Annotated in this window: 58 protein-coding genes and 1 pseudogene (2 of these 59 running past the window's edge); 32 read left to right on the plus strand and 27 right to left on the minus strand. The window is 71.9% G+C overall.

Going from position 1 to position 54377, the window contains the following annotated elements; genetic code table 11:
- The 3 genes from AB0M59_RS32810 to AB0M59_RS32820 form a co-directional block, all read right to left on the minus strand.
- On the minus strand, positions 1 to 296 hold the 5' end (the start) of the coding sequence (locus AB0M59_RS32810) for a citryl-CoA lyase (protein WP_364623064.1). 499 nt of this gene lie to the left of the window's left edge; 296 of the gene's 795 nt are visible here — the first part of the coding sequence; it begins with the start codon at positions 294 to 296; its stop codon lies off the left edge, out of view.
- Entirely contained in the window at positions 289 to 1449 is a 1161-nt protein-coding gene (locus AB0M59_RS32815; protein ID WP_364623067.1) for a CoA transferase, read from the minus strand. The genes AB0M59_RS32810 and AB0M59_RS32815 overlap by 8 nt, the downstream gene beginning before the upstream one ends.
- A 67-nt stretch (positions 1450 to 1516) precedes the next feature.
- The gene (locus AB0M59_RS32820) at positions 1517 to 2326 is read right to left on the minus strand and encodes an IclR family transcriptional regulator C-terminal domain-containing protein (protein WP_364623070.1); all 810 of its coding nucleotides are present in this window, start codon (positions 2324 to 2326) and stop codon (positions 1517 to 1519) included.
- Between the two features lie 139 nt (positions 2327 to 2465).
- On the opposite strand from AB0M59_RS32820, the gene AB0M59_RS32825 reads away from it, so the two are divergent.
- The 5 genes from AB0M59_RS32825 to AB0M59_RS32845 all read left to right on the plus strand — a co-directional run bounded on the left by AB0M59_RS32825 (position 2466) and on the right by AB0M59_RS32845 (position 7200).
- Positions 2466 to 3881, plus strand: coding sequence for an amidohydrolase family protein (locus tag AB0M59_RS32825; protein WP_364623073.1), 1416 nt, complete (start codon positions 2466 to 2468; stop codon positions 3879 to 3881).
- A gap of 125 nt (positions 3882 to 4006) precedes the next feature.
- Positions 4007 to 5116: a hypothetical protein gene (locus tag AB0M59_RS32830; protein WP_364623076.1), complete on the plus strand. Its 1110-nt coding sequence runs from the start codon at positions 4007 to 4009 to the stop codon at positions 5114 to 5116.
- A 17-nt stretch (positions 5117 to 5133) separates the two neighbouring features.
- The gene (locus AB0M59_RS32835; protein WP_364623079.1) at positions 5134 to 5631 is read left to right on the plus strand and encodes a hypothetical protein; all 498 of its coding nucleotides are present in this window, start codon (positions 5134 to 5136) and stop codon (positions 5629 to 5631) included.
- Between the two features lie 333 nt (positions 5632 to 5964).
- Entirely contained in the window at positions 5965 to 6066 is a 102-nt protein-coding gene (locus AB0M59_RS32840) for a hypothetical protein (protein ID WP_364623082.1), read from the plus strand.
- A gap of 18 nt (positions 6067 to 6084) precedes the next feature.
- Complete coding sequence (locus tag AB0M59_RS32845) at positions 6085 to 7200, plus strand: epoxide hydrolase family protein (protein WP_364623085.1); 1116 nt, start codon at positions 6085 to 6087, stop codon at positions 7198 to 7200.
- Here the strand turns inward: AB0M59_RS32845 and AB0M59_RS32850 are convergent.
- The gene (locus AB0M59_RS32850; RefSeq protein WP_364623087.1) at positions 7188 to 8006 is read right to left on the minus strand and encodes a hypothetical protein; all 819 of its coding nucleotides are present in this window, start codon (positions 8004 to 8006) and stop codon (positions 7188 to 7190) included. The two genes, AB0M59_RS32845 and AB0M59_RS32850, sit on opposite strands and share 13 nt — an antisense overlap.
- Positions 8007 to 8140: 134 nt before the next feature.
- Between AB0M59_RS32850 and AB0M59_RS32855 the strand changes: the two genes are divergently transcribed.
- From AB0M59_RS32855 to AB0M59_RS32880, 6 genes and pseudogenes are all read left to right on the plus strand, one after another.
- Positions 8141 to 8767, plus strand: a complete 627-nt coding sequence (locus AB0M59_RS32855; protein ID WP_364623090.1) for a TetR/AcrR family transcriptional regulator — start codon at positions 8141 to 8143, stop codon at positions 8765 to 8767.
- A gap of 63 nt (positions 8768 to 8830) precedes the next feature.
- Complete coding sequence (locus tag AB0M59_RS32860) at positions 8831 to 9538, plus strand: hypothetical protein (protein ID WP_364623093.1); 708 nt, start codon at positions 8831 to 8833, stop codon at positions 9536 to 9538.
- 214 nt (positions 9539 to 9752) lie between these two features.
- The gene (locus AB0M59_RS32865; protein WP_364623096.1) at positions 9753 to 9947 is read left to right on the plus strand and encodes a DUF6229 family protein; all 195 of its coding nucleotides are present in this window, start codon (positions 9753 to 9755) and stop codon (positions 9945 to 9947) included.
- Between the two features lie 363 nt (positions 9948 to 10310).
- Positions 10311 to 12853: pseudogene (locus AB0M59_RS32870) on the plus strand (type 2 lanthipeptide synthetase LanM family protein).
- 178 nt (positions 12854 to 13031) lie between these two features.
- The gene (locus AB0M59_RS32875) at positions 13032 to 13637 is read left to right on the plus strand and encodes a TetR/AcrR family transcriptional regulator (RefSeq protein WP_364623099.1); all 606 of its coding nucleotides are present in this window, start codon (positions 13032 to 13034) and stop codon (positions 13635 to 13637) included.
- Between the two features lie 75 nt (positions 13638 to 13712).
- A complete protein-coding gene (locus AB0M59_RS32880; RefSeq protein WP_364623102.1) occupies positions 13713 to 14483 on the plus strand; it encodes an alpha/beta hydrolase in 771 nt (256 codons plus the stop codon).
- Between the two features lie 73 nt (positions 14484 to 14556).
- Here AB0M59_RS32880 and AB0M59_RS32885 read toward each other — a convergent pair whose 3' ends face one another.
- Entirely contained in the window at positions 14557 to 15948 is a 1392-nt protein-coding gene (locus AB0M59_RS32885) for a lysine 2,3-aminomutase (RefSeq protein ID WP_364623105.1), read from the minus strand.
- 131 nt (positions 15949 to 16079) lie between these two features.
- Here AB0M59_RS32885 and AB0M59_RS32890 point away from each other — a divergent pair, with 131 nt between their 5' ends.
- From AB0M59_RS32890 to AB0M59_RS32900, 3 genes are read left to right on the plus strand one after another with little or no spacing between them, the layout of a single operon-like run.
- Entirely contained in the window at positions 16080 to 17675 is a 1596-nt protein-coding gene (locus AB0M59_RS32890) for an amidohydrolase family protein (RefSeq protein ID WP_364623108.1), read from the plus strand.
- 11 nt (positions 17676 to 17686) lie between these two features.
- Positions 17687 to 19318, plus strand: a complete 1632-nt coding sequence (gene lnt / locus AB0M59_RS32895) for an apolipoprotein N-acyltransferase (RefSeq protein WP_364623111.1) — start codon at positions 17687 to 17689, stop codon at positions 19316 to 19318.
- A gap of 26 nt (positions 19319 to 19344) precedes the next feature.
- The gene (locus AB0M59_RS32900) at positions 19345 to 20112 is read left to right on the plus strand and encodes a polyprenol monophosphomannose synthase (RefSeq protein WP_364623114.1); all 768 of its coding nucleotides are present in this window, start codon (positions 19345 to 19347) and stop codon (positions 20110 to 20112) included.
- Here the strand turns inward: AB0M59_RS32900 and AB0M59_RS32905 are convergent.
- The gene (locus AB0M59_RS32905) at positions 20099 to 20845 is read right to left on the minus strand and encodes a class I SAM-dependent methyltransferase (protein WP_364623117.1); all 747 of its coding nucleotides are present in this window, start codon (positions 20843 to 20845) and stop codon (positions 20099 to 20101) included. The two genes, AB0M59_RS32900 and AB0M59_RS32905, sit on opposite strands and share 14 nt — an antisense overlap.
- A 35-nt stretch (positions 20846 to 20880) precedes the next feature.
- Between AB0M59_RS32905 and AB0M59_RS32910 the strand changes: the two genes are divergently transcribed.
- Positions 20881 to 21675 (plus strand): PIG-L family deacetylase, encoded by a 795-nt coding sequence (locus AB0M59_RS32910; protein WP_364623120.1) that lies wholly within the window; start codon positions 20881 to 20883, stop codon positions 21673 to 21675.
- On the opposite strand, the gene AB0M59_RS32915 is transcribed toward AB0M59_RS32910, so the two are convergent.
- Entirely contained in the window at positions 21608 to 22357 is a 750-nt protein-coding gene (locus AB0M59_RS32915) for a DeoR/GlpR family DNA-binding transcription regulator (protein WP_364623123.1), read from the minus strand. The genes AB0M59_RS32910 and AB0M59_RS32915 overlap by 68 nt on opposite strands.
- 48 nt (positions 22358 to 22405) lie before the next feature.
- Here AB0M59_RS32915 and AB0M59_RS32920 point away from each other — a divergent pair, with 48 nt between their 5' ends.
- Positions 22406 to 23017, plus strand: coding sequence for an NUDIX domain-containing protein (locus tag AB0M59_RS32920; RefSeq protein WP_364623125.1), 612 nt, complete (start codon positions 22406 to 22408; stop codon positions 23015 to 23017).
- Between the two features lie 104 nt (positions 23018 to 23121).
- On the opposite strand, the gene AB0M59_RS32925 is transcribed toward AB0M59_RS32920, so the two are convergent.
- The 3 genes from AB0M59_RS32925 to AB0M59_RS32935 all read right to left on the minus strand — a co-directional run bounded on the left by AB0M59_RS32925 (position 23122) and on the right by AB0M59_RS32935 (position 25949).
- Complete coding sequence (locus AB0M59_RS32925) at positions 23122 to 23469, minus strand: RNA polymerase-binding protein RbpA (RefSeq protein WP_003081521.1); 348 nt, start codon at positions 23467 to 23469, stop codon at positions 23122 to 23124.
- A gap of 226 nt (positions 23470 to 23695) precedes the next feature.
- On the minus strand, positions 23696 to 24460 hold the full coding sequence (locus AB0M59_RS32930; protein WP_364623127.1) for a thymidine kinase: 765 nt from the start codon (positions 24458 to 24460) through the stop codon (positions 23696 to 23698).
- An 88-nt stretch (positions 24461 to 24548) separates the two neighbouring features.
- A complete protein-coding gene (locus AB0M59_RS32935) occupies positions 24549 to 25949 on the minus strand; it encodes an MFS transporter (protein WP_364623129.1) in 1401 nt (466 codons plus the stop codon).
- A gap of 245 nt (positions 25950 to 26194) precedes the next feature.
- Between AB0M59_RS32935 and AB0M59_RS32940 the strand changes: the two genes are divergently transcribed.
- Positions 26195 to 26863, plus strand: a complete 669-nt coding sequence (locus tag AB0M59_RS32940) for a transglycosylase family protein (RefSeq protein ID WP_364623131.1) — start codon at positions 26195 to 26197, stop codon at positions 26861 to 26863.
- A 3-nt stretch (positions 26864 to 26866) separates the two neighbouring features.
- On the opposite strand, the gene AB0M59_RS32945 is transcribed toward AB0M59_RS32940, so the two are convergent.
- Complete coding sequence (locus tag AB0M59_RS32945; RefSeq protein ID WP_364623134.1) at positions 26867 to 27658, minus strand: glycerophosphodiester phosphodiesterase; 792 nt, start codon at positions 27656 to 27658, stop codon at positions 26867 to 26869.
- 66 nt (positions 27659 to 27724) lie between these two features.
- Between AB0M59_RS32945 and AB0M59_RS32950 the strand changes: the two genes are divergently transcribed.
- Positions 27725 to 28105 (plus strand): hypothetical protein, encoded by a 381-nt coding sequence (locus AB0M59_RS32950; protein WP_364623136.1) that lies wholly within the window; start codon positions 27725 to 27727, stop codon positions 28103 to 28105.
- 127 nt (positions 28106 to 28232) lie between these two features.
- On the opposite strand, the gene AB0M59_RS32955 is transcribed toward AB0M59_RS32950, so the two are convergent.
- The 5 genes from AB0M59_RS32955 to AB0M59_RS32975 all read right to left on the minus strand — a co-directional run bounded on the left by AB0M59_RS32955 (position 28233) and on the right by AB0M59_RS32975 (position 31540).
- Positions 28233 to 29213 (minus strand): tyrosine-type recombinase/integrase, encoded by a 981-nt coding sequence (locus AB0M59_RS32955; RefSeq protein WP_364623139.1) that lies wholly within the window; start codon positions 29211 to 29213, stop codon positions 28233 to 28235.
- A 546-nt stretch (positions 29214 to 29759) separates the two neighbouring features.
- Positions 29760 to 30200, minus strand: a complete 441-nt coding sequence (locus AB0M59_RS32960; protein ID WP_364623142.1) for an SRPBCC domain-containing protein — start codon at positions 30198 to 30200, stop codon at positions 29760 to 29762.
- Positions 30201 to 30211: 11 nt separating this feature from the next.
- The gene (locus tag AB0M59_RS32965) at positions 30212 to 30544 is read right to left on the minus strand and encodes a metalloregulator ArsR/SmtB family transcription factor (RefSeq protein ID WP_364623145.1); all 333 of its coding nucleotides are present in this window, start codon (positions 30542 to 30544) and stop codon (positions 30212 to 30214) included.
- Positions 30541 to 30990: an SRPBCC domain-containing protein gene (locus AB0M59_RS32970; RefSeq protein ID WP_364623148.1), complete on the minus strand. Its 450-nt coding sequence runs from the start codon at positions 30988 to 30990 to the stop codon at positions 30541 to 30543. The genes AB0M59_RS32965 and AB0M59_RS32970 overlap by 4 nt, the downstream gene beginning before the upstream one ends.
- 31 nt (positions 30991 to 31021) lie before the next feature.
- Positions 31022 to 31540 carry an N-acetyltransferase family protein gene (locus AB0M59_RS32975; protein ID WP_364623150.1) on the minus strand — a complete coding sequence of 173 codons (519 nt, stop codon included), beginning with the start codon at positions 31538 to 31540 and terminating at the stop codon, positions 31022 to 31024.
- 41 nt (positions 31541 to 31581) lie between these two features.
- Between AB0M59_RS32975 and AB0M59_RS32980 the strand changes: the two genes are divergently transcribed.
- Positions 31582 to 32139 carry an XRE family transcriptional regulator gene (locus tag AB0M59_RS32980; RefSeq protein WP_364623153.1) on the plus strand — a complete coding sequence of 186 codons (558 nt, stop codon included), beginning with the start codon at positions 31582 to 31584 and terminating at the stop codon, positions 32137 to 32139.
- 49 nt (positions 32140 to 32188) lie between these two features.
- Complete coding sequence (locus tag AB0M59_RS32985) at positions 32189 to 32830, plus strand: DUF1345 domain-containing protein (protein WP_364623156.1); 642 nt, start codon at positions 32189 to 32191, stop codon at positions 32828 to 32830.
- Here AB0M59_RS32985 and AB0M59_RS32990 read toward each other — a convergent pair.
- Positions 32817 to 33788 (minus strand): SDR family NAD(P)-dependent oxidoreductase, encoded by a 972-nt coding sequence (locus tag AB0M59_RS32990; protein ID WP_364623159.1) that lies wholly within the window; start codon positions 33786 to 33788, stop codon positions 32817 to 32819. The two genes, AB0M59_RS32985 and AB0M59_RS32990, sit on opposite strands and share 14 nt — an antisense overlap.
- A gap of 55 nt (positions 33789 to 33843) precedes the next feature.
- Between AB0M59_RS32990 and AB0M59_RS32995 the strand changes: the two genes are divergently transcribed.
- From AB0M59_RS32995 to AB0M59_RS33005, 3 genes are read left to right on the plus strand one after another with little or no spacing between them, the layout of a single operon-like run.
- Positions 33844 to 34299 (plus strand): DNA topology modulation protein FlaR, encoded by a 456-nt coding sequence (locus AB0M59_RS32995; RefSeq protein WP_364623162.1) that lies wholly within the window; start codon positions 33844 to 33846, stop codon positions 34297 to 34299.
- Positions 34300 to 34328: 29 nt separating this feature from the next.
- Complete coding sequence (locus AB0M59_RS33000; protein ID WP_364623164.1) at positions 34329 to 34934, plus strand: TetR/AcrR family transcriptional regulator; 606 nt, start codon at positions 34329 to 34331, stop codon at positions 34932 to 34934.
- Positions 34918 to 36540 carry an acyl-CoA dehydrogenase family protein gene (locus AB0M59_RS33005; RefSeq protein WP_364623167.1) on the plus strand — a complete coding sequence of 541 codons (1623 nt, stop codon included), beginning with the start codon at positions 34918 to 34920 and terminating at the stop codon, positions 36538 to 36540. The genes AB0M59_RS33000 and AB0M59_RS33005 overlap by 17 nt, the downstream gene beginning before the upstream one ends.
- Positions 36541 to 36552: 12 nt before the next feature.
- On the opposite strand, the gene AB0M59_RS33010 is transcribed toward AB0M59_RS33005, so the two are convergent.
- Complete coding sequence (locus AB0M59_RS33010; RefSeq protein ID WP_364623170.1) at positions 36553 to 37083, minus strand: TetR/AcrR family transcriptional regulator; 531 nt, start codon at positions 37081 to 37083, stop codon at positions 36553 to 36555.
- Positions 37084 to 37160: 77 nt separating this feature from the next.
- On the opposite strand from AB0M59_RS33010, the gene AB0M59_RS33015 reads away from it, so the two are divergent.
- Positions 37161 to 38375, plus strand: coding sequence for an FAD-dependent monooxygenase (locus AB0M59_RS33015; protein ID WP_364623173.1), 1215 nt, complete (start codon positions 37161 to 37163; stop codon positions 38373 to 38375).
- On the opposite strand, the gene AB0M59_RS33020 is transcribed toward AB0M59_RS33015, so the two are convergent.
- The gene (locus tag AB0M59_RS33020; RefSeq protein ID WP_364623175.1) at positions 38359 to 38919 is read right to left on the minus strand and encodes a TetR/AcrR family transcriptional regulator; all 561 of its coding nucleotides are present in this window, start codon (positions 38917 to 38919) and stop codon (positions 38359 to 38361) included. The two genes, AB0M59_RS33015 and AB0M59_RS33020, sit on opposite strands and share 17 nt — an antisense overlap.
- A 91-nt stretch (positions 38920 to 39010) precedes the next feature.
- Between AB0M59_RS33020 and AB0M59_RS33025 the strand changes: the two genes are divergently transcribed.
- Positions 39011 to 40018, plus strand: coding sequence for an aldo/keto reductase (locus AB0M59_RS33025; RefSeq protein ID WP_364623176.1), 1008 nt, complete (start codon positions 39011 to 39013; stop codon positions 40016 to 40018).
- Here AB0M59_RS33025 and AB0M59_RS33030 read toward each other — a convergent pair.
- The 5 genes from AB0M59_RS33030 to AB0M59_RS33050 form a co-directional block, all read right to left on the minus strand.
- The gene (locus AB0M59_RS33030) at positions 40015 to 40590 is read right to left on the minus strand and encodes a DUF664 domain-containing protein (protein ID WP_364623178.1); all 576 of its coding nucleotides are present in this window, start codon (positions 40588 to 40590) and stop codon (positions 40015 to 40017) included. The two genes, AB0M59_RS33025 and AB0M59_RS33030, sit on opposite strands and share 4 nt — an antisense overlap.
- A gap of 210 nt (positions 40591 to 40800) precedes the next feature.
- Positions 40801 to 41907 (minus strand): SWF/SNF family helicase, encoded by a 1107-nt coding sequence (locus AB0M59_RS33035; RefSeq protein ID WP_364623181.1) that lies wholly within the window; start codon positions 41905 to 41907, stop codon positions 40801 to 40803.
- The gene (locus tag AB0M59_RS33040) at positions 41904 to 44429 is read right to left on the minus strand and encodes a DEAD/DEAH box helicase (protein ID WP_364623184.1); all 2526 of its coding nucleotides are present in this window, start codon (positions 44427 to 44429) and stop codon (positions 41904 to 41906) included. The genes AB0M59_RS33035 and AB0M59_RS33040 overlap by 4 nt, the downstream gene beginning before the upstream one ends.
- A gap of 44 nt (positions 44430 to 44473) precedes the next feature.
- Positions 44474 to 45256, minus strand: coding sequence for an ABC transporter permease (locus tag AB0M59_RS33045; protein ID WP_364623186.1), 783 nt, complete (start codon positions 45254 to 45256; stop codon positions 44474 to 44476).
- A complete protein-coding gene (locus AB0M59_RS33050) occupies positions 45253 to 46182 on the minus strand; it encodes an ATP-binding cassette domain-containing protein (RefSeq protein WP_364623189.1) in 930 nt (309 codons plus the stop codon). Before AB0M59_RS33050 ends, AB0M59_RS33045 begins: the two co-directional genes overlap by 4 nt.
- 79 nt (positions 46183 to 46261) lie before the next feature.
- On the opposite strand from AB0M59_RS33050, the gene AB0M59_RS33055 reads away from it, so the two are divergent.
- Positions 46262 to 47038 carry a TetR/AcrR family transcriptional regulator gene (locus AB0M59_RS33055; protein WP_364623192.1) on the plus strand — a complete coding sequence of 259 codons (777 nt, stop codon included), beginning with the start codon at positions 46262 to 46264 and terminating at the stop codon, positions 47036 to 47038.
- Here AB0M59_RS33055 and AB0M59_RS33060 read toward each other — a convergent pair.
- Positions 47021 to 48193: a cytochrome P450 gene (locus AB0M59_RS33060; RefSeq protein ID WP_364623195.1), complete on the minus strand. Its 1173-nt coding sequence runs from the start codon at positions 48191 to 48193 to the stop codon at positions 47021 to 47023. The genes AB0M59_RS33055 and AB0M59_RS33060 overlap by 18 nt on opposite strands.
- An 86-nt stretch (positions 48194 to 48279) precedes the next feature.
- Between AB0M59_RS33060 and AB0M59_RS33065 the strand changes: the two genes are divergently transcribed.
- From AB0M59_RS33065 to AB0M59_RS33085, 5 genes are all read left to right on the plus strand, one after another.
- Positions 48280 to 49323 carry a TetR/AcrR family transcriptional regulator gene (locus tag AB0M59_RS33065; RefSeq protein ID WP_364623198.1) on the plus strand — a complete coding sequence of 348 codons (1044 nt, stop codon included), beginning with the start codon at positions 48280 to 48282 and terminating at the stop codon, positions 49321 to 49323.
- Positions 49324 to 49465: 142 nt separating this feature from the next.
- Positions 49466 to 50740, plus strand: coding sequence for an RNA polymerase sigma factor (locus AB0M59_RS33070; protein ID WP_364623201.1), 1275 nt, complete (start codon positions 49466 to 49468; stop codon positions 50738 to 50740).
- Positions 50737 to 51501, plus strand: coding sequence for an alpha/beta hydrolase (locus AB0M59_RS33075; RefSeq protein WP_364623203.1), 765 nt, complete (start codon positions 50737 to 50739; stop codon positions 51499 to 51501). The genes AB0M59_RS33070 and AB0M59_RS33075 overlap by 4 nt, the downstream gene beginning before the upstream one ends.
- Positions 51502 to 51834 carry a YciI family protein gene (locus AB0M59_RS33080; protein ID WP_364623205.1) on the plus strand — a complete coding sequence of 111 codons (333 nt, stop codon included), beginning with the start codon at positions 51502 to 51504 and terminating at the stop codon, positions 51832 to 51834.
- Entirely contained in the window at positions 51834 to 52319 is a 486-nt protein-coding gene (locus AB0M59_RS33085) for a GyrI-like domain-containing protein (RefSeq protein WP_364623207.1), read from the plus strand. The genes AB0M59_RS33080 and AB0M59_RS33085 overlap by 1 nt, the downstream gene beginning before the upstream one ends.
- Here the strand turns inward: AB0M59_RS33085 and AB0M59_RS33090 are convergent, their stop codons facing one another.
- Together AB0M59_RS33090 and AB0M59_RS33095 are read right to left on the minus strand one after the other, a co-directional pair.
- Positions 52320 to 52772 carry an anthrone oxygenase family protein gene (locus AB0M59_RS33090; protein ID WP_364623210.1) on the minus strand — a complete coding sequence of 151 codons (453 nt, stop codon included), beginning with the start codon at positions 52770 to 52772 and terminating at the stop codon, positions 52320 to 52322.
- 17 nt (positions 52773 to 52789) lie between these two features.
- The gene (locus AB0M59_RS33095) at positions 52790 to 53611 is read right to left on the minus strand and encodes an NAD(P)H-binding protein (RefSeq protein ID WP_364623213.1); all 822 of its coding nucleotides are present in this window, start codon (positions 53609 to 53611) and stop codon (positions 52790 to 52792) included.
- A gap of 81 nt (positions 53612 to 53692) precedes the next feature.
- Between AB0M59_RS33095 and AB0M59_RS33100 the strand changes: the two genes are divergently transcribed.
- Positions 53693 to 54377, plus strand: the 5' portion of a protein-coding gene (locus AB0M59_RS33100) for an AraC family transcriptional regulator (RefSeq protein WP_364623215.1). The gene runs 242 nt beyond the window's last position; only the first 685 of its 927 coding nucleotides appear in the window; its start codon is at positions 53693 to 53695; the stop codon falls past the right edge of the window.

The raw sequence follows: 54377 nt of genomic DNA on the forward strand, positions 1-54377 counted from the left end.
GACCCGCCGCCGAGCAGCCCGGCGGCCAGCGCGCCCTGGACCGAGTCGGGTGCGGACAGGTAGGTCAGCCGGGTGACGATCGCGGTCGGGGTGAAGCCGTGGTCGGCGAGCGCGGCCAGCACCGCCTCGAAAACCCGGGTCTCCCCTGGGGACGGACGTCGTTGCGTGGCCAGCCAGAACGCCAACTCGCCGAATCCGACGGTGCCCATGACGTCCTCGGCCAGGTCCTGGCCGAGCAGGGTGATCTTGTCCTTCGTGGACGATCCGAGCGCTGTTTCGTATACAGGGTCAGTCATCCGTGGTCTCCGTGAGCCAGGCGCGCAGCTCGGCGCCGTGTTCGTCGAGCTCCGGCGGCGGCAGCCGGTAGGCGGCCGGGGTCGCGGAGAACCGGATCGGGTGGCGGGTCGTGGGGACGGCGCGGTCGCCCTCGCCGACCTCGACGATCGGGTCGAGGCCGAAGCGCTCGGCCATCGCGAAGCCGCCGTCGATGGTGTTGATCGGTCCACACGGGACACCGACCTTCGTCAGCGCCTCGAACCACTCCACCGCGCTCTTGGTCGCCAGTCGTTCGATGAGGACCGGCCGGAGCTCTTCGCGGTTCTTGGTGCGGTCGGCGTTGCGGGCGAACCGCGGGTCGTCCGGGACGTCGGGCAAGTCGAGGACCTCGCACAGCCGGCGGAACTGCCCGTCGTTGGCCGCGGCGACGATCAGGTCGTGGTCGCCCGTGGGCAACGGCTCGTAGGGGAAGACACTGGGGTGGGCGTTGCCCATCCGGTACGGCACCACCCCGCCCGCCGCGTAGGCCGAACTGTGGTTGACCAGCCCCGTCAGCGCCGAGGACAGCAGGTTGACCTCGACGTGCTGACCCTCGCCGGTCGCGTCGCGGTGGCGCAGCGCGGCGAGGATGCCGATCACCGCGTGGTTGCCCGCCATCACGTCGAACACCGAGATCCCGGCCCGGTACGGCGGGCCGTCCGGGTCGCCGGTCAGGCTCATCAGCCCCGAGATCGCCTGCACCATCAGGTCGTAGCCGGGCACGTGCCGGCCCTCACCGGAGCCGAAGCCGCTGATGGAGGCGTAGACGCTGCCGGGGTTGGCGGTTTTGACGGTGTCGTAGTCCAGGCCGTACTTGGCCAGACCACCGGGCTTGAAGTTCTCGATCACCACGTCCGCGCGGGACGCCAGTTCACGAGCGACAGCGGCGTCGGCCTCCTCGCGCAGGTCGAGCGCGATCGACCGCTTCCCGCGGTTCACCCCGAGGTAGTACGTCGAGACGTCCCCGCGCACCGGCGGCATCCACGTGCGCGTCTCATCGCCCTGCGGTCCCTCGACCTTGACGACCTCGGCGCCCAGGTCCGCGAGCAGCATCGTGGCGTAAGGCCCGGCGAGCACCCGGGAGAAGTCCGCGACCAGCAGCCCGGACAACGGGCCGGCTGCGCTGTGTTCCACCCGGATCCTCACTTCCTGTCCGTCTGACGGACTCTTGTCCGCAGTCTGCTCTCGAGTGCGGTGGGGGTCAAGACACCGCGGGCACGGTCACGTGCGGGACGTCGTGCAGCCGCGCGAAGTCGGCACTGATCTCCCCGGCCGTCTGCAGCAGCAGCGGCAGGTGGTGCTCCAGGAGCCGCTCCACCGGCGTCTCGGCGGCGTGGCAGTTGACGTTGACCCCGGCGATCACCCGGCCGGAGCCGTCGCGCAGCGGCGCGGCCACCGAGCGGATCCCCAGCGCGAGCTGCTCGTCGGTGAGCGCCCAGCCGCGGGCGCGGACCTCGCGCAGTTCGGCGTCGCGCTCGGCCCGCTCCGGCTGCCAGCGCGCGACGAGCCCGGAGCGGGTCGGCTGGGCCAGCACCGCGTCCAGCTCGTCCGGGGCTAGGGCGGCGAGCTGGACCTTGCCCAGCGACGTCGGCAAGGCGGGGAAGCGGGTGCCGATCTGGACGGCGAGCGCGACGATCTTCGGCACCGCGACCCGGGCGACGTAGACGATGTCGGAGCCGTCGAGCTGGGCGATCGAGCACGACTCGTTCGTGCGCTCGACCAGGCGTTCCAGGTGCGGGCGGGCGATGTCCCACAGGCCCATCGAGCGCACGTAGGCGACGCCGAGGTCGAGCACACGGGGGGTGAGGGCGTAGCCGCGGCCGCCGGCGCGGACGTAGCCGAGCTCCTCGAGGGTGAGCAGGATCCGGCGCGCGGTCGGGCGGGCCAGACCGGCGGCGGTGGCCACCTCGGCCAGCGTCATCTCCGGCCGGTGCGGCCCGAACGCCGTGATCACCTCGAGCCCGCGGGCCAGCGCTTCGATGAAGTCGGGACCCGTTCCCTCGCGTGGCATGCACGACCTCCCTCTGCAGTCCTGCCCGCAGCGTAGCGGCGGGGATCGTCGGGGATTGACACCGGCGCGACGCTGGGCAAAGGTGACTTCACCCTTGAGTGTCCGTAGAGCGGACGAGTGTACGCAATCGGAGGCAGCGATGTCTGGTTCGATCGTCCTGCGAGGCGGCACGGTGCTGACCCTCGACGACACCCACCGGGTGCTGCCCGGTCATGACGTCCTGGTCACCGGCGACGAGATCGCCGCGATCGGGCCCGCGCTGGAAGTCCCGGCGGGCACGACCGAGGTCGACGCCGCGGGCGGCATCGTCATGCCGGGGATGATCGACACGCACCGCCACCTGTGGCAGACGGCCATGCGCGGCTACGGCGCCGACTGGACGCTGACCCAGTACTTCGTCTGGTACTACCTCGAATGGGGCAAGGTGTTCCGCCCCGAGGACATCCACGCGGGCAACCTCCTCGGCGCGTGGGAGGCCCTCGAAGCGGGCGTCACGACCACAGTGGACTGGTCCCACGGCCTGCAGACCACCCAGCACGCCGACGCGGCGGCCGACGCGCTCGAAGCCGTACCCGGCCGGTTCGTCCTGGCCTACGGCAACATCCAGGACGCGCCGGCGAACTGGACCGGCACCCCCGAATTCCGCGACTTCGTCTCCCGCCGCACCGGCGGCGACCTGGGCTTCCAGTTGGCGTTCGACGTCACGGGCGACCCGGCGTTCCCGGAGAAGCCGGCGTTCGAGGTGGCGCGCGAGCTGGGCGTGCCGGTGACCACCCACGCGGGTGTCTGGGGCGCGACCGGCGACGACGGCATCAAGCTGATGCACGACCACGGGTTCATGACCCCGGAGACGATCTACGTCCACAGCGCGTCCCTGGCGGCGGACTCCTACCACCGGATCGCGGCGACCGGTGGGTCGGCGTCGGTCTCGACGGAAAGCGAGCAGAGCGCGGGCCAGGGCTACCCGTCCACCTGGGCACTGCGGCAGTACGGGATCCCGGTGTCGCTGTCGATGGACACGTCGGTCTGGTGGAGCGGCGACCTGTTCTCGGCGATGCGCACGACGCTCGGCGCGGACCGCTCGCGTGAGCACCTGGAGGCACACGCGAAGGGCGAGACCGTGACGCACGCGGCGCTGCGGGCGGAGCAGGTGGTGGAGTGGGCCACCCGCGGCGGCGCTGCAGCACTGGGCCGTTCGGACATCGGCAGCCTCGAGGTGGGCAAGAAGGCGGACGTGGTGCTGCTGAAGAACGAGCACTCGCCGGTGTCGTTCCCGCTGCTGAACCCCTACGGCCACGTGGCGTTCCAGGCCCAGCGCGGTGACGTCCACACGGTCCTGGTCAACGGCCGGGTGGTCAAGCGCGACGGCCGCCTGGTCGGCGTGGACCTCCCGGCGATCCGGCGCCAGGTCGAGTCGACGGTCGACCACCTGCGCGGGCAGCTGGGGGAGGAGGCCTGGGCGAAGGGCATGAACCCGGACATCCCGGAAGCGAAGATCCTCGACAACCCGTACACCTACACCGACTACCAGAGCGACACCACCCACGGCGGCTGAGGTCACCCACAGGAACCGCACACGGCACGCTCCGCACACCGACCGCTGGGCCGTTCCACGGATTGCCGATCGCACCCGTGTGACCACCGGTGACAGGCCCGTTCCCGGCAGCTCACCGTGGAGCCGTGGGGAACGCGGTCCTGGACGAGCTCGCCGGGCGGCTGCTGATCCAGTGCCGGCCCGCCCAGGCACGTGCCGCGGCGGAAATCGCCGAATCCTGGGACGCGGGCCTGGTGCTGACCGGCGGACGGCTCGAAGGAACCGTCCGAGCCCTGCGCGACAGCGGTTTCACCGGCCCACTGCTCTGCGACGCCGACCGGTACTCCGGCAGCAAGCGCGTCGGCGCCGCCCGGGGAACGCACCCGGCGTGGCTCGGCCGCCAAGCCGAGCTCGGCCTGCTCCCCCTGACCGATTCCGGGTACGTCGCCCTCTACGACATCCGGGGGCTCCGCACGATCCTGCGGACCGCGGCGCACCGGCGATCCCCGGTGGTGGCGGTGCTGCCGCTGGCCGCGCGCTGGTTCGCCACGAACCCCGCGTGCGACGCCCTGGTCCGCGAGATCAACGCCCACGGCGTGCCGATCGCGATCGCCGTCGAACACCGCGACGATCCGTTCGGCGTGCAGTACCTGGTCCGGCGGTTCCTGCGGCTGCTGACGGCCGCCACGGTGCCGGTGATCCTGCTCCGGTCCGACATCGCCGCCGTGGGAGCCCTGTGCCACGGCGCGCACGCGGCCGCGGCCGGCACGATCAGCGCGCTGCGGCACACGTACCCCCAGGTGCGGCGTCGTGGCGCGCCACGACCCGGTGTCTCGGCGTTCGTCACCCCGCTGCTGGCCTACCACCGCCTCGAAACCCTCGACCGCGTCTTCGCCGAGACTCCAGACCTGGCCCAGCTGTGGCCGTGCGGGTGCCCGGTGTGCGACACGCGGACACCGGCCCGGCTCGGATCCGCCGGCGACGCGACGCGGCATTCGATGCACGCACTGCTCGGGCTGCACGCGGACCTGAGGCGGGCCCGTACCCGGGCGGCGATGATCAGCTCGTGGCACGAGCACTGCAGTCACGCGCTCGGCGTGCACGAGCAGGTGTCCGAAGAGGTGCCGGGCTGGCGGGCGCCGGCGGGGGTGCGCGGCTGGGTCAAGTTCACCGACGACCCCCTTCCCGCCCGCGACGCCATCCCCGCCCAGGAACCGAGGGTGTCGCCGGCGCACGTGGCGGCACGCGAACCGTGACCAGGTACCGTTCGGCCGTGGTCCAAGTCTTCATCCAGCCCTCCTACGGCACCGCGGACGCGCGCCGGTACGGGGCCGAGTCGCTCGAGAAGACCGTGGACTTCCGCGCGCACGCCGATCTGCTCGACCCCGCCGACCTCGCCCGCCTGAACGCGCTGCACGCGAACGGCCGGGCGCGGTTCTGGGGCGCCAAGGACAAGTACGACCGCCGGATGGACACCGTCACCACCGGCGACGTCGTGCTGTTCACCGGCCGCAAGCACGTCCAGGCCACCGCCGAAGTGGGGCACGGCTTCCGCAACCCCGCCTTCGCCCGCCGCCTGTGGAACCCGGATCCGGGGAAGTGCCTGTTCAGCAACGTCTACAGCCTGCGGCGCTACCGGGACGTCGGGCTGCCCTACGAAGCGATCTGGGCCCTGCCCGGCTTCACCGCCGGCGACAACTTCATGGGCCTGCGATTCCTCGACGAGCCGAAGTCGGCCGCGGTCGTGGCGCTGCTCAGGTCCACAACCTGAGCAGGTCCTCGAAGTCCGCTGCGGACGACAGGGTCGCGACGTCCGGTACGTCGTCGAATACCAGCTTGAGACCGTGGTGGGTTCGGTCGGGAAAGCACCCCGCGGCGGGTCTCCAGCAGCTCGCCGATCGCCGGCGACGCGACCAACCGTGCCCGGAAGCCTGCCTGCAGCTTCACCAGGATCAGCGAATGGCCGTCGACGTCGACGAAGTTGTCGTCTATGCGGCTGTTGAGGCACACCCGGACGGCGAATCTTCACCTGGTTGTCGTTGCGGCCGATGAACTCCAGCCGCCCGTCCGGCAGCCACCGCACCCGGTAACGGGCGAGATCACGGTGTTCGAGTCGGTGGGGGTGGCGGTCGAGGACCTGGCGGCGGCCCGGTTCATCCACCAGCGGGCGGAGGAGACCGGCGCGGGAACCCGGGTCGAGTACTGAGTCCGTAGGGTTCGTCCCATGGAGCCTTTTGCCCCGCGGACCGCTCCGGCGGTCCTGGAAGACCTCCGCACGCGGCTGCGCGCGACGCGCTGGCCGGACGCGCCCGAGGACGCCGGGTGGTCGGCCGGCGTCGACCTCTCCTACCTGCGTGAGCTCGTCGCGTACTGGGCGGACGGGTTCGACTGGCCCGCTCGCGAAGCCGAGCTGAACGCCATCCCGCGGTTCCGGGTTTCGCTGGGCGGCCACGACATCCACTACGCGCACGTCCGGGCGGCCGGCCCGGCGCTCCCGCTGGTGCTGAGCCACGGCTGGCCGGACTCGTTCTGGCGCTACACCAAGGTGATCCCGCTGCTGACCGACCCCGGCGCGCACGGCGGCGACCCGGCCGACGCCTTCGACGTGATCGTCCCGGACATGCCCGGCTACGGGTACTCCTCGCGCCCCGCGACCCCGGTGAACTCGATCGCCGTCGCCGGTCTCTGGGCCGAGCTGATGACGGAGCTCGGCTACCCGCGCTTCGGGGCGGTGGGCGGTGACATCGGCAGCCACGTCAGCCGCTACCTGGCCCTCGACCACCCCGACCGGGTGGTGGCGGTCCACCGGACGGACGCGGGCGTGCCGGTCTTCACGGGCGACCCGGCCGGCCTGACCCCGGAGGAGCGCGACTGGATGGCGACGGTGACGGCCTGGGGCGCGTCCGAAGGCGCGTACGCGGCGATGCACCGCACGAAGCCCCAGACAGCGGCGGCCGCGCTGAACGACTCCCCGGCGGGACTGGCGGCGTGGATCGTCGAGAAGCTGCGTTCGTGGAGCGACGGCTTCCGCTTCACCAACGACGAGATCCTCACCAACATCACGCTCTACTGGCTGACGGAGACGATCGGCTCGTCGATGCGCATGTACCGCGCGAACGGCGCGATCCCGCCGGCCCAGCTGGCGCGCCGGGTGGAGGTGCCCTCGGGGTTCGCGCTGTTCCCGGGTGACATCGTCCGCCCACCGAGGGCGTGGCTCGACCGCACGGCGAACACGGTCCGCGTGACCGAGCCGGAGCGCGGCGGGCACTTCGCGGCGTTCGAGGAACCGGAAATCTACGCCCAGGAGCTGCGGGAGTTCTTCCGCCCCTACCGTACGTAGCGGCCGTTGACGGCGATGTGCGGTCTTCCGTGCGCCGCCCGCGCGACGCGGGCGAGCGGGACCAAGGTCGCTGCCAGTTCCTGGCCGGCCGAGATGTGGCGCGCCCAGCCGTGGTCGGTCAGCCGGATGCCGGTGGGAGTTCCCCGGAACGTCCGGCTCTCGCCGGGACTTCTGTCGCCGCCGCAGGAGAAGGTTTCGATTTGGCCGGCGCCCAGGAGCGCGGCCGTCTCTTCGACGGTGATCCACCGGCGGTCCGTCGACGACGGGCCTTCGCCGGTGTTGTCGTCGTAGCGGATCTTGCGCATCCTGGCCCCGTTTTCGTGCACAGCGGCCACGAACGTGAGGTAGTCCCGGGGGTGGGCGCGACGTTTCCGCAGCTCCGGCTCCTCGGCCGCGCGGAGTTTGAGCTCCACCTCCAAGACGCCGTCCCGTCGTGAGAAGGAGTCCACGAGGTTCGCCCGGATCAGGTCGAGCATCTCGTCGCGGGACAGGAGCCGCTTGCCTGCGCGGGAGACCTCCCCGGACGACCAGGCCCGGTGGAGGGCCATCGCGATGACGAAAGCGGCCCCGGCGAGCAAGACGATTGTGCTCACGATGAGGACGACGCCCCCGTCGGTCAGCAGGATGAGCGCCAAGCCGCTGAAGCCGCCGACGAACGTGGTGACCATGAGGAAATAGACCAAGAGCAGCGCGAGCAACGACGAACCCAGCGTGCTGTGTGGCCTGATCAGGCACGCGAGCAGGTTCACGGCCAACGCCAAGACGTTCAGAACGGCGATTCCCCACAGGGCCCACAACACCGGCATGGCGCCTCCCAGATTCGGTCGTCCCAGGATGCGCCGAACTCGGACACGTCGTCAAGACGCAATGTCTGGACACCCTGTCCGGACTTCGCGTCCGGCTAGGATGCGGGTGATCAGTTCCGGACGTGGAGTAGCCGATGCCCTCAGTCACCCGGCCCGCCGCCGGCAAGCGCCAGGATCGCCGAGAAGAGCTGGAACGACGCCTGTTCGCGGCCACCGAGCAGCTCGTCGGCGAGGGCGCGAGCTTCACCGAGCTGAGCGTCGAGCGCCTCGCCGTCGCCGCCGGCATCTCCCGCTCGACGTTCTACGTCCACTTCGAAGACAAGGGCGACCTGGTCCGGCGGCTCGCCACCACCGTGCTGAGCGAACTCCGCGACGTGGCCGGGGCCTGGTGGGAGACGGCGGAGCACGCCGGCCGAGCCGGCCTGACCGCTGCGGTCACGGCGATCGTGGACGTCTACCGCCGCCGGGCAGCGGCCTTCACGATCATCACCGAGACCGCGGCCTACGACCCGGCGGTCGCCGGCGAGCTGCGCACGCTCATGCAGTCGATCATCGACACCACCCGGGAGGCCATCGAACGCGGCCAGGTCGCCGAGGTGATGCGCCCGGTCGTGCCGGCCGAGACGGCGGCGGTCCTCACGTGGATGGTCGAACGGGCGGGGTACCAGCTGGTGCGCGGAGCCGACCCGGCGCGCGACGCCACCGTCATCGACGTCCTCACCGACATCATCTGGACCACGCTCTACACCACATCTCCCTGACAGATACCGGTCAGTTCCCGGCCACCCGTCCCCAGCCGCGGTGCTCGCCTCGATGATGGGTCCATGGGGTGGATCACCAAGAACGGCAAGCGAATCCACATCCGTGACAAGGGGACGGGTGTGGTCGTCGCGGCGGTGGCCGGGCTGGCGATCGCCGGGGGAGCCGGCGGCATCGGGGCCTCCGGGGGCGCGACGGGCGGGGCCGCCTCGGAGGCGCTGGCCGGGAACAGCGCCGGTGACGTCGTCGACTCGTTGCCGGGCCGCTCGCTCAAGACCCGCAACGCCGAGGCACGCGAGTCGGCCAAGCGCGGGAAATCGAAGGAAGCGTGGAGCCGGCTGAAGTTCAAGGAGCTCAAGCGCGAGGTCCGGCGGCTGGGGCGCGAAGGCGACTGCGTCGCGGCGGCGTCCGACCGGGTCCGGGAGTTCCTGGTCAAGACCCCCTGCACGGGACTGGACCGCATGCTGCTGGCCGTCGGGGACGGCCACGGCAACGCGGCGGTCGTCTCGGTGGTCCGGGTCGGGTTCCGGACGAAGAAGCAGGCCGGGGACTTCGAGAAGGTCGAGGCCGTTCAGGGCAGCGGTGACGTGCGGCCACTGGAGATCGCGGCCGTCCTGGGGATCTCCGGGGTGCGGATGACGGGACTGCACTACCGGTCCCGGCCCGACGGCTACGGGATGGTCGTCGCCGAGGCCGACACCGCGACCGGCCACGTCGACGGCGCGACCTTGACCGCGCTCGCCGACGTCGCCGCTTACCTGCCGGTGAAATGATCAGCCGAACTGCACCGATTCGGATTCTCCGAGTCCGTGCATATCGATGAACCTTCTGGGCTGGATCAAATTCCGGAAAGCGGCGAAAACCAACTTTAGTCGGATTCTTCAGCGGTGGCCCGGTTGCGCCCGAATGGTCGTCGAAGCGGGTGCCGCGGGCTGCCTACACTCCGCTGGTTGTGTTCTGATCCTGCGTCGACCGGGAGGTTCCGCCATGCGGACTGTTGATTCTGCTGCCGTTTTGGAAGGGTGGTTGTCGGGTTCGGAATCGGCGCACGGCCTGGCGAACCCCGCCGGCCCGCTGTACGTCGGCGGAAACGCCGCGGAGGCCGCGCTGGTCGACCCGGCCGACATGCTGTACGCGTTCTGTTCCAGCCCGAGCGGCTCGCACGGCAGCTGGTGCTGCTGACGACGTCGTAGGTCGAAAAAGCGCCCGCGTCTCCCATTTCCGGGGCGCGGGCGCGCTCGGACCGGAAACAGGCGGAGGCCGGCGTTGCTCGATTCAGCGGAAAGCGAAACCCTCGCGTTCGGCGGTCCCGTCGGCCGTCTCGCGCGGCCGTGGCGGGCCGGCCTGGCCGGCGACCTGGACGCGATTCCCGGCTTGACGCCGGACGAGCGCACCGTCGTGCTGGCGGCCGGGGTCGACGCGTTGCTCCACTCGCTGCACGCGAAAGTGTCCCGCGTGTTCCTCATCGAACTGCACGCCCGGCGGCTGGCCGCCGGCGGCACCGGGGACGACGCCGCGACCTGGGCGCAGTACATCGAAGACGCGATGCGAGACGACTACCTGACCAGCCTCGAAGGGCGGTACCCGGTCCTTTCCCGGCGGATCGAGCAGGTGGCGCGGTTGTCCGTCGCCGCCGTCGCCGGGTTCGCCGCGCGGCTGGCCGCGGACCGCCCGCTGTTCGCCGACGCGCTGCGCGGCCCCCTGCGGGCGGTCACGTTCGGCCGCGGTGACACGCACCGGGGTGGCCTGACGGTCAGCCGGGTCGACGTCGGCGACGGAACCATCATGTACAAGCCGCGGAATTCGGCGATCGACGTCGCGCTCGCGGCGCTGATCCGGGACGCCTGCGAGGACTTCCCCGACGCACCGGCGCCGGCCGAGCGGATCCGGGTGCCACCGGTGCTGCTGCGCGACGGCTACGCGTGGCGGACTTCATCGAGTCGCGCTACTGCGCCGACGAGCGCGAACTGGGCGTCTTCTACCGCAACATCGGGCACTGGCTCGCGGTCCTGCGGCTGTGCGGGGGCACCGACATGCACGCGGAGAACATGATCGCCGCGGGCCCGGTGCCGGTGATCGTGGACGCCGAGACGCTGTTCGACGCACCCGCGGAGTTCCCGGCCGGCGGTCAGGGTGACGCCGTGGACGTCGCGACCGCCGCGATCCGCCGGACGGTCCTGCGCACGGGACTGCTTCCGGTGCGCGGCACGGGGTACGCGCTCGGCGGAGTGGACATCTCCGGGCTCGGCGCGCTGCCCGGACAGCAGCCCCGCATCCCGGCGCCGGTCATCGCCGGCGCGGGCACGGCCGCGGCGCGCCTGGAGGTCGACCTGGTCGAGATGCCGACCGCCGGGAACCACCCCAGCCCGACCGCGGTGCTGCACGCCCACTGGGACCGCGTGGTCGAAGGCTTCCGCGAGATGACCGCGCACCTGCACCGGCTCGACACCCGCCCCGGCGCGGACGCCGTTCACCTGCTGCGGCACTTCGAAGGCGTCGAGGCCCGCCGGATCCTGCGCCCGACGCAGGCCTACGTCGACATCGGCCGGATGCTGTGGCACCCGGCGTCGCTGCACGACGAGCCGGCCGCGATCGAGCGAGGGCGCGACATCTTGCTCCGCAACGCGAAGGTCCTGCACGGCGCGCCGCAGGACCTCGCCACGATCGACGCGGAGATCGCCGACCTGCAGGCCGGCGACGTCCCGTTGTTCAGCTTCGAGGTGGACCGCGCGGCGATCGAGGCATCGGTGGCCGACTGGCGCGGGGCGGACCTGCCCTTCGAGGAGTCGATCATCCAGGACGCGCTGGTCGGGGCCTACCTCAACGAGCGGACCCTGCCTTCACGCCGCCAGTACCCGGCCCGCGACCCGCACTGCCGGGACCGGGAGCGCCGCCGCCGCGCACTGGCCGCGAAACTGGTCCGGCAGCTGTGTGACGGCGCGGTGCGCGGCTCGGACGGGACGGTCACCTGGGTCAGCCCGGTGTTCACCCCGGCGGGCTGGTCGATCCGGGTGCTGCCGGCGGACCTCTACACCGGCCAGGGCGGCGTGGTGCTGACCCTGGCCGAGTACCTGGCCGAAGTCCGCGCCGGACGCGCCGACGAGGTCCCCGGGGTGCAGGAATGCTTCGATGGCGCGCTGCGGGTGCTCAAGAGCGTCGAGGAGCTGACCGAAACGCCGTCGGCCGGGGCGTTCAGCGGGGTGGCGTCCCAGGTGTGGACGTGGCTCGCGCTGCACCGCGTGCTGGGTTGGGACTGGCTGCCGGAGCGGGCCGCCGAGCGGGCCGGGCAGTTCTCCGACGGGCGCATGATCGCCGAGGACCGCGAGGTGGACCTGCTCAACGGCGTCGCAGGTGCGGGAGTCCCGCTGCTCGACCTGGCCGCGACCGGCCGGCCGGAGTGGCTGTCGGTGGCCGCGGCGGTGGGGAACCGCCTGGTGGAGCTGGCCGTGCACGAGGACCACGGAGCCCGCTGGCCCACCCGGCTCAACCCCGAGGGCATCGGCGGGTTCGCCCACGGCGCCACCGGCATCGGCTGGACGCTGACGCGGCTCGCACTCAGCGACGCCGGAACACCGGCGGAACGGGACGCTTGGCGGGAGCTCGCCGAACGGGCGTTCGCCTACCAGGAATGGCTCTACCGGCCGGCAGCGGGCAACTGGTTCGACGCACGGATCGGCAGCGAGGACGACTTCTTCACCAGCTGGTGCCACGGCAGCGCCGGCATCGGGCTGGCGATGCTCGACCTGCACCGCCGCACCGGCGACCCGAGGCGGCTCGAGATGGCGGTCCGCGCCGCCCGCGCGAGCGCCGCCGAAGGCTTCGGCTGGAGCCACACCCTGTGCCACGGCGACATCGGCCTGTGGGAGGTGCTGGACGCGATCCGGCTCGCCGATCCCGCGTGGGACGGCCCGGACCGCGACGAGATCGACGCCGAGCTGCTGACGAGCCTCGAGCAGCGCGGCCCGGTCGGCGGCCTGGCGCGGGAGGCGTTCTCCCCGAGCCTGATGTCCGGGCTGGCCGGCGTGGTGCACGGCCTGCTCCGGATGCACCCCGGGCAGAACCTGCCTTCGCCGCTCCTGCTCGACTAGCGATCCCCGCCAGTGGACTCCGGCCGGGTTATGAGTGCCCGTCGGACGGGGGAGGCCGAGTGCGGGACGACGGTGTCAGTCGCTGATCCGGTGGTCCCGGCATAATGAGGCGCGTGATCTTGTCGTGCCCCTGTGGACCCGGCTGCACCGAGTCCGCCCCGCCCTTGAAGAGTCACCGTTGACCGACGACGCGGGCCGGCGGACTCAGGAGCAGCGCCGCGCCGAGACCGAGCGGCGCGTCGTCGACGCGGCGACCGAGCTGATCGCGACCTCGGGGTCGCGCCGGATCACGCTGGCACAGGTGGGCAAGGCCGCCGGCTACAGCCGGGGGATCGTCTACCACCAATTCGGCAGTCGGGAGCGGCTCGTCGAGGCCGTCCTCGACAAGGTGCAGCGGATGGAGCTGCCCGCGTACGAGGGGAACGGGCTCGAGCAGCTGGTCGGCATCGTGGAGACCTACCTGGAGGTGGTCTCGCGGCGGGCTCCGTCGACGCGGGCGTTCCTGCAACTGTGGTTGGAGGCCCTGGCCGCGGACCCGGTCGTGGCCCCGCTGTTCGCCGAACGTGACCGGGAGTTCCGGCGGTGGCTGTCCGAGGTGGTCGCGCGCGGGATCGCCGATGGCTCGGTGGTGGGCGACGCCGTCCCGGAGGGGGCGGGGGCGCTGTTGATAGCGATCGTGCGGGGCTGTTCGGTGCAGCTGGCGGCCTCGCCGGAAGTCGACGCCGCATCCGTCACCGGCGAGGCGGTCCGTGTGGTGCGTACCGCTTTCGCCGCCCCCGGCTGACGGTCGCCGTCCGTGTTGGAAGACGCGTGCCGAACTTACTTGCATTCATGCACGCAAGTATGCAGGATGGTTCGCATGACGGACACGACACCCCCGCTCGTCCTCGTTCACGGCAACCCCGAGAACGCCGCCGTGTGGGGCCCATTGCTCGCCGAGCTCGGCCGGGTCGATGCCATCACGCTCTCGCCGCCGGGTTTCGGTGTGCCGCTTCCCGCGGCGTTCGACGCGAGCGTCGCCGGCTACCGCGACTGGCTGATCGCCCGGCTCGAGACGTTCGACCGGCCGGTCGACCTCGTCGGACACGACTGGGGCGGCGCGCACGTCGTGCAGGTCGCGATGACCAGGCCCGACCTGCTCAACAGCTGGGCCTCCGACGCACTCGGTTTGTACGCGCCGGACTACGTCTGGCATCGCCGGGCGCAGGTGTGGCAGCAGGAAGGGGTCGGCGAGCAGTCCGTCGAGGCACTGTTCTGCGGATCTCTGGAGGAACGGCTGTCCGTCATCGCGGAGTTGGGGATGACCGGTCCGACCGCTGTACGCGTGGCGGCGGGTTTCGACGGCGAAATGGCGCGGGCGGTGCTGTCGCTGCTGCGCTCGGCGGTGCAACCGGTCATGGCCGACGCCGGACGGGACCTCGCCAAAGCAGCTCAGCGCCCGGGTCTCGCCCTGTTGGCGCTCGAGGACCACGCCGCCCCCAGCGGCACGGTCGCTCAGCATCGCGCGGCCGCGGAGGCGGCCGGCGCCGAAATCGCCGAGCTCGCCGTCGGACATTGGTGGCCGGTACAGGACCCACGCCCGGTCGCGGCCGCACTCACCGCGTTCTGGGCGCGAACGAGGCCGCTCTGAGCCGCCCATCGTCTGGTGGGGTGCACGGCTCACAGAGAGCAACTGCGAGCCGTGCACCCACCGGCTGTCCGGGTCAGGACCGGGGCTGGGCGTTCCACCAGGCTTGGCCGGCCTCCGGCAGCGTCGAGATCGGGTCGTAGTACGGGTACCGCCGCTGCAAGGCTTCGGGATCGTCCAGCTCGATGCCGGTCCGGTAGTTCTTCGTCCAGTAGGAGATCCCCAGCTCGCGGTCGTAGTCGGCCAGCTGGTGCACCCACCGCTTCCCGACGTAGGGCACGTCGCAGACGATGCGCGGGGTCGCGTACCCCGGCAGGTAGCCCATGATCGCGTGCTGCAGCTCCTGCGCCTCGTGCACCGACACCCGCCAGTGCTCGGCGTTCGGGATCATGTCGCACATGTAGAAGTAGTACGGCAGGATGTTCGCCTCACCCTGCAGCGCGAAGCACAGGTCCAGCAGCTGCGCCGGCGTCGCGTTGACCCCGCGCATCAGCACGCCCTGGTTGCGCACGTCACGGACACCGACGTTCAGCGCCGTCTGGGCCGCCTCCGCCACCAGCGGGGTCACCGACTGGGCGTGGTTCACGTGCGTGTGGATCGCCAGGTTGACGCCGCGGCGCTGGGCGGTCACCGCGACGCGCTCCAGGCCCTCGACGACCTTCGGCTGGAGCCAGTGCTGCGGCAGCGCCGCCAGGGCCTTCGTCGCCAGGCGGATGTCGCGGACCGTGTCGATGTCCATCAGGCGCATCAGGAACGACTCCAGCTGCGGCCACGGCACGTTGGCGACGTCGCCGCCGGAGACCACGACGTCGCGGACGCCCGGGGTCTTCTTCAGGTACGCGATCATCGCGTCCTGGCGGTCGACCGGCTTGAGCGAGAGCTTGTGCTTCTCGACCTGCTCGGTCGAGTTGCCCACCAGGTCCATGCGGGTGCAGTGGCCGCAGTACTGGGGGCACGTCGAGATCATCTCGGCGAGCACCTTGGTGGGGTAGCGGTGGGTCAGGCCCTCCACGACCCACATCTCGGCTTCGTGCAGCGAGTCGCGTTCCGAGTGCGGGTGGCTCGGCCACGTCGTGTCGCGGTCGCTCTTGACCGGGAGCATGTAGCGGCGGATCGGGTCGGCGTAGAACGCCTCGGTGACCTTCGCCGGGTCGGTGCCCGCCGTGGGCGCGATCGTGTTGATCATCTGCGGCGGCAGCAGCATCGACATCGTCGCCAGCTCGCGCTGGTCGGCGAGCAGGTCGTCGTAGAAGCGTTCCTCCAGCAGGTCGCCCATCAGGGCGCGCAGCTGCTTGGCGTTGCGGACGCAGTGCACCCGCTGCCACTGGGCGTCGCGCCACTCGGCGTCGGTCACGCCGTGCCAGCCGGGGAAGCGGCGCCAGTCGGGTTCCACGAGCTCGGCGCGGGCGTACTCGTAGGGCTGGTCGAAGGCGGCGGCAGGCGTCACAGGTTCCTGGATCGCAGTCACTTGTACTCCTAGTCGTCGGGAATGCGTTAAAATATCCTGTCATAACGTTCTCACGGAGTAAATCTTCCTGCCTGCTGGCCTACCTTCCCCCAGGTGCAGTAGGCACTGCCTCGCGGGGGAGACTCGAGGGCGTGACGGACGAACACACGACGCTCCTGCTCGGCGGGCGCGTCTACACCCCCGCCGGCCCGGACGCCACGGCGATGGCGGTCACCGGCGGCACCGTGGTCTGGGTCGGCCAGGACGCCCCGGCCCGCACGCTGCACCCCGGCGCCGAGATCGTCGACCTCGACGGCGCGTTCGTCGCGCCCGCCTTCGTCGACGCCCACGTCCACGCCACCGCCACCGGCCTGCACCTGAGCGGCCTCGACCTCACCGGCGTCCGCTCCGGCGCCGAGCTGCTGGCCCGCGTCCGCGACGCCGTCGTCCCCGGTCAGGTCCTGCTCGCCCACGGCTGGGACGAGAGCACCTGGACCGACTCCCGGCTGCCCAGCCGGGCCGACCTCGACGCCGCCGCCGGCGACGCGCCCGTCTACCTCAGCCGCGTCGACGTCCACTCCGCGCTGGTCTCCACCGCGCTGGTCGAGCTGGCTCCGACCGCCCGCGCCGCCGACGGCTGGTCGCCCGACGGCCCGCTGACCCGCGCCGCCCACCACGCCGTCCGCGCGGCCGTGCGCGCCGCGATCACCCCCGAGCAGCGCGAACGCGCCCAGCGCGCCTTCCTCGCCGAGGCCGCGGCCCAGGGCATCGTCGGCGTCCACGAATGCGCCGGCCCCGACATCTCCGGCCGCGACGACCTCGCCGCCCTGCTCGCCCTCGCCGGCCCGGACACCCCCGAGGTCGTCGGCTACTGGGGCGAACTCGGCGCCATCGACACCGCCCGCGAGCTCGGTGCCCGCGGCCTGGCCGGCGACTTGTTCGCCGACGGCGCCCTCGGCTCCCACACCGCCGCCCTGACGACGCCGTACGCCGACCACGCCGGCGCCGGCACGCTCTACCTCGACGCGCACCGCATCGGCGAACACCTCGCCGCCTGCACCGAAGCCGGGCTGCAGGCCGGGTTCCACGTCATCGGCGACGCCGCCGTCGCCGAAGTGATCGAAGGCTTCCGGCTCGCCGAGAAGGAGGTCGGGCAGCGCGCGCTCGCCGCCCGCCACCACCGGCTCGAGCACCTCGAAATGGTCACCGCCGACCAGGCGAAGCTGCTGGCCGGCTGGGGCGCCGTCGCCTCGATGCAGCCGCTGTTCGACGCGCTCTGGGGCGGCGAGGACGGCATGTACGCCGAACGCCTCGGCACCGACCGCGCGGCCGGGCTCAACCCGTTCTCCACGCTGGCCGCCGAAGGTGTCCTGCTGGCGTTCGGCTCCGACGCGCCGGTGACCCCGCTCGACCCGTGGGCGAGCGTCCGCGCCGCCGCCTACCACCGCACCCCGGGCTCCGGTCTGTCGCCGCGGGCGGCGTTCACCGCCCACACCCGCGCCGGGCACCGCGCGGCCGGCGTCAACGACGGGATCACCGGCAGCCTCGTTCCGGGCGCGCCGGCCCACTACGCGATCTGGGACGCGACCGATCTCGTCGTCGCGACCCCGGACAGCCGCGTGCAGCGCTGGTCCACCGACCCGCGCGCCGGCGTGCCACCGCTGCCGCGCCTGGAACCGGACGCCGCGCTGCCGCACTGCCTGCGCACGGTCCGCGCGGGTGAAGTCCTCCACGACGCCATCACCTAGAGTTCTCACCCGTGGCAGTCACCGTGGCGGACCCCGAACCGGGCGCCCCGCACCAACCCGCCCGCACCCGCCGGTTCCCGCGTGCCTGGCTGCTGCGCCTGGCCGCCGCGCTGGTGTCCGGGTTCGCCTACTACCTCAGCTTCGCGCCGCGCCCGCTGTGGTGGCTCGCGCCGCTGGCGTTCGCCGGATTCGCGCTCGTGCTGCGCGGCCGCCGGAGCTTCCGCGGCGCGTTCGGCTACGGCTTCGCGTTCGGGTTCGTGTTCTTCCTCCCGCTGCTGACGTGGCTGCTGGACTTCCTCGGCCCCGACTTCGGGCCGTGGCCGTGGCTGGGCCTGTCGTTCGCGCTGGCGCTCTACTACGGCCTCGCGGGCGGCCTCATCACGCTGGTGTCCCGGCTGCCGGCCGGGCCGCTGTGGGCGGCGCTGGTGTTCATCGCGCTGGAGACGCCCCGCGCGTGGTTCCCCTTCGGCGGCTTCCCCTGGGGCCGGGTCGCCTTCAGCCAGCCCGAAGGCGCGTTCCTGCCGCTGGCCTCGATCGGCGGCGCGCCCCTCGTCGGCCTCGCCGTCGTCCTCACCGGCTTCTGCCTCGCCGCCCTCCTCGGACGGCTCTGGGACGGCCGTGAGGCGCTCACCGCCGCGCTGCGAACCCGTCCGGCCGCCTTCGCCGCCGCCGGCACGCTGCTGCCCGTGGTGGCCGGCCTGGCGCTGTGGCCGACGATCGGCACCGCGGCGCAGGACGGCGACCGGACCGTCGCGACCGTGCAGGGCAACGCGCCGGACATCGGGCTCGCGCTGCAGGGCGAACGGGACGTCCTGCGCAGCAACACCATCGCCGAGAGCGAACGGCTGCTCGACGCCATCCACGCCGGCCAGGTCCCGAAGCCCGACCTGGTGCTGTGGCCGGAGAGCGCGACCACCGTCACCGGACCCGACCCGCAGGTCGACCAGCTCGTCGCGAACTTCGGCGTGCCCGCGCTGATCGGCGCGATCTACGAACTGCCCGACCGGCACCTGCAGAACTCCGTCATCGTCTGGGACCCGCACGCCGGGCCCGGGCAGCGCTACGCGAAGCAGCAGCTGGTGCCCTTCGGCGAGTACGTCCCCGCCCGCAAGCTCGCCGAGCTCGTCACGCCGTTCCTCGACACCGAGACCGTCGACATGGTCCCCGGCGACGGCACCAACCAGGCCATGGCGGTCGCGGGCACGAAGGTCGGCACGTTCGTCTGCTACGAGGCCGCGTTCGACTACCCGGGCCGCGACGCCGTCCGCGACGGCGCCGAACTGCTGGTCGTGCCGACCAACAACGCCTGGTACGGCGAGAGCGAGATGAGCGTCCAGCAGCTGGCCATGTCGCGGCTGCGGGCGGTCGAACACAGCCGGGCCGTCGTGGTGTCCGCCGTCTCAGGAGTGAGCGCGATCGTCGCCCCCGACGGGACGGTTACCAGCTCAACGGGCCTTTTCACCGCGGATTCCCTGGTCGGGCGCGTCCCGTTGCGGACGCAGACTACGCTGTCGGATCGACTCGGTGCGTGGACGGAGTACGGGCTGCTGGCACTGGCGATCGCCGGGGTGGCCGGCGGGCTCGTGCTCCGTTTTCGCACCCGGCGCGGCAGCGCCGGCACGGCAGGGGAAGCGGCGGACTGACCGCCGCGGATATCGGAGGAGCACGGATGTCGCAGGCGCCGCGGGGGGCCCGGGGAATCGAGCCGGTGCTGGTGGTGATCCCGACGTACAACGAACGGGAGAACCTCGGCCCGATCCTGGATCGCCTGCAGAAGGTACTCCCGGACGTGCACGCCCTGGTGGTCGACGACGGCAGCCCGGACGGCACCGGCGACCTCGCCGACGAGCGCGCGGCCGCCAACGACCACGTGCACGTCATGCACCGCACCGAGAAGGCCGGCCTCGGCGCCGCCTACATCGCCGGGTTCCGCTGGGGCCTGGCGCGGGAGTACAACACCATCGTCGAGATGGACGCCGACGGCTCGCACGCGCCCGAGGACCTGCCCCGGCTGCTGGACGCGGTCGGCGAGGCCGACCTGGCCATCGGCTCGCGGTACGTGCCGGGCGGCGCGGTGGTGAACTGGCCGCTCAAGCGCCAGGTCCTCTCGCGCGGCGCCAACATCTACTCGCAGGTCGCGCTGGGCATGCGCACCCGTGACATCACCGCCGGGTTCCGCGCCTACCGCCGTCCGGTGCTGGAGAAGCTGGCGCTGGACGAGGTCAACTCGCACGGCTACTGCTTCCAGATCGACCTGACGCTGCGCACCGCCGACGCCGGGTTCGAGATCGTCGAGGTGCCGATCACCTTCACCGAGCGCGAGATCGGCGAGTCGAAGATGGACGGCTCGATCATCCGCGAGGCCTTCCTGCGGGTGGCCAGCTGGGGTGTGGAGCGCCGCTGGCAGCAGCTGCGCCGCCTGATCAAGCGCGGCTGACCCGCGCGGTCACGATCCACGTCCGGGCGCCCAGCAGCACGCCGTCCGGGGTTTCGTGCGCGGCGAAGACGGCCCGCAGGCGGGCTGGGGCGTCCTCGGTGGGGTGCAGCTCCTGGACGTCCTTGAGACCGAGGGCGAACTCGCACGCCGTCGCGGCGTCGGGCCCGTAGCAGACGGGGTCGCGCAGCTCGGTGAACTCGACGTCGCCGAAGCCGGCGCCCTCGAGCAGCGCTCGCGTGTGCGCGGGGTCGCCGAGGGAGAAGTGCGGCCCGGCGGGCGGCGGGGTGGTGCCGGGCGCCACGGCGTCGTGCAGCACCGAGTACCACTCGTTGCGGGCCCGCTCCTGCCACACCAGCAGCACCAGGCGCCCGCCGGGACGCAACGCGCGGGCGAGGTTGGCGAACGCCGCGGGCGGGTCGGCGAAGAACATCGCCCCGAACCGGCTGAGCACGACGTCGAACGCCGCGGGCGGGAACGCGCGGGTCTGCACGTCGGCCACCTCGAAACTCGCCCCGCCGAGCACGCGGGCTCGGGCGATCGCCTGCTCCGAGACGTCGACGCCCAGCGCCGTCGCGCCCGCCTGGGCGGCTTCGCGGGTGGACTCGCCGGTGCCGCAGCCGACGTCGAGGACGACCTCGCCGGGTTTCACCGCGGCCGCCGTCCGGAATCGCTCGTTGTGCGGCCGCACCTCGGCGTCGAACAGCGCCGCGAACCGGACCCGGTGCTCACTCATGCCGTCTTCTCCCGTCATCGGCCATCATGGGGCCGATGACGACCATCGTGGCCTTCCACGCCCACGCCGACGACCCCGTCTTGCTGAGCGGCGGCACCCTCGCCCGCGCGGCGGCCGACGGGCACCGGGTGGTGGTCGTCGTGGCCACCGACGGCATGGCCGCCGAGCACCCGACCCCGCGGTGGCGGGAACTGGAGGCGAGCGCGGCGATCCTCGGCGTCCGGCGCGTCGTGCACCTCGGGTACGCCGACAGCGGCCACGGGCCCGAGCTGTACTCGGATCCGCCCGGCCGGCAGCGCTTCGCCCGCGCGGACACCGAGGAAGCCGCGCACCGGCTCGCCTCGCTGCTGCACGAGGAAAAGGCCGACCTGCTGCTCGGCTACGACGCCAACGGTGGCTACGGCCACCGCGACCACCTCAAAGTCCACGAAGTCGCGCGGCGGGCGGCCCGGCTGACCGGGACGCGGCTGTTGGAGGCCACGGTTCCCCGCGACTTCGCCCTGCGGTTCGTCCGGGTGGTCCGGGCGCTGCGGATCCCGTTCCCGTACGACGCCGAAGCGCTCGACCACGCCGGCAGCCCGGCCTCGGCCGTCACCCACCGCTTCGACGTGCGGCGGTTCGCCGGACGCAAGCAGGCGGCGCTCGCCGCGCACGTGTCCGACGTCCGCGGCACCGGGCGGCTCGCGGCGGTGCTGCGGGTGCTCGTGTGGCTGCCGGCGCCGTTGTTCGCGGTGGTGGCGGGCCGCGAGTGGTACGTCGAGGTCACGACCGCAGGATCTGCACGCCGCGCGCTGCAAGTTCCTGCACGGTTGAGTCGTCGGCGTCGGTGATGACGCCGGCGATGTCGGCGAACGGCAGCACGGTGAACCGCGACGCGGCCCCGAGCTTCTCGGCGCTGGCCAGCACGTAGGTGTCGGCCGCACGCCGGGCCAGGGTGCGTTTCATCGCGGCTTCGTCGGCGTCGCCGGTGGTGAGCCCGGCGTCGGGGTGGACGCCGGTGACGCCGAGCAGGAAGACGTCGGCGCTGATCGCCTGGGCGGCCTCGGCCGCGGCGGCGCCGCAGGTGACCGCGGAGTGCCGGAACAGGCGTCCGCCCAGCAGGAAGACCTCGATGTTCGGGTGGTCGAGTAGGGCGACGGCGACGGTCGGGCTGTGGGTGACGACGGTGGCCTCGAGGTCGTGCGGCAGCGCCTTCGCGACGGCCAGGGTCGTGGTGCCGCCGTCGAGGATGACGGTCGAGCCGGGCCGGATCAGGCCGGCGGCGGTGGCGGCGACCCGGTCCTTGCCGTCGACGGCGATCGCCGTGCGGCTCGCGTAGTCGGCGACGGCGGGGGAGACGGGCAACGCGCCGCCGTAGACGCGCTGGCATAGCCCGGCGGCGGCCAGGTCGCGCAGGTCGCGGCGGATGCTGTCCTCCGAGACGCCGAGTTCGGCCGCCACGTCCTTCGCCAGCACCTTGCCCTCGGCCGCGAGCCGGGCGAGCAGCAGTTCACGGCGTTCGCCGACCAACATGCAAAGTCCTCCTTGTTTCTGCCGAGTCTTGCACATTATGGTCGCGGCATGACCTCATCGACAAGCCTGACCCGCAACCCCCGGGTCCGGATCACCGACGTCGAAGTGCTGTCGTCGGCCTGGTACGTGCTGCGCCGCACGACGTTCGACTACCAGCACGGCAACGGCCGGTGGACCACCGAGCAGCGGGAGACCTACGACCGCGGCAACGGCGCCACGGTGCTGCTTTACGACCTCGAGGGCGGGACGGTGCTGCTGACGCGCCAGTTCCGCTACCCGGTCTACGTCAACGACCACCCGGACGGCATGTTCGTCGAGGCGGCAGCGGGCCTGCTCGACGCCGACGACCCGGAGACGGCGATCCGCCGCGAGGCCCAGGAGGAGACCGGCGTCCGCATCGGGGACCTGGAGCACGTGTTCGACGTCTACACGAGCCCGGGCTCGGTGACCGAGCGTCTCCACTGCTACGCGGCGCCCTACGACCCGGCCGAACGCGGCGAGGGCGGCGGCATCGCCGAGGAGGGGGAGGACATCGAGGTGCTGGAGCTGCCCTTCGACGACGCCCTGAAGATGATCGAGACGGGGGAGATCGCGGACGCGAAGACCATCATGCTGCTCCAGTCGGCGGCACTGCGAGGCCCGTTCCGCCGGCGCCACTGACCCGGGCACACGGGTCCGGGCATACGAAAGGCCCCCGCCGGGGGAGGTGGCGGGGGCCTTCCGTTGTGGTGGGAGCGGTGGCTACGGGCCGACGCTCACGGGCTTTACGCGGACCGGGAGGTCCGCCGGCCCTTCAGCTCGGCGAGACGTTCGTTCAACAGGTCCTCGAGCTCGGGGATCGTGCGCCGCTCGAGCAGCATGTCCCAGTGGGTGCGCGGCGGCTTGACCTTCTTCTGCTCGGGCTGCCCGCCGTCCACGATCTCCGACTCGCTGCCGTGCAGGCGGCATTCCCAGACCGTCGGGATCTCGGCGTCGTCGGAGAACGGCACCTCGAACTCGTGGTTCTTCGGGCAGGCGTAGCGCACGGTGCGGCGTGGGGCGAGGTCGTGGTTGCGGTCGGTCTCGTAGCTGACCGCTCCCAGCCGGCTTCCACGAAGAACACGGTCGGCCATGATGGGGGTCCTTTCAGTCAGCTCCGGGTGGAGCCTGGGTGATGCTCACCCTATGCAACGACTTGGGGCCCCCGAGGATTCCCGGGCTGCCATGTCGTTGCTCACGATGAGCTGCGTCACCCAACGGCATCAGCTTCCTCTAGTAGGAGGCGTTTCGCGCTTCGGCGTGACGTCAATACGGCCTTCTTAGTGCTGATATCCCCCGGATGGGCTACTGGCACCCATGTCAGGTCAACCGTAACTGACCGTGACGACCAGTAACGGGACCCAAGTCACCCGATCGGAAGTGGCGGCGACACAATACCTGATAACGCACAGTAGCGTTTTCAGCCTCAAAACCGGCCAAAGCTGAAGATTCAACTACGGATTGTTCGGTATCTGCCACCACAACGGTGTCGCCCTCACGCACCACCTCACCCTCCAGGACCCGCGCGTTGAACCGTCCCGAGAGCCCGCACCAGCACAGCACCTCCACCTGAACCGGCTGAAGTTCGTCCGCCAGTTCGAACAGACGAGCGGCTCCCGGGAACAACCGGCTCCGGAAGTCCGTCGCGATCCCGAAGCAGTACACGTCGATCTCGACCTCGTCGGCCAGCTCCGCCAGCTGGTCGACTTGACCGGGGGAGAGGAACTGCGCCTCGTCCACCACGACGTAGTCCACGTGCTGCCCGCGCGCCCACTCCTGCCGCACCAGGTCCCGCACGTCGGTGTCCTCGCCGACCTCCACCGCCTGCCGGCTCAACCCGATCCGGCTCGAGATCTGCGGCGCACCCGATCGGTCGTGGCGCACCAGCACCAAGCCGCGCCGGCCCTGCCGCGCGTGGTTGTGGTCGATCTGCAGCGCCAGGGTCGACTTCCCGCAGTCCATCGGCCCGTAGCAGAACTTCAGCCTGCCCACCGGCGGCGTCCCGCGGCGCGAACCGGCCGCGGGCACCGACGAGAGGGCATCGGTCGGATCGGGACCGGCCGCCCGGTCGTTCAACAAGGTCACGACAGCCGACCCTATCGGTGTCTGGACACTCGTCCAGGACTGCCCGGCCCAACGGGCGCGTGACAGCCGAACGAGCCACGTCACAGGGCTACAGAACCTCCGGCGGGGTGTTGCCCGCCGCCACGATCGCGCGCCGCACCGGCACCAGCCACACCAGCACCAACCCCGCCGCGAAGAAGATCACCAGCGCGATGATGGCCAGCCGGAACGATCCCGTCGCCTGCCCGACCCCCGCGAACAGCAGCGGCCCGAGCCACGACGTCCCGCGCTCACCCACGACGTAGAGCGAGTAGTACTGGGCGTCCTTGCCCGCCGGGATCATCTGGCTGAACAACGACCGCGACAACGCGTTCGTTCCACCCAGCACCAGCCCGATCCCGACCGCCACCGCGAGGAACTGCACCAGCTGCTTCGGCTGCACGAAGTACGCCCCGGCCAGCACCACGACCCACAGCACCAGGCTGCCCAGGATCGTCCGCTTCGCCCCGATCCGGCGCGCCACCAGCCCGTGCAACGTGCCACCCAGGTAAGCGACGAACTGGATCACCAGGATCGTCACGATCAGGACCTCGTTGCCGAAGCCCAGCTCGTCCTTGCCGTACTGCGCCGACACCGTCACCACCGTGTTGATCCCGTCGGTGAAGACCAGGTAGCTGCCCAGGAACGCCAGCGTCAACGGATACGCCCTCGCCGCCTTGACCGTCTGCCACAGCTCCGCGAAGCCCGACCGCAGCACCGACGTCCCCGGGGCGACGTCGACCGGCGTGTGCCTGCGGGGGAGCGCCCGCACCGCGGGGAAGGTGAACAACGCCCACCACAGCCCCGAGGTCAAGAAACAGATCTGCACCGCCGTGCCCTTGCTCACCCCGAACGCGTCGTGCCCGAGGTAGAACCCCAGCTGCAACGCCAGCGCCAGCCCGCCGCCCAGGTACCCGAACGCCCAGCCCCTCGCCGAGATGTCGTCCCGCTCGTCCGGCCCGCCGATGTCGACCAGGAACGAGTAGTAGACGACCAGCGAACCGCCGTAGCCGATGTTCGCGATGATGAACAGCACCACGCCCAGCTGCCAGTCCGAACCGGCCAGGAAGAACATCGCCGCCGCGGCCGCCGCACCCAGGAACGCGAACCCGCCCAGGATCCGCCGCTTGTTGTGGCTGCGGTCCGCCACCGCGCCCGCGATCGGCAGCACCAGCACCTGCACGACCGTCGCCACCGACAGCAGGTAGCCCCACACCGAACCGGCGGGGAAGTGCAGCCCGAACAACGTCACGTCGCAGTTGTGGAGCGTGTCGGCCTTGCCGGCCGCGTCGAGGCACGCGCGGTCCCCATTAAGGGTGAAGTTCGACTTCGCGTCCTCGGCCGCGATCGAGCTCATCGAAAGGGCGCCGAACACCGTCGTCGTCGACGAATAGAACGGCGAATTGGCCCAGTCGTAGAAATACCAGCCCCAGCGCTCGCGCTTGGTCGAGCGCGTCCCGGCCAGCGTCATCCACGGCTCCTTCACCTCGAAAACCAGCAGGTCAGCGCGGAGACTACTGGGGCACCGGCACACGGGGGACCGGACCACCCCAACCGTGTCCGCTTTGTCGCTTCGCGATCATCCGCCACTCCCGGGGGCACTCACGGTCCGCGCGGCACGGCGTGTCGTAGTCCTTTGTGAACAGTGGTTCGTGTGAGACTCAGGCGAGCAGAGTGTCCCTTGTGGTCAGTGGGACACGCTCCTACTGTGCTCGCATGATCCAGAACCGGAGACGCACCGCCGCGAGAACCCTGCTTCTCGCCATCGCCGCCTTGGGTCTGCAGCTCACCATCCCCGCCGTCGCCTCCGCGGATCCCGCGCCGACGGCCTGGGCCAAGCTCCGCATGTGCGAGTCCAGCGGCCGCTACGCCACCAACACCGGCAACGGCTACTACGGCGCCTACCAGTTCGACCTGCCCACCTGGCGCAGCGTCGGCGGCAACGGCCGCCCCGACCAGGCCGCCCCCGCCGAACAGGACTACCGCGCCCTCTACCTCTACCGCATGCGCGGGTGGCAGCCCTGGCAGTGCGCCGGCATGCTCAAGCTCGCCGGCGACGCCGACGCCCGCAGCAAGCGCGTCCCCACCTACGCCGACTCCGCCTACATCGGCGGCGGACCGGCCCCCGCACCCACCCCGCCGGCCCCAAGCGGCAAACCGCCGTGGCCCGGCGTCGTCTACGCCTACGGCGACTGCGCCGCCCCGCTCAAGGCGTTCCAGCTCCGCATGAACGCCTTCGGCTACGGCTTCACCGGCACCGGCTGCTACTACGACAAGACCCGCACCGCGGTCCTCGACCTCCAGCGCGCCAACGGCATCAAGGACAGCGGACTGCTCGGCCCCAAGACCTGGGACGCCGCCTGGAACGGCAAAGCGCCCCGCTGACGCTCACGGCTCCTGCGACCGCTGCCACGTGCCGCGCTCGATCAGCACCTCGCGCAGCAGGTCCGGCCGGTCCGTCACGATCCCGTGCACACCCAGGTCCAGCAGCATCCGCATCTCCGCCGGATCGTCGATGGTCCACGTGTGCACCTCGATGCCCGAGCGTCCCGCGATCGACAGGAACGCCTTGTCCACCACCCGCAGCGCCCCCTGCCGCACCGGTACCTGCGCCATCGCACCCAGCACCAGCCGCCCGAGGGGGAGCAGCGGCAGCTTCCCCCGCGCCCACAACGCGAACGCCGACCGCGGACCCATCGCCGTCACCAGCTTCGGCCCCGCCAGCTTCCGCAACCGCACCAGCCGCGCATCGGAAAACGCCGCCGCGGCCACCCGGTCGTGCGCGTTGGTCCGCTCCAGCACCTCCACGAACGGCGCCACCGCCCGATCGGCCTTCACATCGACGTTGAACCGCGCGTTCGGCAGCTCCTCCAGCAGGTCCTCCAGCCGCGACAGCGGAGCCTTCCCGCCGATCTTGACGTTCTTCAGCTGCTCCCACGTCTGCGCCGCGATCGCCCCCGACCCGTCGGTCGTCCGATCGAGGTTCGCGTCGTGGTGCACGACCACGACACCGTCCGCCGTCGCGTGCACGTCCGTCTCCAGGTACCGGTACCCCTCGGCACACGCCCGCCGGAACGCCGGCAGCGAATTCTCGAGCCCGTCGAGCTCGTCGAGGTGCCACCCCCGGTGGGCGAAGGCACGGGGGAGCGGATCGGCCAGGTACGGAAACGACGCCTGCATCCCTCAAGTGTGCACTTCCGCCATGACCCCGGCATGAGCAACCGGTGGCCAGCTAGGGTCTCCGGGGTGAGGGAAGCCGCCGAACTAGCCCAGCCCGCCCCCGTCGAACTCGTGCCGGGACGCCGCGGCGCGCCCCGGCACTGCGGCTGGTGCGGACGACGCCTCCCCGAAGGCGGCAACGTCGGCCGCCGACGACGCTACTGCGGACAGTCCTGCCGCCAGCGCGCCTACGAGCGGCGCACGGCGCTGCAGCGAAGCGGCCTGCCCGAGGACGCCGTCGTGCTGTCCGACACCGAAGTGGCCGCCCTCCAGGACCGGCTGTTCCAGCTCCGCTGCGCCGCCGAGGACATCGTGACGGCCGCCGACGACGGCGCCGACGTCCGTGAACTGCGCGGCCTGGCCGACGACATCGCCCGAGCCGCGAAAGACCTCGAACAACTCCGCTGACGCTCGCCCGGACACGGGACCGGCAGACGTGAAGGGCCCGCCCGGCTTCGGTGGTCTTAAATGACTCATTCAAGACCACCGAAGACCTGAATGACTCATTCAAGACACCACACGCGCCGGCCGGACGTCAGCCCAAGCCGTCCAACGCCCGGTACGTCCGGTTGCTCGCCGCCGCCGCGCGCTGCTCCCGGCCCGTCGCCTCGATGTAGTTCTGGCTCGTCGCCAAGCTCGCGTGCCCCAGCAACGCCATGATCTCCGAAGCCGTCGCCCCGTCCTCGGCCAGCCTCGTCGCGAACGTGTGCCGCAACGCGTGCAGGTTCGCCCCCGCCGGCACCCGATCGTGCAACCCCGCCCCCCGATAACACGACTTCACCAGGTACTCCAGCGCACCCCGCCCGATCGGCTCACCCGCCCGGTCCAGCAGCAACGGCGAACCAGGGGAGAACCGCACACTCGAAAACCGCACCCGGCACGACTCCCGGTACCGCTCGATCAGCTCCGCCAGCACCGGCTGCACCGGGATCGACCGATCCCGGGTGCCCTTCCCCTTCACGTGCAACCGCAGCTCACCCGCGCGCCCCACCAGCGACCGCGCCGTCAACGCCCGCATCTCCGCCGCCCGCAACCCCGCCACCAGACCCAGCGCGATCACCAGCACGTCCCGCTCCGGCCACGGGTCCCGCGCGCGCCGCGAACCGGCGGCCGCCGCCGACAGCAGCTGCTCCGGGGTTTCCTCACCTCGCAACGGTTTCGGCGTCAACGCCGGCGTCCGCGGCCGCGCCACCGCCCCTATCGGGTTGCCCTCCAGCAGCCCGTCGGCCACGCAGAACGTCAGGAACTGGTTCCACGTCGACCAGGCGCGCAGCACCGAGCTCTTCGCGTGCCCGTCGGCGAACACGCCGAACACCGACCGCAGCGCGGGCCCGGTCAGATCGGCGACGTCCAGGTCTTCGGCCGGGCGGCCGAGCTCCGAAACCAGGAGAGTGGTGATGCCGGCGAGGTCGCGGCGGTAGGCGTCGGTGGTGTGCGGAGAGTCCTTGCGGGGCCGGCGGGCCGCGAAGAAGGCTTGCTGGGCCTCGGAAACCTTCATGTGGATCTTGTACAGCACACCACCGACAATTCCGGGCGCCGGGTCCCCGACTTTTCATGCATAATCGCCATTATGCATGAAAAGTCGGTTTAGTCGGGGTTAGCCTCTCCGGGGGATCCGGGTCTCTCTCGGAGACGATTTGAGGCTCTAATCCGCCCCTCTGACACGCATGGCGGGGATGCGCACATATGTTCGAGCGCCCGCGAGGGCGGCCTGAGGCGTCCGGGGGCGACGACCGGCTGCTGTAGAGAGACTGCAGCGTCATCCTTGCGCCAATGCCAACTCGACGCCCAGGTTCGCACCCATAGTTTCGTCACCGTGACGTTTTAAGGTCGAGTGGCGGCTCATCGGATCCACGGCCTCAGGGGATGCTCCTGTGGCCTCTGAGAGACATCTTCAGGGGTGTCCAGGGCAAGTACGGCAGGAACGCTGGACGAGAAACCTCAGGAGAAGCCGTCCTGACGAACCGGACGACACTCCCGGGAACCCGGCTTCAACGCCCCTCCCGGCTCCCTGCCACAGCACATCCCGAAGTGCCGATAATGTACATTATGTCAAGTAATCTCAGTGCCAGTCGCTGATCGCCACGTCCCTCGGGTCCGGGGCGCCTTCCCCGGTCTCCAGGAGCTGCTTGAGGCTCATCAGGAAGATCGCCCACTTGGTGCTGCAGTGGTGCATGAACTCCCCGGCCTCGCGCCAGCCTTCGTGCTTGAACAGGACGATCGTGTAGTCACCGCGCTGCTCGATGTCCCAGCGGATCGTCGTGCCGACCCACTCCTGCGGTCCGTCCACGACTTCCCAGCGGACGAGCCGTCCGGGGTCGAGTTCGGTGACTTTCATGTCGAAGCCGCCGGCGCTGAACCGGAACGCGATCACGCCGCCGAGTTCGGTGTCCCCCACGGTTTTCTGCGCCCACCACGCGGACAGGCCGTCGAGGGTGGTGATCGCCTCGTAGACCTGGTCCGGGGTGGACTTTTCGATGCCGATGCGGTGCAGGATGTCCATTTTCGGTCCTTTCAGAGGTTCTTCTGGATGGTTTCGGCGATGTGCTTGATGCGGCGGAGCCGGGCGTCCCAGGTGGCGCCGACGTCGGCGAGCTGGGCGACGGCGCGGGCCAGCTGGGTTTCGTCGACGCGGTACTGCTTTTCGCGGCCGGCGGCGGTGGCGTGTACGAGGCCGACGCGGTCGAGGACGGTGAGGTGCTTGGCGACGGCTTGGCGGGTCACCGGGAGGTGCTCGCTCAGGCTGGTGGCGGTGGCGCTGCCTTCGGCGAGGAGCAGGTCGAGCATGCGGCGTCGGGTGGGGTCGCCGATGGCCGACCAGAGGTCGTCGTCCACGGCGGTGCTCACGGGGTGGTGGCTCCGACCTTGGCGGCGTATCCGGGCAGGCGGGGCAGGAACTGGTCCCAGCCGCTGGCGTGGTCGACGTACTCGGCGGCGATCTTGGCTTCGTCCCAGCCGCGTTCGCGGAAGCCGGTTTCGGTCATCCGGAGGCGGGTGCCGGTGGCGGTGGGTTCGAGTTCGAAGACGACGAGGAAGGAGTTGCCGGGTGCGGCGGTCTCCCCCTCGGCGTGGGTCCAGCGGAAGGAGAAGAGTTTCGGGGGGACGGCGTCGACGACGGTGAACCGGACCTGCTGGCCGCCGAAGCCGATGTGGCCTTCTCCCCCGGGTTCGGCGGGGTAGTCGGCTTCGTCGGGCCACCATTCGCGGAGGTGTTCGGGGCTGCTGACGACGTCGAAGACGACTTCGGGGGTGGCGTCGATGTGGATTTCGCGGTCGAGGGTTCCGTAGTCCATGTCGGCTCCTTGTGCAACGTTTGGTTGCGTGTCACGTTAGCGGTGCCGGCGGAGAAGCGCAACCATTGGTTGCATGAAGGTCCTTCTGGACCCACGCGACGTCCCGCCACGCGCCGTGCTTCCAGCCGACGCGGCGGTAGACGCCCGACGGTTCGAACCCGAGCGCGCGGTGCAGGCCCGCGCTCGCGTCGTTGGGCAGGGTCATTCCCGCGAAGGCACGGCAGAAGCCGTGCTCGCGCAGTCGTTCGAACAGCGTCTCGTACAGCGCGCGGCCGGCGCCGGTGCGACGGCGGCCGCGTTCGAGGTAGATGCTCGTCTCGCAGGACCAGCGGTAGGCGGCGCGTTCGGCGAAGGGGTGGGCGTAGGCGAAGCCTGCGGTGTGGCCGTCGTCGTCGAGGACGAACCAGGCGTGGGCTTCGGCGATCCGCCGGGCCATTTCGGCGGCGGAGGGTGGGTCGTCTTCGAAGGAGATGACGGTGTCGGTGACGTAGGGCGTGTAGATGTCGGCGCAGGCGGCCGCGTCTTCGGAAGTAGCTTCTCGGATCAGCATGGCTCTTATGGTAGCCAGAAGTGGTCGTATAGTATCAACCCATGACCGATCCCCTGACTGCCCGCCTGGCCGCCACCGTGCACGCGGCACGCACGTCCCGAGGTCTCTCGGCGGCCGGCTTGGCCGAGACGTCCGGGGTGTCGCGGGCGATGATCGGCAAGATCGAGCGGGGTGACGTGCAGCCGACGGCGGCGTTGCTGGCGAAGCTGTCGGCGGCGCTCGGGATGACGTTGTCGGAGCTGATCGCGCGGGCCGAGGGTGACGAGCGGCGGCTGGTGCGCGCGGCGGAGCAGCCGGTGTGGGTGGATCCGGACACCGGGTACCGGCGGCGCGCGGTCTCCCCCGCCGCCGGGCGTCCGCTGGAGCTGGTCGAGATCGAGCTGCCCGCGGGCGCGGAGGTGCCGTTGCTCGCGAGCGCGTTCCTGCACCAGCAGATCTGGGTGCTGGACGGGCACCTGCGCCTCCGGGAGGGCACCGAGGTGCACGAGCTGGACGCCGGGGACTGCCTGCAGCTGGGGACCGCGCCGGAGCGGGTGTTCGCCAACCCGGGGTCACTCCCCTGCCGGTACCTGGTGGCATTGGTGCCGCGGACCACCTGACCAGGTGATCCGGCGTGCCCTCGGCCGCCGGGGCGGTTAGCTTCGCGCGGTGCGTCGTCTGCGGAGGATCTGGTACCAGTGCGCGGAGTTCCTGCTGGTGCTGCTGGGGTTGGGGTGGCTGGTCGCGCCGGACACCGGGCTGGACGTGGTGTTCCTGCTGGCGTGGGACGTGCTGGCGGTGGCGGTGATCGTGACGCGGTTCCTGCGGATCCGCCGCTACCGGCTGGTGGGTGACGGCGAGCCGACGTGGCTGCACAGCCTGCTGGGGCGGCGGTCGAGTTTCGCGGCGACGTTGCTGGTGAGCGTGGTCGGGATGTCGGCGGGCCTGCTGATCCTGGCGGCGAACGTGATCGCCGAGGAGGACGGCGAGTACGCGACGGTGCTGCAGATCAATGCGGTGCCGGCGGTGCTGGCGGCGTGGATCCTGCTGCACTTCGGGTACGCGGACCGGTACGCGCACCTGCACTACCGGGCGGCGCCGGGGCCAGGGTTGCGATTCCCGGCGACGGAACGGCCGAACCTGCTGGACTTCGCGTACTTCGCCTTTACGGTGGGGACGTCGTTCGCGACGTCCGATGTGGAGGTTCAGGCGCGGCCGATCCGGTACACGGTGCTGACGCACAGCGTGGTGGCGTTCGTCTACAACACGGCGATCCTGGGGATCGCGGTCGGCGTGATCACCGGGAAATAGCGTCGACGCCGGTGAGTTCGGCCGACAGTGCCCAGAGCCGGGCGGCTTCGCCGGGGTCGGTGGCGTAGCCGCGGACGCCGACGCGGTGGCGGACCGCGGTGACGCCGTCTTCGTCGGGGGCGGGTTCGGCGATGTCGCAGTCTTCGAGGTAGACGCCGCCGAGGCCGTCGAGCTGGGGTGAGGTGGCGGCCCAGACCTGGGTGGCGGCGCCGGCTTCGGGGGTTTTGAAGTAGTCGGTGGGGTTGCCGTGCTCGTCGAGCCAGCCGTTGGCGCGCCACTCTTCCCGGGGGACGTGGCGCAGGAGGTTGGTCATGATCGAGCCGGGGTGCAGGGCGAAGGCTCGCACGCCGCGGTCGCGGCCGAGGCGGTCGAGGTGGACGGCGAACAAGACGTTGGCCGTCTTGGCCTGGCCGTAGGCGCGCCACCGGTCGTAGTCGTGTCCGAAGTGGACGTCGTCCCAGCGGATCGGCGAGAAGTGGTGGCCGCGGGAGGAAACGGAGACGACGCGGGCGCCGTCGGCGATGGCCGGCCAGAGGTGGTTGACGAGGGCGAAGTGGCCGAGGTGGTTGGTGGCGAACTGGGCTTCCCAGCCGGGGCCGACGCGGGTTTCGGGGCAGGCCATGACGCCGGCGCTGCCGATCAGGAGGTCGAGGCGGCGGCCGGTGGCGAGGAAGCGGCCGGCGAAGGCGCGGACGCTGTCGAGGTCGGCGAGGTCGAGTTCGTCGATCTCGGTGTTCGGGATCCCGGCGAGGGCTTCTTCGGCGGTGGCGCGCCGGCGGGCGGGGACGACGACGTGGGCGCCGGCGTCGGCCAGGACGCGGGTGGTCTCCAGGCCGAGGCCGGAGTAGCCGCCGGTGACGAGGGCGAGCTTGCCGGTGAGGTCGATGCCGGTGAGGACTTCGGCCGCGATGGTGGTGGCGCCGTAGCCGGAGCCGATCTTGTGCTGCGGAGTGGTCATGGTTTCGACGGTAGGAGCTGGAGTGCGCTCCAGCGCAAGCGTGAGAATGGCGGGTGTGGAGCGGGTGCTGGTACTGGGGTGCGGCGGGTCCGGGAAGTCGGCGTTCGCGCGGCGGCTCGGGGCACGGACCGGGTTGCCGGTGGTGGAGCTGGACGCGGTGTTCTGGCAGCCGGGCCTCGAGGGGCTGGCGGCGGCGGAGTGGGTTGCGCGGCAACGGGAGCTGGCCGCGGGGCCGCGGTGGATCCTCGACGGTGACCTCGGGCCGTACGACGTGCTGGAGGTCCGGGCCGCGGCGGCCGACACGGCGGTGCTGCTGAACCTGTCGCCGCTGCGCTGTGCGTGGCGGGCGCTGCGGCGGGGCCGGGAGCGGTGGGACTTCTGGTCGTGGGTGCTGACCTACCGGTGGCGGCACCTGCCGAAGGTGCGGCGGGTGCTCGCGGGGGCCGAGGTGGACGTCGTGGAGCTGCGGTCGCCGCGGGCGGTACGAGTGTTTCTCGGGAGCGTTGACTGAAGTAATGAATCAGTGCTTCACTTCTTGACGTGCCCTACCGTCGCACCCCGAAGGTGCAAGAACGCCTCGACGCCCAGCGCGAGACGATCGTCGCCGCGGCCACCGAACAGCTCGCCGAGCACGGCTACAGCGGCTGCTCCGTCGCCGCCGTCGCCGAGCGGGCCGGGGTCGCCGTCGGGAGCGTCTACCGACACTTCCCCACCAAGGCCGACCTGGTCGTGCACGTGTTCCGCCAGGTCGTGACGCGGGAGGTCGAGGCGGTCCGGGCCGCGTCCGCACAGCCCGGCGAGCCCGCCGAGCGGGTCCTGGCGGTGTTCGAGACCTTCGCCCAGCGCGCGCTCAAGGCGCCCCGCCAGGCGTACGCCCTGCTGGCCGAGCCGGTCGACGCGCGGATCGACACCGAACGGCTCGAGTTCCGGCGGGCGTTCACCGACGTCGTCGCCGAGCACGTCGCGGCCGGCGTCCGAGAAGGCGCGCTGCCGCCGCAGGACGGCCGGCTGACCGCCGCCGCGCTGGTGGGTGCCGCCGCCGAAGTCCTGATCGGCCCGTTGACCAGCGGAAACGCCGGTGACGTCGCCGAGCTCCGCACGTTCGTCGTCCGCGCTCTAGGAGGTTCCGATGCCCGCCACGCATGAGGTCACCAACCAGGTCCCGCCGCTGCAGGGCCACGACGTCGCCGACGACCCGGCGCTGCTGGCCGGGCTCGAGCGGGCCGGCGCGGGCTGGGCGTCGGAGGAGCTGCACGAGCTGGGCCGGCTGGCCGGGAGCGAGCAGGCCCAGGAGTGGGGCCGGGTGGTCAACGAGAACGAACCGGTACTGCGCACCCACGACCGCTACGGCCACCGGATCGACGAGGTCGAGTTCCACCCGTACTGGCACGACTTGATGACCGTCGCGGTGTCGCACGGCCTGCACGGCACGCCGTGGCAGGACCCGCGCGAGGGTGCGCACGCGGCCCGGGCGGCGAAGTTCTACACCTGGGGGCAGGTCGAGGCCGGGCACAGCTGCCCGATCTCGATGACCTACGCCGCGGTCCCGGCGCTGCGGGCCAACCCGGAGCTGGCCGCGCGGTACGAGCCGCTGCTGGCGGCGACCGAGTACGACTTCGGGTTGCGCGAGCCCGACAGCAAGCGCGGCCTGATCGCGGGCATGTCCATGACCGAGAAACAGGGCGGCTCCGACGTGCGGGCCAACACCACGACGGCGGTGCCGAGTGCCGACGGCAGCTACACCCTCGTCGGGCACAAGTGGTTCACCTCGGCGCCGATGTCGGACATGTTCCTGACGCTGGCCCAGGCGCCGGGCGGGCTTTCGTGCTTCCTGCTCCCCCGCGTCCTGCCCGACGGCTCGCGCAACCCGATCCGGCTGCAGCGGCTGAAGGACAAGCTGGGCAACCGGTCCAACGCGTCGTCGGAGATCGAGTACGACCACGCCGTCGGCTGGCTCGTCGGCGAAGAGGGCCGCGGGGTCCGGACGATCATCGAGATGGTCAACAACACCCGCCTGGACTGCACGCTCGGCAGCGCGTCGGGCATGCGGCTGGGGGCGGTCCGCGCGGTCCACCACGCGACCCACCGGCACGCGTTCGGCAAGGCGCTGGTCGACCAGCCGCTGATGGCGAACGTGCTCGCGGACCTCGTGGTCGAGTCCGAGGCGGCGACGACGGTGGCGATGCGGCTGGCCGCGGCGGGCGACCGGCGCGACGACGCGCAGGAGCAGGCGTTTAGGCGGCTCGGGCTCGCGGTGTCGAAGTACTGGGTGTGCAAGCGGGCGCCGATGCACGCGGCCGAGGCGCTCGAATGCTTCGGCGGCAACGGGTACGTCGAGGAGTCGGGCATGCCGCGGCTCTACCGCGAGGCGCCGCTGTCGTCGATCTGGGAAGGGTCGGGCAACGTCGCTGCGCTGGACGCGTTGCGCGCGATGGGGAAGCAGCCGGAGTCGGTCGCGGCGTTCTTCGCCGAGGTCGAGCAGGCGGCCGGCGGCGACGCGCGGCTCGACGACGCCGTGGACCGCGTCCGCAAGGAGCTGACCGACCTGGACGCGATCGAGTACCGGGCGCGGCGGGTGGTCGAGGCGATGGCGCTGGTGCTGCAGGGATCGTTGCTGGTGCGCCACGGCCACCCGGCGGTCGCGGACGCGTTCTGCGCGTCGCGTTTCGGTGGCGACTGGGGCATCGCGTTCGGCACGCTGCCGGCCGGGGTGGACACGGGCGCGATCATCGAGCGCGCGGCGGTGCACTGACCGACGTGGGCTTCAGCCGAGCGCGTCGAGGGCTCCGGCGACCGCCGCGGCCTTGAGGTCCCCGACCGGGGCGTCGGGGAACTGCATGCAGACGTCCTGCAGGCCGCCCAGGGCGAGGATCGCGCGCGCCTGCTGTTCGAGGGTCGGCGAAGGGCCGCAGATCAGCTCGGTGAGCCGGGTCCGCCAGCCCAGGACCCGGTCGATGAGGCCGAGGTCGGCCAGGGTCGGCATCTCGGCCAGCAGCATGACCACGTCCGCGCGGTGGCGGTAGTTGAAGTCGAAGAACCCTTCGATCAGTTCCCGGACCGGTGCGTCCCCCCGATTCTCCTGGTCGAGGAGGAACTTCTCGCCGTCGTCGAGCATGGGCTGGACGATGCTGCGGACGAGTTCGTCGCGTGAGGGGAAGTGGTAGTAGAGCGCGGGCTTGGTGATGCCCAGCCGGTCGGCGATGTCCTGCAGGCTGGTGCGCTGCACCCCTTGGGTGGTGAAGAGGTCGCGCGCGGCGTCGAGGATGCGCTGCTTGGTGTCGGAGGGTTTCGGCACGGCCCCAGCATAACTGACTTAACGATAGGTAAGGACCTGTGGTACAACTTACCTACCGTTAAGTCAGGGAGGTACTCATGCGGATTCTCGTCTCGGGCGCCAGCATCGCGGGACCGGTGCTCGCCTATTGGCTCACCCGGCACGGCTTCGACGTCACCGTCGTCGAACGCGCCCCCGAACTGCGCAAGACCGGTGGCCACGCCGTCGACCTGTTCCGGCCCGCGATGGACATCACCGAACGGATGGGCGTGCTCCCCCGCGTCGAAGCCCGCAAGACCGGCACCACCCGGATGACGCTGCACCGCGAAGGCGTGCGCAGTCCGGTGCGGGTGGATCTGACGAAGATCTACCGCGCCACCTCCGACCGGCACGCCGAGATCATGCGCGACGACCTCAGCGAGATCTACTACGACGCCGGCCGCGACGACGCCGAGTACCTCTTCGGCGACTCGATCACCAGCATCTCCCCCGACGGCGACGTCACTTTCGAGCACGCCGCCCCGCGCAGGTTCGACGTCGTCGTCGGCGCCGACGGGCTGCACTCGAACGTCCGGCGCCTGGTTTTCGGTGAGGAGGCCGGCTTGACGAAGTTCATCGGCGCCTACCTGGCCGTGCTCTCCATTCCCGGCACCTGCGGCCTCGGCGACGGCGAGACCGTGCTGCACCTCGGCCCCGGCCGCACCGCCGGCATCTACAGCGCCCGGCACCTCGACGAGGCCCGCGCGGTGTTCCTGTTCCGCCGCGACGCCCAGCTCGGCTACCACCACCGCGACGTCGCGCGCCAGCAGGAGCTGCTGCGCGAGGCCTACGCCGGGATGCACCCGCAGGTCGACGGCTGGCTCGCCGAGCTCGACGGCCCGGGGCCGTTCTACTTCGACTCGATCACCCAGCTCGGGCTCGACACGTGGTCTCGTGGGCGCGTCACGCTCGTCGGCGACGCCGGCTACTGCCCCGGCCCGGCCGTCGGCGGCAGCACCAGCCTCGCGGTGGTCGGCGCGTACGTCCTGGCCGGCGAACTGGCCGCGGCGGGCGGCGACCACGAACGTGCTTTCGCCGCTTACGAACGGGAAATGGGCGAGCTGGTGCGCAAGAGCCGCGCGTTCGCCGTCGGCGCCGCCCGCGGCCTCATCCCCGGCTCCCGCGCCGGCGTGTGGGCGCTGACCCGCGGCGGGCAGCTGATCTCGGCTCTGCCGGCCCGCGTCACGACGGCGCTGGCGAAGCTCAACACCGGTGGTGTGCGGATGCACGACTCGATGCGGGTCAAGGACTACGCGGTCACGCCCGTGGGCTGAGCCCGTCGACGAGGATCGCGACCATCCGCTGGTTGTACTCCACGTCCTCGCCGCGCACGGGCTGGCAGAGCAGCGCTACGGCGTGCAGGAGATCCTTCGCGTTGACGTCGGCGCGGACCTCTCCCGCAGCCGCCTCCAGCAGGGCCGCCAGGACCGGCTCCATCCGCTGCATGAAGTAGCCGGGCAGGGCGTCGAACGCCGGGTCGCCCGAGTGCAGGGCCGCGGCGAATCCCCGTTTCGTGCCGACGAACTCCGTGTAGCGGCGCAGCCATCGCCGCAGCGCCTCCCCGGGCGGGTGCTCGGCACTCAGCGCCGGTCCGGCCTGCGCCACGACGTCGATCTCGCGCTGCAGCACCGCCGCGACCAGGTCCGCGCGCTGCGGGAAGTGCCGGTAGAGCGTGCCCACCCCGACCCCGGCCAGGTCGGTGATCTCCTTGGCAGGCGCGTCCACCCCCGAGGTCGCGAAGACACTCGTCGCCGCCTCCAGCAAGGCGTCGATGTTGCGTTGCGCGTCGGCGCGCCGACGCCGCGGCTCTGGGGTCACAGTGCTCCTCCGGGTAGCTAAGCGGAAAGCCCTTCCGTATAGTTGTGGAAAAGCTTTCCGCTTACGTTCGAGCGTACTCCGAGGAGTCCCCATGCAGTACCGCACCCTGGGCCGGACCGGCATCAAGGTCAGCCCCTTCGCCCTGGGCACGCTGATGTTCGCGACGTCGATCGGCAACGCCGACCCCGAGGACTCGGCCCGCGTCCTCCACAAGGCCCTCGACGCCGGCATCAACTTCGTCGACACCGCCGACGCCTACGGCGACTCCGAGGAGATCGTCGGCAAGGCGCTGCAGGGCCGCCGCGACGACGTCGTGCTCGCCACCAAGTTCGGCCGCCCGACCGGCCAGGACCCCAACCACCAGGGCGCGTCGCGGCGCTGGATCGTCACCGCGGTCGAGAACTCGCTGCGGCGCCTGCGGACCGACCACATCGACCTCTACCAGCTGCACCGCCCCGACCCGGGCACCGACCTCGAAGAAACCCTCGCCGCGCTCACCGATCTCCTGCGCAGCGGCAAGGTCCGCGCGATCGGCGCGTCCGGCACGCCGGCGTCCGACATCGTCGAAGCCCACTGGATCGCCGAACGCCACGGTCTCACCGGGTTCCACACCGAGCAGCCGGTGTACTCCCTGCTCAACCGCGGCATCGAACGCGAGATCCTGCCCGTCAGCCGCCGCTTCGGCATGGGCACCCTGGTCTGGGGCCCGCTCGGCCAAGGACTGCTCACCGGCCGCCCGCACGACGAACTGCGCCGCGCCGCCCTGGTCCGCCACCTCAACGACGAGACCCGGCTCGACGTCGTCGCGAAGTTCACCGCCCTCGCCGCGGAAGCCGGCCTGCCCATGACCCACCTCGCGATGGCGTTCACGATCGCCCACCCCGACGTGACGAGCGCGCTGCTGGGCGCCCGCACGATGACCCACCTCGACGACTTGCTGGCCGGCCTGGACGTCACCCTCTCCGACGACCTCCTCGACCGCATCGACGAGATCGTCCCGCCGGGCACCGACGTCGGCACCCTCGACCAGGCCTACCAGCCGCCGGCACTGCAGCAGCCGGGGTTGCGGCGCCGCCCGCTCGCCGAACGCGCCGCCTAAGACGCTCGGTGCCGCTCGGCCGCGTCTTGGACCCGCTCGCGGTACTGGTCCCACCAGGCGGTGTCGCCGATGTCCTCGCGGTCGGCGCCGCCGCGGCCGTCGATCAGCTCACGGACGATGTCCGCGTGGCCCGCGTGGTGCGCGGCCTCGGCGGTCACCCGCACCAGCAGCGAGCCGAACGTGGTATTCCGGCGCTCCTCAGGCCACCACGGCACCGACGCCGGCGCGTCCAGCGGCAGCCGCTCGATCGACTCGTCCGTGTGCCGCCACGCTGTCCGGTACAGCTCGACCAGCTCTTCGCGGGACTCCTGCGCGGTGGCCCACATGTCGGCGCTGTCCCAGATCGAGCCGTCCTCGACCCACGGGAGCCGGACCGGGGCTCGCCGGCCGACGCAGTCGCCGAGGTAGCCGAGCTCCCCGCCGGCCAGGTGCTTGACCAGGCCGAGCAGGTTCGTGGCCGTCGGGGTCATCGGGCGGCGGATGTCGTACTCGCTCAACCCGGACAACGACGCGAGCACGCTCTCGCGCTTCTCCTGGAGGTACCGGTGCAAATCGGCGGCAATGGCGTCCATGACCCGCACGCTAGCGGCGGGCACCGACAGAAACAGGGCGGGCGCGCGAGGAAGGCAGCACTCGCGCGCCCGCACCCCCAGTGGGCCCGGCGGAAAACCCGCCGTTGGGGAGAGGAGACAACGAGGATCAGGCTGGATACCGGGAAATCCCACGAAAATCACTGGCCGGACGCGGGTTGTTCGCGTGAAGAAGCCCCTTCGGGAGGAGGGTCAGCCGAGCAGCAGGCCCGGATCGGACTCCGGCGGCCCCGCGGGCCACCACTCACCCGCCTCGCGGCGGTACGGGTGCCACCGGCCCCGGCGGTCCAGCCGCACCTGCACCTCCCCGGCCGTGCACCGGTTGCGGTCGAACACCGGCTCCTCGTCGGTGACGTCGGCGAGCGCGGCCCGCGCGGCCGCCAGCGCCGCCTTCGGTGGTGTCCACGGCGAGTCCAGCACCTCGAGGCCCGCGCGCCCGCCGTGCGTCCACGCCGCGACCGCCCGCTCGAAGTCGGCCACCTCGCCCAGCCGCGAAGCCACCGCGGGGAACTCCGCGGCCAGCCGGACCGTGTCGTGGCGACGTCCCGGCCACGGCTCGCCCGCCAGCATCGCCCGCGCCTGAGCCGACGCGTTCGCGGCCAGCAGAGCGAAGGCCTCCGCGGGCACGCCGGGCGCGGCCGGGATCGACGGCGCCCCCGACGGCCGGAACTCCGCCGGATCCGGCAGATCCCCCGGCGTCCGGTCCTCGACGACCAGGTCCACCCGCGGCGCCGTGCGGCTCTCCAGCTCCTCGCGGATCTCCCGCTCACCCTTGCCGCGCATCAGCAACAGCACGAACGGGTCCGCGTCCAGCAGCCACGACGCCTGGAACGACAACGCCGCCGCGTGCCGGCACGGCAGCTCCCAGCCCGCGCAGTCGCACTCCGGGTCCAGGTCGCCGATCCCCGGCAGCAGGTGCACGCCGGCGTCGTCGGCCGCTGCCACCAGGTCGTGCGGCATGTCCCGGTCCAGCAGGGCCGCCAGGTGTCCCGCGCGCGAGGCGACCCGGTCGAGGAACCGCGTCCAGTCCGCTTCGGACAGCTCCGCCAGCCGCAGCTCGGTCCGGTACGGGCCTCCATCGACGCCACCGACGTCGTCGACGGTCGCCGCGATCCGGCCCGGGCTCACGGTGATCGGCCCGACCAGCCCGGCCGCGGCGTACTTGCGGCCCTTCTTCAGCTGCCGCAGGTCCAGCGCGGTGTCCTCCATCGCGCTCACCCACGCCCGCCCCCACCACGAGCGGGCGAAGCGCCCGGCCGCTCCGAACGCGGGGAACCCGCGCACCCGGTCGTCGCTCATCCGCGGCTCCTCAGCTCGACGAGCTCCGCGAGCTCGGTGTCGGTCAGTTCCGTCAGCGCCGCCTCGCCACCGGCCAGCACGGCGTCCGCCAGCGCGCGCTTTTCCCGCAGCATCGCCGCGATCCGGTCCTCGACCGTGCCCTCGGCGACGAGCCGGTGCACCTGCACCGGCCGGGTCTGCCCGATCCGGTAGGCCCGGTCGGTCGCCTGGTCCTCCACCGCTGGGTTCCACCAGCGGTCGAAGTGCACGACGTGGTCGGCGCGCGTGAGGTTCAGCCCGGTGCCGGCCGCCTTGAGCGACAACAGGAACACCGGCACCTCACCCGCCTGGAACCGCTCGACGAGTTCTTCGCGCCGCTTGACCGGCGTGCCGCCGTGCAGCAGCTGAGTGCCGATGCCGCGGGTGGCCAGGTGCTGTTCCAGCAGCCGGGCCATGGCGACGTACTGGGTGAACACCAGCACCGCGCCGCCCTCGGCGAGGATCGTGTCGAGCAGCTCGTCGAGCAGCTCCAGCTTGCCCGAGCGGCCGCCGGGCTCTTTGAGGTACTGCGCCGGGTGGTTGCAGATCTGCTTGAGCGCGGTCAGCAGCTTGACGATCCGGCCGCGTCGCGCGATCCCGTCGCTCGCGGCGATGTCGGCCATCATCTCCCGCACGACCGCCTCGTACAGCGCCGCCTGCTCGGGGCTCAGCGCGACCGGCTGGTCGGTCTCCGTCTTCGCCGGCAGCTCCGGCGCGATCCCCGGGTCGGACTTGCGGCGCCGCAACAGGAAGGGCCGCAGCAACCGCGACAGCCGCTCGGCCGCGGCCGGGTCCCCGGCCTCGATCGGTTTCGCCCACCGTGTCCGGAACTCGCTGAGCGAACCGAGCAGGCCCGGCGCCGACCAGTCGAGGATCGCCCACAGCTCCGACAGCGTGTTCTCCACCGGCGTGCCGGTCAGCGCCACCCGCGCGGCCGCGGGCACCAGCCGCAGCGCCTTGGCCGTGCCCGACCGGTGGTTCTTGACGTGCTGGGCCTCGTCGGCGACCAGCAGACCCCACCGGATCGCGGCCAGGGGTGCGGGATCGGTGCGCAGCGTGCCGTAGGTGGTGAGCACGAACCCCGCAGTGTCGTCTACGTCCTCGAGCGAACGGGCACCCCCGTGGAAGCGCCGCACCGGCACACCCGGGGCGAACCGGCGGATCTCGCGTTCCCAGTTGCCCAGCAGCGACGCCGGGCAGACCACCAAGGTCGGCCCGGACGCGCGGTGCAGGTGCAGCGCGATCAGCGTGACCGTCTTGCCCAGGCCCATGTCGTCGGCGAGACAGCCGCCCAAGCCCAGACCGGTGACGGTGGCCAGCCACTGCAGCCCGCGCAGCTGGTAGTCCCGCAGCGTCGCGGCCAGCCCGGCCGGCGGCGCCTGCGGTTCCGGCGGCGCGGACAGCCGTTCCCGCAGCCGTGCGAGCCAGCCTTCGGTGACGACTTCGACCGGCTCGCCGTCGACCTCGGTGGTCCCGGTGAGCACCGCGCCCAGCGCGTCGACCGGGGTGAGCGGCTTCAGCGTCCGCTCGCGCGCCTTCGCCGCCAGCGCCGGGTCGACCAGCACCCAGCGGTCGCGCAGCCGCACCACCGGACGGCGGGCCTCGGCGAGCGCGTCCAGCTCCGCCGCGGTCAGCACCTCACCGCCCAGGGCGAGCTGCCAGTCGAACTCCAGCGCCCGGCCACCGCCGAAGAACGACGGCAGATCACCGGGCGCGTCGCCGGCGTTCACCACGGCCCGCGCGGTCAGCGACCCCGCGAGCTCCGCCGGCCAGTGCACGTCGATGCCCACGGCCGCCAGCCGCGGGACCACGGCGGCGACCAGGTCGGTCACGTCGTCCTCGCCGAGCGCCAGCTCGTCCGGCACCGCCGAGGTGAGCAACGGGCTCAGCGCCGGCCAGACCTGCGCGCCGCGCCGCAGCGCCAGCACGACGTCGATGCGCGCCCGCGGCCCGAACCGCCCGGTCTCCCAGAGGTCCGCCGCGTCGGCGACCTGGCCCGGTTCGGCGAGGCTGTGCACCTGCACGACAGCGTGGAAGCGGCCGGTGTCGAAGCCGTCGCTTGCTTCGACCCGCAGCGACACCCGGACGCCCGAGTCGAGGCCGGCGGCCAGTTCGTCGGCCCAGTCGCGCACGGACTCCGCCCGCTGCGGCGCGACCGCGGCGAACAACCGCGTCCCGGCCGCCTTCGCCGCGGCGGGCGTGCGGGGCAGGGTGTCGGCGACGGCGTCGAGGAACGCCCGCAGCAGCGGCCCCGGCGCCCGCTCGTCCACTGGCATCGCGGCCGCGAGATCCCGCAGCCACGCGGCCTCCGCCGGTTCGAGCGGCCCGACGCGCCAGGCGTCGTGGCCGGCCTCGGTGACGCCCGGCAGCAGCCGGCCCGCCGCGACCAGCCGCAGCGCGGCTCTCGCCGCCGTCGCCCAGAACAAGACGGACGGGTCGGGATCGGTCGTGGTCAGCAGTTCCGGCAAGCCGTCCACCAGGGACAGCCAGCGCCCGTCGAGCACCAGCCGTCCCGCACGTGGGGGTTCCCCCGGTTCGAAGTCGGCGTTCAGTTCCCCAGCCTCCCGTATCGGCGCACGGACAGCGGCACGAACACCGCGAGCAGCACCAGCGGCCACACCACCGCCATCGGCACGGAGTGCGCGCTCACCCAGGACGTCCCGGCCGCGCCCGGGTTGCCGAACAGCACCCGCGCCGCCGTCACCGTGGAGGACAACGGGTTCCACTCCGCCACGGTTCCCAGCCACGCCGGCATCGTCGCGGTCGCCACGAACGCGCTGGAGAGGAACCCGAACGGGAACTCCAGGGTCTGCGCGAGCGTCACCATCGACGGGTCGGTCGTCAGCAGGCCCAGGTAGATCCCGGCCCATACCAGCGCCGTGCGCAGCAGGAGCAGCAGCCCGAACGCGGCGACCGTCTCGGCCAGGCTGCCGTGGGGCTGCCAGCCGACGGCGAACCCGCAGCCCAGCAGCACGGCCAGCGCGAGGACCGCGTTGGCCAGGTCCGCCGCCACCCGTCCGGTGAGCACGGCCGAGGGTGCCATCGGCAGCGACCGGAACCGGTCGGTGACGCCCTTGGTGGCGTCGTCCAGCACGGCGATCATCGTCCCCGACAGCCCGAACGCCATCGTCATCGCGAACATCCCCGGCATCAGGAACTCGCGGTAGGAGCCGCCGCCGGGCACGGTCATCCCGCCGCCGAGCAGGTAGGCGAAGATCAGCACCATCAGGATCGGGAACGCCACCACGGTGGCCAGCCGGGCCGGGCGCCGGGCCAGGTGGGCGAGGTACCGCTGCGTGAGCGTCCAGCCGTCTTCCAGCGCCCATCTCATGGCGACACCTTTCCGGTCAGCTCGAGGAACACTTCGTCCAGCGTGGGGTGCCGCAGCGCCACGTCGGCGAGCGCCAGATCCGCCGCCGCCAGTTCGCGGACGACGTCGGTCAGCATCGACGCCTCGGCCGGTGCGCTCACCCGCAGCTCGTCGATAACGGGTTCGGCTCCGGTGACCCGGGCCAGCAACGCCGTCGCGGCGCCGACGACGTCCGGGTCGGTCAGCACCAGCTCGATCCGCGTCGCCCCGAGGGAGCCCTTCAGCTCGGCCGGGCTGCCTTCGGCGATCACGCGCCCGTGCTCGACCAGCGAGATCCGGTCGGCCAGCCGATCGGCCTCCTCCAGGTACTGCGTCGTGAGCAGCACGGTCGTGCCGTCGGCGACCAGGGACCGCACCGCCCGCCAGACCTCGATGCGGCTGCGCGGGTCCAGCCCGGTCGTCGGCTCGTCGAGGAACAGCACCCGTGGGGCAGCCAGCAGCGACGCCGCCAGGTCGAGCCGCCGGCGCATTCCGCCGGAGTACGCCGAGACCGGCTTCGACCCCGTGTCGGCGAGCCCGAACCGCTCCAGCAAGTCGTCGGCGCGGCGGGTGGCTTCGCGCCGGCCCAGGTGGTGCAGCCGGCCGAAGAGCACCAGGTTCTGCCGTCCGGACAGCAGTTCGTCGACGGCGGCCTGCTGGCCGACCAGCCCGATCGCCGAGCGCACTTTCGCTGGTTCGGTGGCGACGTCGAACCCGGCGACCCGCGCGGTACCGCCGTCGTGGCGCAGCAGCGTGGACAGCACGCGGACGGCCGTGGTCTTGCCCGCGCCGTTGGGTCCCAGCAGGCCGTGCAGCGAGCCGGCCGGGACGCAGAGATCGAAGCCATCGAGGGCGTACGCGTCGCCGTAGCGCTTGCGAAGTCCCTCGGCGTGGATCTGCGGAGTCATTCTCCCCCTTAACTCTGTACTGTGTATGAAGTAGAGGGTAACACAACTCTGTACGGCGTACGAAAATCAGGTGGGCAGAATGAGCGGCGTGAGCACGGAGGACAACGGCGACGGCGACCCGCGACGGGCGATCGAACTGCTCTGGGGCGTCCCGGGACCTCCGCGTCGCGGCCCGAAACCGAAGCTGACCACGGCCGACGTCGTCCGCACGGCGATCGCGCTGGCCGATGCCGACACCATCGAGGCCGTCACCGTCCGCCGCGTCGCCGAGCAACTCGGCGTCTCCCCCATGTCGCTCTACACCTACGTGCCCGGCCGGGCCGAGCTGCTGGACCTGATGATCGACCACGCCCACGGCGAGCTGCCCGTCCCCGACCCGGGTCTCGGCTGGCGCGAGGCGCTGACGGCGATCGCCGACCAGCTCTGGGCGCTCTTCCACCGCCACCCCTGGCTGCTGCAGGTCACCACCAGCCGCTCGGCGCTCGGCCCGCACAGCTTCGCCAAGTACGAGCACGAGCTGCGCGCGGTCGAGGGCATCGGGCTCGACGACGTCGAGATGGACGCCGCCGTCGGCCTCGTCACCGGCCTGGTCCGGACCACCGCGCGCAGCTCGCTCGACGCCGCCCGCCTGGTGCGCACCAGCGGCCTGACCGACGCCCAGTGGTGGGAGCGCGCCGCGCCGGTGCTGGCCGGCATCCCGGCCGCCGACGCGGCGCACTACCCCCTGGCCTCGCGGGTCGGCCAGGCCGCCGGCGAGGCTCACAACGCTGCCGAAGACCCGGCCTTCATCTTCCGTTTCGGCCTCGCCCGCGTCCTCGACGGCATCGAAACCCTGGTGTCAGAGCGTCAGCAGTAGTTCCGCCGGCCGCCAGGTCCCGCCGTCGGGTGCACGCGGCACATCGTCGACGGCCAGCGCGAGATCCGGGTACCGGGCGAAGAGCGCCGAGACCGCCACCTCCGTCTCCACCCGCGCGATCGACGCCCCGAGGCAGAAGTGCGGGCCGTGGGAGAATCCCAGGTGTGCCGGCCCCGATCGCGTGACGTCGAGACGGTCGGCGTCGGGGAACACCCGCGGGTCGCGGTCGGCGGCCACCATCGCGGCGGTCACCCGCTCACCTTCGCGGATCAGCTGCCCGTCGATCTCGACGTCTTCGCGCGCGAACCGCGGCGTGGTCAGCAGCTGCGGACTGCAGAACCGCATCAGCTCCTCGACCGCGCCCGGCCACAGCCCCGGATCCGCGCGCAGGGCCGCGAGCTGGTCCGGGTGCCGCAGCAGGGCTTCCACGGCGTTCGCGATCAGGTTCACCGGCGTCTGCCCGGCCAGCACGAGGTGCCAGACCAGCGTGACCAGCTCGGTGTCGGTGAGCCGATCGTCGTCCTCGGCGCGCACGAGGTCACCGATGAGGTCGTCGCCCGGTTCAGCCCGGCTGCGTGCTACCGCGTCTTTCGCGCCCGCGATGATCTCCGGGATCGCGGCGGCGAAGTCCGGGCCCACGCCGCCGGCGACCGCGGCGCCGTACTCCCGCCAGCGCGGCCGGTCGGGGTCGGGAATCCCGGCCATCTCGCAGATGACGTCCATCGGCAGCGGCCGCGCGAAGTGCGGCACGAGGTCGACGACGCCGTCCTCGGCGTGGGTGGGCAACTCGTCGAGCAGCGTTTCGGTGAGGATTGCCAGCCGCGGGCGCAGCCGCGCGGCGCGTTTCGGGGTGAACGCCGGTGCCACGAGCCGGCGCAGCCGCAGGTGCTCGGGCCCGTCCTGCTCGGCCATCGTCCGCATGTACGCCAGGCAGTGCTCGGGAATGCCCGGCGGCCGCATGAAGCTCTCCGCCCGGACCTCGAACCGCGGGTCGGCCAGCATCGCGCGGGCCTGGGTGTAGCGGGTCAGCGCCCAGAACGGGCCGAAGCCGGGGATGACGAGCTTGGCCAGCGCGCCGGCCTCCCGCGCCTGGTCGTAGGCGGTGAACGGGTCAGTCAGGACCTTCAGGTCGGTCAGGTCGATCTCGGGGGTCATCCACCACTCCAGATGTTAATACCAGATGTTCTAGTCATCTCAGTGGTCACGGTATCTTGGCTCGCGACGCCACGGCAAGGAGGACGATGGTCAGGCTCAGCAGGACCGAGACCCAGGAACGCAACCGCGCGAAGGTCCTCTCCGCCGCCCGCGACGAGTTCGCCGGACGTGGCTTCCGCGAAGCGAAGATCGACGTCATCGCCGAACGCGCCGAGCTCACCCGCGGCGCGGTCTACTCCAACTTCCCCGGCAAACGGGCGCTCTACTTCGCGGTTCTGGCCGACCTCGCCGAACGCGCACCCCGGTACGCCACCCCGCCACCCCACCCCACAGCCGCCGACGTGCTGGCCGCGTTCGCCCGCGCCTGGGTCGCACGCCTGCCCCTGGCCACCGACAACGACAGCGGCGACGCCCGCCTCGCCCGTGACTTGCTGCCCGAGATCCTCGCCGACGAGCACACGCGCCGTCCGTTCGCGCAGCTCATGCGCGTCGACGCCATCCTGCTGGGGCTCGCGCTGGAACGGGTGCGTCCGGGAGGGCGCCTGGTCCGCGTCGCCGAAGCCGCCCTCACGACGTTGCACGGCGCGAGCCAGCTCGCCGCCGCCGCGCCCGGCTTCGGCGAGCCGTTCCACATCGTCACCGCCTGCACCGCGCTACTCGACCTGGACCTCAGCGACGACTGGCCCGAAACCCCGCCGATCACCAGCCAGGCCCGGCCCGCCGACGAACCGTGGACCCCACCGCCGGCGACCGACCTGCTGACCGGCGAACCGTTCCGGCCCGGCAACGGCGTCGTCACGATCCTCGGCCTGCACCGCGCCGCCGCATTCGAAGAGGCCGTGCGCACCGGCGCCGACGTCACCGCCGTGCTCGTCACCAGCGACCCCGGCGAACTCGCCCCCCTGGCGCGGCTGGCCATCGCCGACCTGCGCGGCTGCCTCGACCAGGCGATCGCGCCGCCGTCCCGTCCCCGGCTGAGGCTCGTCTGCGACCCGGCCGGTCAGCTCGCCGCGGCCGCCGGCCTCACCGCGGTCAGCGACGCCACCGAGACGGCCGTCCGCGTCGAAGCCGGCCGGATCGTCGTGCGCGCCGAGGGGTACGGCGCCTGTCACGCGGCAGCGACCGGTTAGGAGCGGCCCGGCCAGAGGTCTTGAATGAGTCATTCAGGACCTCCCAAGACCTGAATGACTCATTCAAGACACCGGCTCGAGGCAGCTGTCGGTCCCGGGCCCGGCCGTTCGTCGGGTGACTGAACCGGCGGGAGGAGAAGCGGTGGAGGTCGAGACCGCGGTCGCGGAGGCGTTCCGCGAGGAGTGGGGTCAGGTCGTGGCCACGCTCATCCGGATCACCGGCGACTGGGACCTCGCCGAGGAGTGCGCCCAGGAGGCGTTCGCCCTCGCCCTGCGCACCTGGCCGCGCGACGGCGTCCCGATGCGGCCCGGCGCCTGGCTGACCACCGCCGCCCGCAACCGCGCCACCGACCGGCTCCGCCGCGAGACCGCCGGCGCCGCCAAGCTCCGGGAGGCCGCCCTGATGCACGTCCCCGACGGTCCCGATCTCGACGACAGCGGCGTCACCGACGACCGGCTGCGGCTCATCTTCACCTGCTGCCACCCGGCCCTGGCCACCGAAGCCCAGGTCGCGCTCGCGCTGCGCACCCTGGCCGGGCTGTCCACCGCCGAGATCGCCCACGCCTTCCTCGTCCCCGAAGCCACCATGTCGCAACGACTCGTGCGGGTGAAGCGCAAGATCCGCCACGCCGGCATTCCTTATCGCGTCCCACCCGCGCACCTGCTGCCCGAACGCACCGCCGCCGTCCTCGGCGTGCTGTATCTGACGTTCAACGAGGGCTACTCCGCCAGCGCCGGGCCCGACCTGCTGCGCCCCGACCTCGCCGCCGAAGCGATCCGGCTCGCCCGCGTCCTGGCCCGGCTCATGCCCGACGAACCCGAGGTCCTCGGCCTGCTCGGACTGATGCTGCTGCAGCACGCCCGCCGCGCCACCCGGGCCGGCACCCATGGCGAACTCGTCCCGCTCGAAGAACAGGACCGCACCCGCTGGGACGCGGACGAAATCGCCGAAGGCACCCAGATCCTGGAGACCGCGCTGCGGCGGCGGCGACCCGGGCCGTACCAGATCCAGGCCGCCATCGCCGCCTGTCATGCCACCGCCGCCCGGCCCGCCGACACCGACTGGGCGCAGATCGCCGGCCTCTACGGCGAGCTGCGCAAGCACGTCCCCAGCGCCGTCGTCGAGCTCAACCGGGCCGTCGCGGTCGGCATGGCCGACGGCCCCCTCGCCGGGCTCGCCCTGCTCGACCGCCTGACCATGGACGGCTACCACCTGCTGCCCGCCACCCGCGCCGACTTCCTCCGCCGCCTGGGCCGGCACACCGAAGCCGCCGAGTGGTACGCGAAAGCCCGCGAACTCGCGCCCACCGACGCCGAGCGCGCCTACCTCACGCGAAGAATCTCCGAAGCGGTGTCGGTCCCGGGCGAGCCCGTTCGTCGGTCGGGCGAACCCCGACCACCGGAGGAAAGCCCATGACCACCCTCGCCGCCCCCGGCGCCACCCTCACCTACGACGTCACCGGCCGCGGCCCGGTGCTGCTGCTGGTCCCCGGCGGTCCCGCCGACGCCGCCGTGTTCACCCACATCCGGCCGCTCCTGGCGGAGAACCACACCGTCGTCACCTACGACCCGCGCGGCCTGGGCCGGAGCCCGCTCGACGGCGAGCCCGGCGACGACACGATCCGCGACCACGCCGACGACGTCCACCGCCTGCTGACCGAGGTCGGGCCCGCGGACGTGTTCGCCAGCAGCGGCGGTGCCATCACGATGCTCGACCACGTCGTGCGGCACCCCGATGACGTCCGCACGGTCGTGCTGCACGAACCGCCGGTCAGCCGTTACCTGCCGCGGGAAGCCCTCGACGGGCCGGACATCCCCTCGCTGTTCCGCGAACAAGGCCTCGGGGCGGCCTTCCCCGCGTTCATGGCGCTGGTGGGTGTCGATCCCGTGCCCCCGCTCGATCCCCGCGGCGAAGGCAATTTCGCCTACTTCTTCGGCCACCTGATGGCCGCCACCGGCGCCTTCGAACCCGATCTCGACGCGCTCCGGGCGACGTCCGCGCGGCTGGTCGTCGGCGTCGGCGAGAAGTCCGCCGGCTCGACGGCCCACGAAACCGGCGCCGGGCTCGCCGCCGCCCTCGGCCTGACCGCCGTGGAGTTCCCGGGCGACCACGGCGGGTTCGCCACCGAACCGGTCGCCTTCGCCGCGCGCCTGCGCGAAGTACTGGAAGGACGCTGAATGCGGTACCTGCTGATGATCGCCGGCGACGAGACCGCCGAGGAACACCAGTACGACGGGTGCGACGGCTGGGGCGAAGACCTGGCCCGCCGCGGCAAGATCCACGGCGGAGGCGGCCTGCGCCCGCCGTCGGAAGCCACGACGATCCGCGTCCGCGACGGCGAAGCGCTGCTCACCGACGGCCCGTTCACCGAGGCCAAGGAACAGATCGGCGGCTACGTCGTCCTCGACTGCGACGACCTCGACGAAGCCCTCGAGATCGCGGCCAAGCACCCCGCCGCGACCTACGGCAGCATCGAAGTCCGCCCGATCTTCGTCCCGGAGGAACACTGATGCCGTCCATCGTGGACCGACCGGCCCAGCCCTACGTCGCCGAGCGCGCCACCCTCGGGATCGAGGAGTTCCCGCGCATCGCCGACCGGTTGCCGCCGCTCATCGGCACCCTCGCCGGCCACGGGATCGTCCCGGCCGGGGCGCCGTTCTTCCGCTACCGCGTGCTGCACGCCGGCATGCGGTTCTTCGTCGAGGCCGGTGTCCCGATCGACGGCGGGTTCACGCCGGAGGAACCGGCCTTTCTCGGCGAGCTTCCGGCCGGGAAGTACGTCCTCGAAACCTACGTCGGCGCCCCCGACGGCCTGGCGGCCGCGACCGCGGAAGTCCTGGCCTGGGGTGCCGCCGAGGGCGTCACGTGGGACGTGACCGAGAGCCCCGACGGCGAGGAGTGGGGTGGCCGCCTGGAAGTCCTGCGCACCAACCCGCTCGAAGTCCCGGACCCCACGCGGTGGGTCACCGACCTGCTCTTCCGCCTCGTGGACTGATCAGCCGCGGTCGGTGAGCACGGCGGCCACCAGGCAGCCGAAACCCGCCGTGCTCACCACGGCGCGCAGCACGTTCCAGCGCACCCACGCCGCCGCGAAGTTCGCGCGCACCGCCGCGAAGTCGTCCCCGCCGGACTCCAGCGCGTTGTTGAGCGGGATGTTCAGCGCCCCGGTGATCACCAGCATCGCCACCAGGCACGCGAACCCGGCGATCACCCATGGCCGCGGTCCGGGGTTGAGGAAGATCGCGACGCCCGCCAGCAGCGGCGCGCCCAGGAACGTCAGCATGAAGACCGGGTTGACGATCGCGACGTTGATCCCGCGCATCGCCTCCACGAACGTCTTGTCGTCGCCCCGCGCCAGCCCCGGCATCACCGAGCACGCGTAGGCGTAGAACAGCCCGGCGATCAAGCCGGCCGCGACCAGCGCGGCCACCAGCACCACAGTCGACATCGGTCTCTCCTTCCCCGTCACCGCGCCCAGACCCCGGTCGCCGCCGCGTCCCGCGCGAAGTCTTCGAAGTCCGTCGCCGGCCGGCCCAGTACCCGCTCGACGTCGTGGGTCACCGACTCGTTGCGGCCGTCGAGCACCCGCGCGAACAGCTCGGTCAGTGCCCCGGCCTCTGCTTCCGGCACGCCGTACTCGACCGCGGCGGCGGCGTACTCCTCCGCGGAAACCGGAACATAGCGGACATCCCGTCCCGACGCGGCCGCGATATCCGCGGCCGCGTCGGCGAAGCTCAGCAGCCGCGGACCGGTCAGCTCGTACCGCTGCCCCGTGTGACCCGGCTCGGTCAGCACCTTCACCGCGACGTCGGCGATGTCGCGGACGTCGACGAACGGCTCGGTGACCGTGCCCGCCGGCAGCGCGATCTCGCCGCCGCGCACCGCGTCGAGCAGGAAGTGCTCGCTGAAGTTCTGCGCGAACCAGCTGCACCGCAGGACGGTCCAGCCGGTCCCGGCGCCGGCCACGATCCGTTCGCACGCCTCGGCTTCCTCCTCACCGCGGCCCGACAGCAGCACCAGGTGCCGGACTCCCTGTGTCACCGCCAGTTCGGTGAACGCGCGGATGTCGGCGGCGGCCTCGGGCACCACCAGATCGGGGTAATAGGTCAGGTAGACGGCGTCGACGCCCTTCAGCACCGGCACCCAGGTCTCGCGGTCACTCCAGTCGAACGACGGCGCCCCGCGCCGCGCCGTGATCCGCACCGGCAGGCCGCGCTCCCGCAGCCGATCCGCCACGCGGCGCCCGGTCTTGCCGGTGCCGCCCACCACCAGGAAGTTCGTTGTCATGGCAGTGAGTCAACCGGCTGCTGGTAAGACTCTCCATAGTTTAAAGCCTCGATCGCATGTTCCATCGTCTAGATTGGGGGAATGGACCCGCTCGCCGCGCTCCTCGACGGCCCCCGCGCCCACGGCGCGTTCCTGCTCCGCTCGGTGCTCACCCCGCCGTGGTCGCTGCGCATCGAGGACCGGGCACCGCTGACCGTCGTGTCGGTCGTCCGCGGCGAAGCGTGGATCGTCCCGGACGCCGGCGAGCGCGTCCTGCTGGGCGAAGGCGACGTCGCGATCGCCCGCGGGCCGGACCCGTACCTGGTCGCCGACCACCCGTCGACGCCACCGCAGGCGCTGATCCTGCCCGGCCAGGAGTGCCGCACCCCCGACGGCGGACACCTCACCGACTACGCCGACCTCGGCGTCCGCACCTGGGGCACCGGCGGGCCGGTCGTGCTGCTCACCGGCACCTACGGCATGGAAGGCGAGATCAGCAAGAAGCTCCTGGCCGCGCTGCCGACGCTGATCGTCCTGCGGGCGACCGACTGGCCGACGCCGCTGGCCGGGCTGCTCGCCGGGGAGATCGGCCGGGACGTGCCCGGGCAGGAGGCCGTCCTCGACCGGCTGCTCGACCTGCTGCTGATCGCCGCGCTACGCGCGTGGTTCGACCGGCCCGACACCGACGCGCCCGCCTGGTACCGCGCTCATGACGACCCGGTCATCGGGCAGGCACTGCGGCTGCTGCAGCACCAGCCCGCCGAGCCGTGGACGGTCGCGAAACTCG

The sequence above is a fragment of the Amycolatopsis sp. NPDC051371 genome, from assembly GCF_040682155.1.
Lineage (GTDB): Bacteria > Actinomycetota > Actinomycetes > Mycobacteriales > Pseudonocardiaceae > Amycolatopsis.

Coding starts and splice junctions, on each gene's coding strand:
- AB0M59_RS33030 (WP_364623178.1), bottom strand. CDS start 40,590: ATGGACGCCATTGCCGCCGATTTGCACCGGTACCTCCAGGAGAAGCGC.
- AB0M59_RS33025 (WP_364623176.1), top strand. CDS start 39,011: ATGCAGTACCGCACCCTGGGCCGGACCGGCATCAAGGTCAGCCCCTTC.
- AB0M59_RS32975 (WP_364623150.1), bottom strand. CDS start 31,540: ATGCTGATCCGAGAAGCTACTTCCGAAGACGCGGCCGCCTGCGCCGAC.
- AB0M59_RS32935 (WP_364623129.1), bottom strand. CDS start 25,949: ATGACGCTGGCCGGGACGCGCTCGACCAAGCGCGAGCGCTGGGGCTGG.
- AB0M59_RS32945 (WP_364623134.1), bottom strand. CDS start 27,658: ATGCAGGCGTCGTTTCCGTACCTGGCCGATCCGCTCCCCCGTGCCTTC.
- AB0M59_RS32925 (WP_003081521.1), bottom strand. CDS start 23,469: ATGGCCGACCGTGTTCTTCGTGGAAGCCGGCTGGGAGCGGTCAGCTAC.
- AB0M59_RS33005 (WP_364623167.1), top strand. CDS start 34,918: ATGCCCGCCACGCATGAGGTCACCAACCAGGTCCCGCCGCTGCAGGGC.
- AB0M59_RS32920 (WP_364623125.1), top strand. CDS start 22,406: ATGACCTCATCGACAAGCCTGACCCGCAACCCCCGGGTCCGGATCACC.
- AB0M59_RS32940 (WP_364623131.1), top strand. CDS start 26,195: ATGATCCAGAACCGGAGACGCACCGCCGCGAGAACCCTGCTTCTCGCC.
- AB0M59_RS33085 (WP_364623207.1), top strand. CDS start 51,834: ATGCCGTCCATCGTGGACCGACCGGCCCAGCCCTACGTCGCCGAGCGC.
- AB0M59_RS32960 (WP_364623142.1), bottom strand. CDS start 30,200: ATGGACATCCTGCACCGCATCGGCATCGAAAAGTCCACCCCGGACCAG.
- AB0M59_RS33045 (WP_364623186.1), bottom strand. CDS start 45,256: ATGAGATGGGCGCTGGAAGACGGCTGGACGCTCACGCAGCGGTACCTC.
- AB0M59_RS32905 (WP_364623117.1), bottom strand. CDS start 20,845: ATGAGTGAGCACCGGGTCCGGTTCGCGGCGCTGTTCGACGCCGAGGTG.
- AB0M59_RS32850 (WP_364623087.1), bottom strand. CDS start 8,006: ATGCCGGTGTTGTGGGCCCTGTGGGGAATCGCCGTTCTGAACGTCTTG.
- AB0M59_RS33090 (WP_364623210.1), bottom strand. CDS start 52,772: ATGTCGACTGTGGTGCTGGTGGCCGCGCTGGTCGCGGCCGGCTTGATC.
- AB0M59_RS32865 (WP_364623096.1), top strand. CDS start 9,753: ATGCGGACTGTTGATTCTGCTGCCGTTTTGGAAGGGTGGTTGTCGGGT.
- AB0M59_RS33075 (WP_364623203.1), top strand. CDS start 50,737: ATGACCACCCTCGCCGCCCCCGGCGCCACCCTCACCTACGACGTCACC.
- AB0M59_RS32880 (WP_364623102.1), top strand. CDS start 13,713: ATGACGGACACGACACCCCCGCTCGTCCTCGTTCACGGCAACCCCGAG.
- AB0M59_RS33095 (WP_364623213.1), bottom strand. CDS start 53,611: ATGACAACGAACTTCCTGGTGGTGGGCGGCACCGGCAAGACCGGGCGC.
- AB0M59_RS33015 (WP_364623173.1), top strand. CDS start 37,161: ATGCGGATTCTCGTCTCGGGCGCCAGCATCGCGGGACCGGTGCTCGCC.
- AB0M59_RS32900 (WP_364623114.1), top strand. CDS start 19,345: ATGTCGCAGGCGCCGCGGGGGGCCCGGGGAATCGAGCCGGTGCTGGTG.
- AB0M59_RS33035 (WP_364623181.1), bottom strand. CDS start 41,907: ATGAGCGACGACCGGGTGCGCGGGTTCCCCGCGTTCGGAGCGGCCGGG.
- AB0M59_RS32855 (WP_364623090.1), top strand. CDS start 8,141: ATGCCCTCAGTCACCCGGCCCGCCGCCGGCAAGCGCCAGGATCGCCGA.
- AB0M59_RS33050 (WP_364623189.1), bottom strand. CDS start 46,182: ATGACTCCGCAGATCCACGCCGAGGGACTTCGCAAGCGCTACGGCGAC.
- AB0M59_RS32970 (WP_364623148.1), bottom strand. CDS start 30,990: ATGGACTACGGAACCCTCGACCGCGAAATCCACATCGACGCCACCCCC.
- AB0M59_RS32845 (WP_364623085.1), top strand. CDS start 6,085: ATGGAGCCTTTTGCCCCGCGGACCGCTCCGGCGGTCCTGGAAGACCTC.
- AB0M59_RS32820 (WP_364623070.1), bottom strand. CDS start 2,326: ATGCCACGCGAGGGAACGGGTCCCGACTTCATCGAAGCGCTGGCCCGC.
- AB0M59_RS33065 (WP_364623198.1), top strand. CDS start 48,280: ATGGTCAGGCTCAGCAGGACCGAGACCCAGGAACGCAACCGCGCGAAG.
- AB0M59_RS32990 (WP_364623159.1), bottom strand. CDS start 33,788: ATGACCACTCCGCAGCACAAGATCGGCTCCGGCTACGGCGCCACCACC.
- AB0M59_RS33080 (WP_364623205.1), top strand. CDS start 51,502: ATGCGGTACCTGCTGATGATCGCCGGCGACGAGACCGCCGAGGAACAC.
- AB0M59_RS32825 (WP_364623073.1), top strand. CDS start 2,466: ATGTCTGGTTCGATCGTCCTGCGAGGCGGCACGGTGCTGACCCTCGAC.
- AB0M59_RS32910 (WP_364623120.1), top strand. CDS start 20,881: ATGACGACCATCGTGGCCTTCCACGCCCACGCCGACGACCCCGTCTTG.
- AB0M59_RS32980 (WP_364623153.1), top strand. CDS start 31,582: ATGACCGATCCCCTGACTGCCCGCCTGGCCGCCACCGTGCACGCGGCA.
- AB0M59_RS32860 (WP_364623093.1), top strand. CDS start 8,831: ATGGGGTGGATCACCAAGAACGGCAAGCGAATCCACATCCGTGACAAG.
- AB0M59_RS32915 (WP_364623123.1), bottom strand. CDS start 22,357: ATGTTGGTCGGCGAACGCCGTGAACTGCTGCTCGCCCGGCTCGCGGCC.
- AB0M59_RS33055 (WP_364623192.1), top strand. CDS start 46,262: ATGAGCGGCGTGAGCACGGAGGACAACGGCGACGGCGACCCGCGACGG.
- AB0M59_RS33060 (WP_364623195.1), bottom strand. CDS start 48,193: ATGACCCCCGAGATCGACCTGACCGACCTGAAGGTCCTGACTGACCCG.